This window comes from Nocardioides panacihumi, from assembly GCF_039530925.1.
GTDB classification, from domain to species: Bacteria; Actinomycetota; Actinomycetes; order Propionibacteriales; family Nocardioidaceae; genus Nocardioides; species Nocardioides panacihumi.
On sequence record NZ_BAAAPB010000004.1, the window covers coordinates 258,221 to 314,769 of the forward strand.

General features: G+C 69.9%; 56 protein-coding genes (1 of these 56 cut by a window edge). 38 read left to right on the forward strand and 18 right to left on the reverse strand.

The window, feature by feature from the left end; all coding sequences use genetic code 11:
* A partial coding sequence (locus ABD205_RS17250; protein ID WP_344046912.1) for a CaiB/BaiF CoA transferase family protein occupies positions 1-1,097 on the forward strand: 1,097 nt, incomplete at its 5' end.
* Between the two features lie 63 nt (positions 1,098-1,160).
* Here ABD205_RS17250 and ABD205_RS17255 read toward each other — a convergent pair.
* The 5 genes from ABD205_RS17255 to ABD205_RS17275 all read right to left on the reverse strand — a co-directional run bounded on the left by ABD205_RS17255 (position 1,161) and on the right by ABD205_RS17275 (position 5,460).
* A complete protein-coding gene (locus ABD205_RS17255) occupies positions 1,161-1,931 on the reverse strand; it encodes an SDR family NAD(P)-dependent oxidoreductase (RefSeq protein ID WP_344046914.1) in 771 nt (256 codons plus the stop codon).
* 147 nt (positions 1,932-2,078) lie between these two features.
* On the reverse strand, positions 2,079-3,407 hold the full coding sequence (locus tag ABD205_RS17260; protein WP_344046916.1) for a TetR/AcrR family transcriptional regulator: 1,329 nt from the start codon (positions 3,405-3,407) through the stop codon (positions 2,079-2,081).
* A gap of 60 nt (positions 3,408-3,467) precedes the next feature.
* On the reverse strand, positions 3,468-3,902 hold the full coding sequence (locus tag ABD205_RS17265; protein WP_344046918.1) for a MaoC/PaaZ C-terminal domain-containing protein: 435 nt from the start codon (positions 3,900-3,902) through the stop codon (positions 3,468-3,470).
* A complete protein-coding gene (locus tag ABD205_RS17270; RefSeq protein WP_344046920.1) occupies positions 3,899-4,357 on the reverse strand; it encodes an FAS1-like dehydratase domain-containing protein in 459 nt (152 codons plus the stop codon). Before ABD205_RS17270 ends, ABD205_RS17265 begins: the two co-directional genes overlap by 4 nt.
* Entirely contained in the window at positions 4,354-5,460 is a 1,107-nt protein-coding gene (locus ABD205_RS17275; RefSeq protein ID WP_344046922.1) for a phosphotransferase family protein, read from the reverse strand. Before ABD205_RS17275 ends, ABD205_RS17270 begins: the two co-directional genes overlap by 4 nt.
* 85 nt (positions 5,461-5,545) lie before the next feature.
* Between ABD205_RS17275 and ABD205_RS17280 the strand changes: the two genes are divergently transcribed.
* The 5 genes from ABD205_RS17280 to ABD205_RS17300 all read left to right on the forward strand — a co-directional run bounded on the left by ABD205_RS17280 (position 5,546) and on the right by ABD205_RS17300 (position 11,998).
* A complete protein-coding gene (locus tag ABD205_RS17280) occupies positions 5,546-6,631 on the forward strand; it encodes a TIGR03857 family LLM class F420-dependent oxidoreductase (protein WP_344046924.1) in 1,086 nt (361 codons plus the stop codon).
* 93 nt (positions 6,632-6,724) lie between these two features.
* The gene (locus ABD205_RS17285) at positions 6,725-8,197 is read left to right on the forward strand and encodes an aldehyde dehydrogenase (protein ID WP_344046926.1); all 1,473 of its coding nucleotides are present in this window, start codon (positions 6,725-6,727) and stop codon (positions 8,195-8,197) included.
* A gap of 11 nt (positions 8,198-8,208) precedes the next feature.
* Entirely contained in the window at positions 8,209-9,342 is a 1,134-nt protein-coding gene (locus ABD205_RS17290) for an NDMA-dependent alcohol dehydrogenase (protein WP_344046928.1), read from the forward strand.
* Positions 9,339-10,475: a CaiB/BaiF CoA transferase family protein gene (locus tag ABD205_RS17295; RefSeq protein WP_344046930.1), complete on the forward strand. Its 1,137-nt coding sequence runs from the start codon at positions 9,339-9,341 to the stop codon at positions 10,473-10,475. The genes ABD205_RS17290 and ABD205_RS17295 overlap by 4 nt, the downstream gene beginning before the upstream one ends.
* Entirely contained in the window at positions 10,475-11,998 is a 1,524-nt protein-coding gene (locus ABD205_RS17300; protein WP_344046932.1) for an acyl-CoA synthetase, read from the forward strand. The genes ABD205_RS17295 and ABD205_RS17300 overlap by 1 nt, the downstream gene beginning before the upstream one ends.
* Here ABD205_RS17300 and mftR read toward each other — a convergent pair.
* Positions 11,965-12,570 (reverse strand): mycofactocin system transcriptional regulator, encoded by a 606-nt coding sequence (mftR, locus tag ABD205_RS17305; protein WP_344046934.1) that lies wholly within the window; start codon positions 12,568-12,570, stop codon positions 11,965-11,967. The genes ABD205_RS17300 and mftR overlap by 34 nt on opposite strands.
* 91 nt (positions 12,571-12,661) lie before the next feature.
* Between mftR and mftA the strand changes: the two genes are divergently transcribed.
* The 11 genes from mftA (at position 12,662) to ABD205_RS17360 (ending at position 21,375) form a co-directional block, all read left to right on the forward strand.
* Positions 12,662-12,754 (forward strand): mycofactocin precursor MftA, encoded by a 93-nt coding sequence (gene mftA, locus ABD205_RS17310; RefSeq protein ID WP_344046936.1) that lies wholly within the window; start codon positions 12,662-12,664, stop codon positions 12,752-12,754.
* The gene (gene mftB, locus ABD205_RS17315) at positions 12,754-13,026 is read left to right on the forward strand and encodes a mycofactocin biosynthesis chaperone MftB (protein WP_344046938.1); all 273 of its coding nucleotides are present in this window, start codon (positions 12,754-12,756) and stop codon (positions 13,024-13,026) included. The genes mftA and mftB overlap by 1 nt, the downstream gene beginning before the upstream one ends.
* Positions 13,023-14,222, forward strand: coding sequence for a mycofactocin radical SAM maturase (gene mftC / locus ABD205_RS17320; protein ID WP_344046940.1), 1,200 nt, complete (start codon positions 13,023-13,025; stop codon positions 14,220-14,222). Before mftB ends, mftC begins: the two co-directional genes overlap by 4 nt.
* 77 nt (positions 14,223-14,299) lie before the next feature.
* The gene (gene mftD / locus ABD205_RS17325) at positions 14,300-15,517 is read left to right on the forward strand and encodes a pre-mycofactocin synthase MftD (protein WP_344046942.1); all 1,218 of its coding nucleotides are present in this window, start codon (positions 14,300-14,302) and stop codon (positions 15,515-15,517) included.
* Positions 15,518-15,522: 5 nt separating this feature from the next.
* A complete protein-coding gene (gene mftE, locus ABD205_RS17330; protein ID WP_344046944.1) occupies positions 15,523-16,239 on the forward strand; it encodes a mycofactocin biosynthesis peptidyl-dipeptidase MftE in 717 nt (238 codons plus the stop codon).
* A complete protein-coding gene (locus ABD205_RS17335; RefSeq protein WP_344046946.1) occupies positions 16,236-17,009 on the forward strand; it encodes a mycofactocin-coupled SDR family oxidoreductase in 774 nt (257 codons plus the stop codon). The genes mftE and ABD205_RS17335 overlap by 4 nt, the downstream gene beginning before the upstream one ends.
* A complete protein-coding gene (gene mftF, locus ABD205_RS17340; protein ID WP_344046948.1) occupies positions 17,006-18,385 on the forward strand; it encodes a mycofactocin biosynthesis glycosyltransferase MftF in 1,380 nt (459 codons plus the stop codon). Before ABD205_RS17335 ends, mftF begins: the two co-directional genes overlap by 4 nt.
* 11 nt (positions 18,386-18,396) lie before the next feature.
* On the forward strand, positions 18,397-19,293 hold the full coding sequence (locus ABD205_RS17345; protein WP_344046950.1) for a glucosyl-3-phosphoglycerate synthase: 897 nt from the start codon (positions 18,397-18,399) through the stop codon (positions 19,291-19,293).
* Entirely contained in the window at positions 19,290-20,153 is an 864-nt protein-coding gene (folP, locus tag ABD205_RS17350) for a dihydropteroate synthase (RefSeq protein ID WP_344046952.1), read from the forward strand. Before ABD205_RS17345 ends, folP begins: the two co-directional genes overlap by 4 nt.
* Positions 20,150-20,650 (forward strand): class III extradiol ring-cleavage dioxygenase family protein, encoded by a 501-nt coding sequence (locus tag ABD205_RS17355; protein WP_344046954.1) that lies wholly within the window; start codon positions 20,150-20,152, stop codon positions 20,648-20,650. The genes folP and ABD205_RS17355 overlap by 4 nt, the downstream gene beginning before the upstream one ends.
* Complete coding sequence (locus tag ABD205_RS17360; protein ID WP_344046956.1) at positions 20,647-21,375, forward strand: tyrosine-protein phosphatase; 729 nt, start codon at positions 20,647-20,649, stop codon at positions 21,373-21,375. The genes ABD205_RS17355 and ABD205_RS17360 overlap by 4 nt, the downstream gene beginning before the upstream one ends.
* Before the next feature lie 24 nt (positions 21,376-21,399).
* Here the strand turns inward: ABD205_RS17360 and ABD205_RS17365 are convergent, their stop codons facing one another.
* Positions 21,400-22,173: a DeoR/GlpR family DNA-binding transcription regulator gene (locus ABD205_RS17365; RefSeq protein ID WP_344046958.1), complete on the reverse strand. Its 774-nt coding sequence runs from the start codon at positions 22,171-22,173 to the stop codon at positions 21,400-21,402.
* A gap of 208 nt (positions 22,174-22,381) precedes the next feature.
* Between ABD205_RS17365 and ABD205_RS17370 the strand changes: the two genes are divergently transcribed.
* The 9 genes from ABD205_RS17370 to ABD205_RS17410 are packed head-to-tail and all read left to right on the forward strand — an operon-like array spanning position 22,382 to position 31,773.
* Positions 22,382-23,647: an ABC transporter substrate-binding protein gene (locus tag ABD205_RS17370; protein ID WP_344046960.1), complete on the forward strand. Its 1,266-nt coding sequence runs from the start codon at positions 22,382-22,384 to the stop codon at positions 23,645-23,647.
* Positions 23,648-23,649: 2 nt separating this feature from the next.
* On the forward strand, positions 23,650-24,585 hold the full coding sequence (locus ABD205_RS17375) for a carbohydrate ABC transporter permease (protein ID WP_344046962.1): 936 nt from the start codon (positions 23,650-23,652) through the stop codon (positions 24,583-24,585).
* Entirely contained in the window at positions 24,578-25,489 is a 912-nt protein-coding gene (locus ABD205_RS17380; RefSeq protein ID WP_344046964.1) for a carbohydrate ABC transporter permease, read from the forward strand. Before ABD205_RS17375 ends, ABD205_RS17380 begins: the two co-directional genes overlap by 8 nt.
* 57 nt (positions 25,490-25,546) lie before the next feature.
* Positions 25,547-26,422 (forward strand): SIS domain-containing protein, encoded by an 876-nt coding sequence (locus tag ABD205_RS17385; protein WP_344046966.1) that lies wholly within the window; start codon positions 25,547-25,549, stop codon positions 26,420-26,422.
* Positions 26,419-27,363 carry an ROK family protein gene (locus ABD205_RS17390; RefSeq protein ID WP_344046968.1) on the forward strand — a complete coding sequence of 315 codons (945 nt, stop codon included), beginning with the start codon at positions 26,419-26,421 and terminating at the stop codon, positions 27,361-27,363. The genes ABD205_RS17385 and ABD205_RS17390 overlap by 4 nt, the downstream gene beginning before the upstream one ends.
* Positions 27,360-28,316, forward strand: a complete 957-nt coding sequence (locus ABD205_RS17395) for a 1-phosphofructokinase family hexose kinase (RefSeq protein ID WP_344046970.1) — start codon at positions 27,360-27,362, stop codon at positions 28,314-28,316. The genes ABD205_RS17390 and ABD205_RS17395 overlap by 4 nt, the downstream gene beginning before the upstream one ends.
* Positions 28,310-29,173 (forward strand): class II fructose-bisphosphate aldolase, encoded by an 864-nt coding sequence (locus ABD205_RS17400; RefSeq protein WP_344046972.1) that lies wholly within the window; start codon positions 28,310-28,312, stop codon positions 29,171-29,173. The genes ABD205_RS17395 and ABD205_RS17400 overlap by 7 nt, the downstream gene beginning before the upstream one ends.
* On the forward strand, positions 29,170-30,795 hold the full coding sequence (locus ABD205_RS17405) for a family 20 glycosylhydrolase (RefSeq protein ID WP_344046973.1): 1,626 nt from the start codon (positions 29,170-29,172) through the stop codon (positions 30,793-30,795). The genes ABD205_RS17400 and ABD205_RS17405 overlap by 4 nt, the downstream gene beginning before the upstream one ends.
* A 27-nt stretch (positions 30,796-30,822) precedes the next feature.
* Entirely contained in the window at positions 30,823-31,773 is a 951-nt protein-coding gene (locus ABD205_RS17410; protein WP_344046974.1) for an acyltransferase domain-containing protein, read from the forward strand.
* 381 nt (positions 31,774-32,154) lie between these two features.
* Here the strand turns inward: ABD205_RS17410 and ABD205_RS17415 are convergent, their stop codons facing one another.
* From ABD205_RS17415 to ABD205_RS17430, 4 genes are all read right to left on the reverse strand, one after another.
* On the reverse strand, positions 32,155-32,916 hold the full coding sequence (locus ABD205_RS17415) for a hypothetical protein (RefSeq protein WP_344046975.1): 762 nt from the start codon (positions 32,914-32,916) through the stop codon (positions 32,155-32,157).
* A 1,095-nt stretch (positions 32,917-34,011) separates the two neighbouring features.
* Entirely contained in the window at positions 34,012-34,134 is a 123-nt protein-coding gene (locus ABD205_RS17420) for a hypothetical protein (RefSeq protein WP_344046976.1), read from the reverse strand.
* Entirely contained in the window at positions 34,131-36,230 is a 2,100-nt protein-coding gene (locus ABD205_RS17425; protein WP_344047539.1) for a ThiF family adenylyltransferase, read from the reverse strand. The genes ABD205_RS17420 and ABD205_RS17425 overlap by 4 nt, the downstream gene beginning before the upstream one ends.
* A gap of 17 nt (positions 36,231-36,247) precedes the next feature.
* A complete protein-coding gene (locus ABD205_RS17430; protein WP_344046978.1) occupies positions 36,248-36,703 on the reverse strand; it encodes a hypothetical protein in 456 nt (151 codons plus the stop codon).
* 157 nt (positions 36,704-36,860) lie between these two features.
* On the opposite strand from ABD205_RS17430, the gene ABD205_RS17435 reads away from it, so the two are divergent.
* Positions 36,861-37,178 carry a hypothetical protein gene (locus tag ABD205_RS17435; RefSeq protein WP_344046980.1) on the forward strand — a complete coding sequence of 106 codons (318 nt, stop codon included), beginning with the start codon at positions 36,861-36,863 and terminating at the stop codon, positions 37,176-37,178.
* 6 nt (positions 37,179-37,184) lie between these two features.
* Here the strand turns inward: ABD205_RS17435 and ABD205_RS17440 are convergent, their stop codons facing one another.
* The 3 genes from ABD205_RS17440 to ABD205_RS17450 all read right to left on the reverse strand — a co-directional run bounded on the left by ABD205_RS17440 (position 37,185) and on the right by ABD205_RS17450 (position 39,398).
* The gene (locus ABD205_RS17440; RefSeq protein ID WP_344046982.1) at positions 37,185-37,448 is read right to left on the reverse strand and encodes a zinc-ribbon domain-containing protein; all 264 of its coding nucleotides are present in this window, start codon (positions 37,446-37,448) and stop codon (positions 37,185-37,187) included.
* A 178-nt stretch (positions 37,449-37,626) separates the two neighbouring features.
* Complete coding sequence (locus tag ABD205_RS17445) at positions 37,627-39,030, reverse strand: tyrosine-type recombinase/integrase (protein ID WP_344046984.1); 1,404 nt, start codon at positions 39,028-39,030, stop codon at positions 37,627-37,629.
* On the reverse strand, positions 39,030-39,398 hold the full coding sequence (locus ABD205_RS17450) for a hypothetical protein (RefSeq protein WP_344046985.1): 369 nt from the start codon (positions 39,396-39,398) through the stop codon (positions 39,030-39,032). The genes ABD205_RS17445 and ABD205_RS17450 overlap by 1 nt, the downstream gene beginning before the upstream one ends.
* Positions 39,399-39,549: 151 nt before the next feature.
* Here ABD205_RS17450 and ABD205_RS17455 point away from each other — a divergent pair, with 151 nt between their 5' ends.
* Entirely contained in the window at positions 39,550-41,532 is a 1,983-nt protein-coding gene (locus ABD205_RS17455; RefSeq protein WP_425573079.1) for a thioredoxin domain-containing protein, read from the forward strand.
* A 15-nt stretch (positions 41,533-41,547) separates the two neighbouring features.
* A complete protein-coding gene (locus tag ABD205_RS17460) occupies positions 41,548-42,417 on the forward strand; it encodes a DUF1353 domain-containing protein (RefSeq protein WP_344046988.1) in 870 nt (289 codons plus the stop codon).
* Positions 42,418-42,435: 18 nt separating this feature from the next.
* Here the strand turns inward: ABD205_RS17460 and trhA are convergent, their stop codons facing one another.
* Positions 42,436-43,200 carry a PAQR family membrane homeostasis protein TrhA gene (gene trhA / locus ABD205_RS17465; RefSeq protein ID WP_344046990.1) on the reverse strand — a complete coding sequence of 255 codons (765 nt, stop codon included), beginning with the start codon at positions 43,198-43,200 and terminating at the stop codon, positions 42,436-42,438.
* 65 nt (positions 43,201-43,265) lie between these two features.
* Here trhA and ABD205_RS17470 point away from each other — a divergent pair, with 65 nt between their 5' ends.
* From ABD205_RS17470 to ABD205_RS17485, 4 genes are all read left to right on the forward strand, one after another.
* Complete coding sequence (locus ABD205_RS17470; protein ID WP_344046992.1) at positions 43,266-44,042, forward strand: isoprenyl transferase; 777 nt, start codon at positions 43,266-43,268, stop codon at positions 44,040-44,042.
* Positions 44,043-44,581: 539 nt separating this feature from the next.
* The gene (phoH2, locus tag ABD205_RS17475; protein ID WP_344046994.1) at positions 44,582-45,931 is read left to right on the forward strand and encodes an RNA 5'-3' helicase PhoH2; all 1,350 of its coding nucleotides are present in this window, start codon (positions 44,582-44,584) and stop codon (positions 45,929-45,931) included.
* A gap of 203 nt (positions 45,932-46,134) precedes the next feature.
* On the forward strand, positions 46,135-46,794 hold the full coding sequence (locus tag ABD205_RS17480) for an aggregation-promoting factor C-terminal-like domain-containing protein (protein ID WP_344046996.1): 660 nt from the start codon (positions 46,135-46,137) through the stop codon (positions 46,792-46,794).
* Between the two features lie 238 nt (positions 46,795-47,032).
* Positions 47,033-48,364: a hypothetical protein gene (locus tag ABD205_RS17485; RefSeq protein WP_344046998.1), complete on the forward strand. Its 1,332-nt coding sequence runs from the start codon at positions 47,033-47,035 to the stop codon at positions 48,362-48,364.
* 103 nt (positions 48,365-48,467) lie between these two features.
* On the opposite strand, the gene ABD205_RS17490 is transcribed toward ABD205_RS17485, so the two are convergent.
* Both ABD205_RS17490 and ABD205_RS17495 read right to left on the reverse strand, forming a co-directional pair.
* On the reverse strand, positions 48,468-49,871 hold the full coding sequence (locus tag ABD205_RS17490) for a class II fumarate hydratase (RefSeq protein ID WP_344047000.1): 1,404 nt from the start codon (positions 49,869-49,871) through the stop codon (positions 48,468-48,470).
* A 50-nt stretch (positions 49,872-49,921) separates the two neighbouring features.
* On the reverse strand, positions 49,922-50,596 hold the full coding sequence (locus tag ABD205_RS17495; protein WP_344047002.1) for a spermine/spermidine synthase domain-containing protein: 675 nt from the start codon (positions 50,594-50,596) through the stop codon (positions 49,922-49,924).
* A 190-nt stretch (positions 50,597-50,786) separates the two neighbouring features.
* Between ABD205_RS17495 and ABD205_RS17500 the strand changes: the two genes are divergently transcribed.
* Positions 50,787-51,632, forward strand: a complete 846-nt coding sequence (locus ABD205_RS17500) for a hypothetical protein (protein ID WP_344047004.1) — start codon at positions 50,787-50,789, stop codon at positions 51,630-51,632.
* Positions 51,633-51,729: 97 nt separating this feature from the next.
* Here the strand turns inward: ABD205_RS17500 and ABD205_RS17505 are convergent, their stop codons facing one another.
* A complete protein-coding gene (locus tag ABD205_RS17505; protein ID WP_344047006.1) occupies positions 51,730-53,427 on the reverse strand; it encodes a fumarate hydratase in 1,698 nt (565 codons plus the stop codon).
* A 192-nt stretch (positions 53,428-53,619) separates the two neighbouring features.
* Here ABD205_RS17505 and ABD205_RS17510 point away from each other — a divergent pair, with 192 nt between their 5' ends.
* The 4 genes in view from ABD205_RS17510 to ABD205_RS17525 are tightly spaced (at most 37 nt apart) and all read left to right on the forward strand, a layout consistent with a single transcriptional unit that may run on beyond the window.
* Positions 53,620-54,735 (forward strand): ABC transporter substrate-binding protein, encoded by a 1,116-nt coding sequence (locus ABD205_RS17510; protein WP_344047008.1) that lies wholly within the window; start codon positions 53,620-53,622, stop codon positions 54,733-54,735.
* A gap of 37 nt (positions 54,736-54,772) precedes the next feature.
* Positions 54,773-55,627 (forward strand): ABC transporter permease, encoded by an 855-nt coding sequence (locus tag ABD205_RS17515; RefSeq protein ID WP_344047010.1) that lies wholly within the window; start codon positions 54,773-54,775, stop codon positions 55,625-55,627.
* Complete coding sequence (locus ABD205_RS17520; RefSeq protein ID WP_344047012.1) at positions 55,624-56,403, forward strand: ABC transporter permease; 780 nt, start codon at positions 55,624-55,626, stop codon at positions 56,401-56,403. The genes ABD205_RS17515 and ABD205_RS17520 overlap by 4 nt, the downstream gene beginning before the upstream one ends.
* 1 nt (position 56,404) lies before the next feature.
* Positions 56,405-56,549: the start of an ABC transporter ATP-binding protein gene (locus ABD205_RS17525; RefSeq protein ID WP_344047014.1), read on the forward strand. It continues 893 nt past the right edge of the window; 145 of the gene's 1,038 nt are visible here — the first part of the coding sequence; the start codon lies at positions 56,405-56,407; the stop codon falls past the right edge of the window.

A 56,549-nucleotide genomic window follows, 5' to 3' on the forward strand; every position in this document is an offset into this window, starting at 1 on the left:
TCGGGGCCCGGGTGATCAAGGTCGAGCGGCCCGGCGCCGGCGACTTCGCCCGAGGCTACGACGAGACGGTTCGTGGTGAGTCCAGCTACTTCGTGTGGCTCAACCGCTCCAAGGAGTCGCTGACTCTGGATCTGAAGACGCCTGAGGGGCTCGAGATCCTGCGCGAGCTGCTCGCCGGTGCCGATGTGTTCGTGCAGAACCTCGGTCCGGGCGCGACCGGACGGATGGGGCTCGCGGCTAGCGACCTGGCCGAGGCCCATCCAGGGCTCGTCGTCTGTGACATCTCCGGCTACGGCGCCGACGGTCCCTGGCGATCCCGCAAGGCCTACGACCTGCTGGTGCAGGCCGAGGCCGGGCTGCTCTCGATCACCGGCTCTGCGGATGACGTCGCCAAGGCGGGCATCTCGGTCGCCGACATCGCAGCGGGGAGCTTCGCCTTCTCGGGCATTCTGGCGTCGCTCCTCTCCCGTGCCACCACGGGGAACGCGCCGGCGGTCGCCGTGTCCCTGTTCGAGGCGCTGGCCGAGTGGATGGGATCCCCCGCCTACTACACGCAGTACGGCGGCCGGAGTCCGCAGCGCACCGGCGCCCGGCACGCCACGATCGCGCCGTACGGCCCGTTCGTCGCCGGCGACGGGGAGGCCGTGCTCCTCGCGGTCCAGAACCAGCGTGAGTGGACGCGGCTCTGCGAGGAGGTCCTCGAGGCGCCGAGTCTGGTCGCGGATCCGCGATTCGCGAGGAACCCGGACCGGGTGGCGAACCGCGACGAGCTCGAGGCGATCATCGCCGACGCCCTCCTCGCGTTCAGCTCGAGCATGCTCGAGGCGCGCCTCGAGCGTGCCGGCATCGCCAGTGCCCGGATGAACTCGATGGACCAGCTGTGGTCGCACCCGGTGCTGGCCGAACGTGATCGGTGGCGCGACGTCGAGACGCCCGGTGGCGTCGTCGGGGCGCTGGTGCCTCCGGCCACGCTCGCTGGAATGGAGCCGCGCATGGACGCCGTCCCGAGTGTCGGCGAGCACACCTCCGCGATCCTCGCAGAGCTGGGTCGCTCCTCGGCCGAGATCGAGAAGCTGCGCGAGAACGCGGTCGTCTGAGACCCGCCAATGACGACGCCGACGCCCGTCCGGCAGGACGGACGCCGGCGTCGGGTTACGAGATCACTTGGGCTGGAAGCGGAGAGCACCGTCGATCCGGATGACCTCACCGTTCAGGTAGTCGTTCTCGGCGATGTGCGCGACGAGGGAGGCGTACTCGGACGGGCTGCCCATCCGGGTCGGGAACGGCACGTTCGAGCCCCAGAACTTCTCTGCCTCGTCGCGCTCCATCTTGAAGGCCGGCGTGAAGAAGGTTCCGGGGGCGATCGCCATCACCCGGATGCCGAGCTTGGCGAGGTCCCGTGCGGCAGGCACGGTGAGGCCCACGACGCCGCCCTTGGCTGCTGAATAGGCGGTCTGACCGATCTGCCCCTCGAACGCCGCGATGCTCGCCGTGTTGATGACGACGCCACGACTGCCACCGGCGTCGGGCTCGTTCTTGGCCATCGCGGCCGCTCCCAGGCGGAGGACGTTGAAGGTGCCCGTCAGGAACAGATTGACGTACCACTGGAACTGGTCGAGCGGAGCCGGCTCGCCATCGCGCCCGACGACCCTAGAAGCTCCTGCGCCACCGCCGTGCGCGTTGACGACGACTCGCAGCGGGGCGAGCTCGTTCGCGGCCGCGAGCGCATCGTTGACGCTCGCCTCGTCGAGCACGTCGGTCCGCACGTAGACGACGTTGCCACCCAACTCGGCCGCCAGCGCCTTGCCGCCGTCGTCGTTCAGATCGGCGATGACCACCGAGGTGCCCAGGCTGGCGAGCTTGCGGACGGTGGCTTCGCCAAGACCACCCGCTCCTCCGGTGACCACTGCCGACGCCTGACTGATGTCCATGTGCAACTTCCTCTCGCGAACGTACGTGCCGGGCACTCGTCCGGCAGTCCCTCCGGCAAAGATGACATAAACGTCAGATTGAATCAACCCTTATGCGGAGGTACGCGCAATACCGCTGTTACCGGCGCGCGGCTGCTGGCGTGACTGTCAGATCGAGTGGCTGAAGAAGCCGCGTTTGATGCAGGCCACGAGCAGGTCGACGATGGCGTCGTCGCCGGCCTCGGGAGACATCTCGCGCAGCGCCTCGGGCAGGCGCGTCAAGAGCGCCCGGAAGATGAGCGCGTTCGCCACTGGATCGAACGGATAGGTCCGCGTGACCGAGGTCAACGCGGCCTCGAGTGCACGGTCCATGGACGCCTGGGCATACGCTCCGGTCGCCCGGACCAGATGGTCGTCGGTCATGTGCTCGGTCCACACGTCGATCGATCCGCTGTACTTGCGCATGTAGGCCATGAAGTCGTGCAGCCAGGTACGAAGGTCGATGTCGTCGTCTGCTGCGATCTGCAGTCGACTCATCCGATCGGCGAGCTCGAGTGCCTTGGCCGACGACTCCGTGGTCACGACGAGGAGCAAGTCCTGCTTCTCGCTGAAGTACTTGTAGAACGTGCCACGCGCGAAGCCCGCCTCGGCGACGATGTCGTCGACGCTCGTGCGGAAGTAGCCCTTGGCCGCGAACTGCGCGGCGCCGGCGTCGACCAGGCTGCGGATCGTGGCCGCGGCGCGCTTGCTCAGCCCACTGCTGCGCTCGGCCACGGAGAGTCCGGGGGCCGCCGGTTTCGGGGGCAGCTCGATCGGCGGGGTGCCGGTCGTGGGGTGCGAGAGGCTTTCGAGGACGCGGTCGGGCGTCTTCGGGAAGATCAGCAGCTCGAGGAAGATCGACAGGTTCGAGATGAGCACCTCGGGATCGGCCTCGTAGGTCCGATCGGTGTACTGGAAGAGGTTGAGCCGGTGCACCAGCGCGCTGACGACCGTGGCGGCCGTGACCGGGTCGAGCTCCTCGACCTCAGCGGCCTCGAGGCGGGCTGCGAGCCTCTTGTTGTACTCGTTGATGAAGCCGATCACCTCGGGGCGCACCTCGGTGTCCACGGAGGCGACGACGGCCCATTGCACGAACATGGTCCGATACTTCTCGAAGACCCAGCTCCACTCGCCGAGCCACCAGTGCAGGTTGTCGAGGCCGATCTCTGTCGGGCCGAGCTCGCCGATCCGACGCGACACGCGGATCAGGGCCGCGCCGCACTCGTTGAGGAGCTCGACGAAGATCTCGTCCTTGCCCGGGAAGTACTGGTAGAGCGTGGCCCGGGAGACATCGGCAGCCTTCGCGATGGCGTCGACCGAGGTGTTGAAGAAACCCTGCTCGGCGAAGAGACGCAGGGAGACGTCCACGATCTTGCGGCGCGTGTCAGCCCCCCGACGTCCGACCTCGGGGCTCGAGGGGCCGTAGCTGGCCCTGCGGGTGATCGTGTTATCTGACATCGGTGATCAGCATAGGTGTAAAGGGGTCGATCATGGGGCGATGACGCCTTGTGGGGTGTGTCATCCGGCGTGGGGAGCAGGCAGCAGGAAGTCGGCGGAGCCGCTGATCGCCACCGCGCCGGTCTGGCGGGAACACGTCAACGAGACGGTGACCAGGCTGCTCCCGTCCCCGTTCATCTTGACCGTCTCGACCTCACCGGAGCAGGTCAGGACGTCGTCGGGCCAGACCTGCTCCCGGAAGCGGACGTGGAACCGGCGTACGTTCTCCGCGCCGAGCCAGTCGGTGGCGAAGGTGGCGAGCAGGGCCGACTGATGCATGCCCTGGGAGAAGACCGACGGGTTGCCGGCGGCTCGCGCCATGGTGTCGTCGTAATGCATCGGGTTCAGGTCGCCGGAGGCACCCGAGTAGCGGACGAACATCTGGCGGGTCAGGGGGCCGAACTCGCGCGCAGGCGCTGTCGTGCCTGGCGCGATCGCGATGGTCTGCTCGGTCATGAAGGGCCTCCCTTGGGGGCGGTCTGGATGAAGGTGCCGCGCGCTTCTGCGACGAGGTCGCCGGTGGGGGAACGGAACTCGGTGACGACGACGGCGAACTGCATCTCGCCACCGCGCTTGCCAGGCTTGGCGTAGCGCTCGATGAGGCGCTCCTGCGCGATCAGGACGTCGCCGGCGCGTGGGAGGGGACCGTGGAAGATGTACTCCTGCTCGCCGTGGAGGAGTCGGCGTCGGTCGAAGCCGACGACGACCCGGCTGCCCGGTGGCGCCCAGGACGTGGCGGTGGTGAGGAACGTGGGCGGCACGATCGCGCCCGGGCCCTGGTAGGCCGGGTTTTCGGACTGCATCGCGGCGGCGAACTCGCGGATCTTGCCGCGCTCGACGAGCACCTCGAAAGGTGTCCCGACCGCGCCGATCGCGGAAGGCTCGGGCGCTTCTGTCGTCGCTGTGGTCATCGTGACGTGCTCCTTGGGGTCCGGTGCAGTTCGAGGTAGTGCTCGAGGAGTGCGATGGCTGTGGTCGGATAGCTGCGGGCGGTCGCCTCGTCGAGGCCGTCCTGGGCGAGCAGGACGGCCAAGCGGTTGGTGATCAGGCCGAGGACGACCGCGGCGAGCACGAGGTAGTAGCCGATGTCGCCGGTGAGCTTGCCGCCGAACTGCTCGTAGCGGCGCAGGATCTCCTCGTCGTCCGGGGTCCCCGGTTGGCGGCTGAAACCGAGTGCCTCGCACAGGTACCGCTCGAACATGAGCCACCAAGCGACGTCGATGTCGGGCGGTCCGGTGGTCGCGGTCTCCCAGTCGAAGAGTGCGGCGACCGAGAGGTCGTCGGCGAAGCAGATGTTGCCGATCCGCGCGTCACCCCACACGACGCCCTCGACGGACGTGGCCGGCGCCGTCGCGAGCAGCACGTCCAGGGCCTCGCGGACCAGGTCGCCCCCCACGTGGAGATCGTCGGCGCACCAGGCATGCCAGGCGACCAACTCGTCCAGGTATCGCTCCAGGCTCGTCCGGTCGGTGTTCGAGTCGCGCAGGAAGGCCAGGTCGTCGGCGTCGTCGACGGCGTGCACCGCCACGAGCGAGCGGAGGGCGTTGTCGTACATCCTGCTGCGCTCATCGGCGCTGAGCTCGACCGTCCAGCCACGCTTGTGCCAGCTGGGCACGTCCGACGGGACTCGCCCGTCGACGCGGGCCATCAAGTAGAAGGGAGCTCCCAGCACTGCGGGGTCCGGCTCGGTGAGAACGATCTCGGGAGTCGAGACGCCGACGTGCCGGCCGAGGCGCTCCATGACCGCTGCCTGGCGTACGGCATCAGGAGCGATGAAGACCTGGTGCACCTGGCTCTGCATGCGCAGCACGAGGCGGCGCTCGACGGTCGCTCCGTCCGCGACCCACGAGGCGGTGAAGAACGCCGTCGTGCCCGAGTAGCCAGCGGCGGGAGCGGAGAACGCGGAGAGGGCGAAGTCGTGGTGCCCCGCCGGCGCCAACCGGTCGGGGAGCCATGCCAGCAGGCGATCGTGGAGGTCCTCCTCGCGCGCATGCCGATCAGTCGGTCCCGCCATCCTTGCCTCCGATTCATCGCCCGAACGGTGCGATCCAGTCGCCCAATCCCTAGGCATAGTTGACCACTACTGTCAGAATAGCGCCATGATCGACCAACAGACCGACGTTGTGAAGCCCTCGCCGGCAACCCTGGAAAGGACGAACCCCGCCGCGCCGGCACTCGGCGCCTACGCTCTTCCTGGCCGCGTCACCGATCCGCGCATCGGCATCGCACAGGCGGCCGAGGCCGAGCGGCTCGGCCTTGAGACCTTGTGGCTCAGCGAGCGCTGGGGGACCAAGGACTTCGGCGTTCTCGCCGGTGCCTTCAGCCAGGCGACCCGGCGGGTCAGGATCGCGGCAGGGGTCACGCACCTGCAGTCGCGGCATCCCGCGATGCTCGCCTCGATGGCGATGACCGCCCAGGCGCTCTCCGATGGTCGCTTGATCCTCGGAGTCGGTCGGTCGGTCGACAAGATGTGGACCGCCGTCGGGCTCCGCCCGTCGACGAACCAGTCGATCGTCGACTCGGTCGACATCTTCCGACGGCTGTGCCGGGGCGAGAAGGTCAAGTACGACGGACCTGCCGGGTCGTTCCCGTCGCTGCGCCTCAACGACGTGCCTGAGCAGCCGGTCCCGCCGGTCGTTTTCGCCGCGATCGGCCCGAAGGGACTGGCGCTCGCAGGGCAGCACTTCGACGGTGTGCTCCTGCATCCCTTCCTGACGCCGGAGGCGGTCGCACGCTCGGTGGTCACGGTCCGAGCTGCGGCCGAGGCGGCTGGCCGTGACCCGGCTTCGGTACGTGTCTACGCAACGGTCGTCGCCGCCTCCGGACTGTCGGCGGGGGAGGAGGTCGCGGTGGTCGGTGCCCGCGCGGTCACCTACTACCAGATCCCCGGCTTCGGCGAGCAGCTCGCCAAGGTGAACGGCTGGGTCCCGAGCGACCTCGATCGGCTCCGCGCGCATCCGACCCTCGCCGGGATCGCCGGGGCGGCCGACTCGGTGCGGACCCGTGCCGAGCTGACAGAGGCAGCGACGGCCCTCCCGGCTCGCTGGATCACCGAGGCGTCGGCCCTCGGATCGAGGACCGAGTGCCTCGCGTCGCTCGAGCAGTACGCCGCAGCTGGGGCTGACGAGCTGGTCCTCCACGGAAGCACGCCGGACCAGCTCGGCTGGCTCGAGGCCGACCGATGAGCCCTTGCCAGATTTGTGACATTACTGCCAGAATTCGAACGATGTGCGCGGCGTCACAAGGGTGCTCGTCTCACGGCTCACAGGAGTGAGCAGATGACTTCGGCAGATCCGAGCGATGAGAGGGAAGCCAACCCGATGCGCGACTTTCCGGGTGTGTACGTCAACGGACGATGGGCCCCCAGCCAGGGTGATCGGCTGGTGGTGACGTCTCCAGCCACGCTCGAGCCGGTCGGGTCGGTCACGCTCGCTACTCCCGCCGACGTCGACGCGGCCGTCGCCGCCGCGCGCGCCGCAATGGCGAGTGACGCCTGGGCAGCCATGTCCTCGGTCGACCGGGGTGCTCTGCTCGGCCGGGTGGCGGACGCGCTCGAGAAGCGCTCGGTCGAGTTCGGTGACCTGGTCTCCGCTGAGATGGGGTCACCGCGCAAGTGGGCCTCGTTCGGTCAGGTCGGTACCGCGCTGGGAGTGCTGCGGACCTACGAGAAGCTCGCGGCCGAGTATGAGTTCGAGGACACCCGCCGTTCGGCGATGGGCGGCGAGGTCGTCGTACGCCAGCTCCCGGTCGGCGTGATCGGCGCGATCCTGCCCTGGAACGCACCCTTGTTCACCGCCGCCCTCAAGATCGCGCCGGCGCTCGTCGCGGGTTGCACGATGGTGCTGAAGCCGTCGCCCGAGGCGCCGCTGGGGATCGCGCTGCTGACCGAGGTCCTCGAGGAGGCCGGGCTGCCGCCCGGCGTCGTCAACATCGTCGTGGGGGAAGCCGCTACGGGCGAGGCTCTGGTCGCGCATGCCGGTGTCGACAAGATCAGCTTCACCGGGTCGACGGCGGCGGGGAAGCGGATCGGGGCGGTGTGCGCCGCCGATGTACGTCGCTGCTCCCTCGAGCTCGGCGGCAAGTCCGCCGCGATCGTCCTCGAAGACATCGAGCTCGACCGTGCGACTGTCACGGGCCTGGTGGCGGGCGTGATGGCCAACAACGGCCAGGTGTGCGTAGCCCAGACGAGGATCCTGGTCCCCGGTTCGCGTTACGACGAGATCGTGGGGGCCCTGGCCGAGGCAGCCGACCGCCTCGTCGTCGGCGACCCCTGCGACCCGGCGACGCAGGTCGGCCCGGTGATCTCCGCGGGCGCCCGCGACCGGATCGACGCCCACGTCCGGGCAGCGGTCGAGGGTGGGGCACGAATCGTCACTCAGGTCGGCGACACGCCCGGGCCCGGTTGGTACGTCCGGCCGACGGTCCTCGCGGACGTGGACAACGACATGCCGATCGCCCGCCAGGAGCTGTTCGGGCCCGTCGCCGTCGCCATCCGCTACCACGACGTCGACGAGGCCGTGGCGCTCGCCAACGACTCCGACTACGGACTCGCCGCCGCTGTGTGGTCGGCCGACCGAGATCACGCGTTCGACGTCGCCTCGCGGCTTCGGGTCGGGTCGGTCGCCGTGAACTCGTCGGCACCCCTCGACTTCGGCAGCCCGTTCGGCGGCTTCAAGCAATCCGGCACAGGAAGGGAGGGCGGTCCCGAGGCGATCGCCGCCTTCCTCGAGCCCCAGACCATCATTCGCTGAGAGGAACGCCCGTGGAGACCCAGGCAGCAGTTCTGTGGGAGCGCAACACTCCCTGGTCGATCGAGACCATCGAGCTCGACCCGCCGAAGGCCGAGGAGGTGCTGGTCGAGCTGCACGCTTCGGGGATGTGTCACTCCGACGAGCACATCGTCACCGGCGACATGCCGTTCAGCCTTCCCTGCATCGGCGGTCACGAGGGCGCGGGCGTCGTCCTCGAGGTGGGCGAGCACGTGTCGTGGCTCAAGCCGGGAGACCACGTCGTCTTCGGCTTCATGCCGTCCTGCGGGCGCTGTCCGTCCTGCGCCAGTGGTCACCAGAGCCTGTGCGACCTCGGCGCGAAGATCTACAGCGGCCGCCAGATCTACGACGACACCGCTCGGCACCACGTGAACGGGCAGGACCTGGCGCTCGCTTGTGGGATCGGCTCGTTCTCGCACCACACCGTCGTCCACGAGGCGAGTTGCATCAAGATCGAGCCGCACCACCCCCTCGACCGGGCCTGCCTGCTCGGCTGCGGCTTCGTCACCGGCTGGGGCTCGGCCGTCTACGCCGCCGACGTGCGCCCGGGCGACACCGTCGTCGTGGCAGGCGTCGGCGGTATCGGCGCGGCGGCCGTCCAGGGTGCCCGACTGGCCGGCGCCCGGACGATCACTGCCATCGACCCGTCGGAGTTCAAGCGGGAGCAGGCGCTGAAGATGGGCGCCACGCACGTCGCCGGCTCCTGGGAAGAGGCGCGGGAGGTTGTCGCCGAGGCGACCTGGAGCCGTGGCGCCGACAAGTTCATCTGTGCCCTCGGCGTGGGCCAGGGCGACCTCATCGCCAAGGCATTGGCGATGACGGCCAAGCGCGGCAGGCTGGTCGTCACCAACATCCACCCGATGGCGGAGAAGTCGGTCTCCGTGAGCATGATGGACCTCACGCTGATGGAGAAGCAGATCGTCGGCACCCTGTACGGCTCGGCGAACCCGCGCTATGACATCCCGCGTCTTCTCGAGCTCTCGAGTGCCGGCGACGTCGACCTGGACGCGATGGTCACCAGGACGTATCCGCTCGCCGGGATCAACGACGGGTACGACGACATGCGCGCCAGCCGCAACGTCCGGGGCGTGCTCCGCTATCCGGCGGCAGCCCGGGTCGGCGCGTGACCGGTCCGCTGGCCGGCCTGCGGGTCGTCGAGTTCGCCGGCATGGGGCCGGGCCCGTTCGCGGCCCTGATGCTCGCCGAGCTCGGTGCCGAGGTCATCCGTATCGACCGACCCGGCGCGGTCGGGTCGCCGGCTCGCTCGGTGCTAGGCCGGAGCCGCCCGAATGTCGCCGTCGACCTCAAGTCCGACCGGGGCCGGGACGTCGCCCTCCGCCTGATCGGCAGTGCCGACGTGGTTGTCGAGGGCAACCGGCCTGGTGTCATGGAGCGGCTCGGACTGGGGCCCGAGAAGTGCCTCGCGGTCAATCCGCGCCTCGTCTATGGCCGGATGACGGGCTGGGGCCAGGACGGTCCGCTGGCCCAGCGGGCCGGCCACGACATCACGTACGCGGCTCTCACCGGCGCGCTCCACGCGACCGGTGGTGCCGACAAGCCCCGCAACTCACTGAACCTGGTCGCGGACTTCGGCGGTGGGGCCATGTTTCTCGTCGCGGGTATCCTCGCTGCGCTCTTCGAGCGAACGCGGTCCGGCGCGGGACAGGTCGTCGACGCGGCCATGGTCGACGGGGTGTCCGCCTTGATGACCATGGTCTACGGCAACCATGCCGTCGGTCGCTGGGAGGACCGGCGCGAGGCCAACCTGCTCGACGGCGGCACGCCGTACTACGACACCTATGCCTGCGCCGACGGGCGCTTCGTTGCCGTCGGCGCCCTGGAGCCACAGTTCTTCGCGGAGCTGATGAAGGGCACCGGGCTGGACTTCGAGCAGCACGACAGGGCGACCTGGCCGGCGATGCGTACGGCGCTGACCGAGGTCTTCCTGACGCGGACCCGCGACGAGTGGGCGGACGCCTTCGAGGGCGTCGACGCCTGCGTCGCTCCCGTGCTCAGCCTCGTCGAGGCGCCGCAGCACCCGCAGCTGGCGAAGCGCGGCACCTTCGAGCCGTACGCCGATGGTCATCTGCCCACGGTCGCTCCCCGGTTCTCCCGGACGCCCGGCGCGCCTCCCGGCGAGGTGCACCCCGTGGGCCACGACAGCCGCGCCGTGCTCGCCCGGAACGGCTTCAGCGACGCCGAGATCGACGCCCTGATCGCGGCGCGCGCCGTCGTCCAGGCAGGGGCGGTGGCCGGCTGATGGACCTCTCGCTGTGGGCAGCCCGTCAGCCCGACAAGGCGGCCGTCGTCGCGCCGACCGGCGAGGTGATCACCTACGCCGAGCTCGAGGCGGAGTCGAACAGGATCGCGCACCTGTTCCGATCGCTCGGGCTTCGACGCGGCGATCACATCGCGCTGCTGTCCGAGAACCGGCTCGAGCTCTTCCCGGTGCTGTGGGCGGCCCAGCGCACCGGCCTCCTCTACACGCCGGTCAACTGGCACCTCACGGCCGAGGAGGCCGCCTACGTCGTCGAGAACTGCGGCGCGACGGTCCTGGTCGTCAGCGCGACGCTGGCAGAGCTGGCCTCCGCGCTCCCGCCCGTGGAGCACCGACTGTCGTTCGGCGGCACCGTTCCGGCGTACGACGCCCTCGAGGAGCGGGTGGCCACGCTGCCGGCGACGCCGGTGCCCGACCAGGCCGAGGGCTGCTACATGCTCTACAGCTCCGGGACGACGGGGCGGCCGAAGGGCGTGCTCCCAGCCCTGCCTGACGTCCCGTTCGGGACCGGGCTGCGCTTCGACCACCTGATGCAGGAGAGCTTCGGCTTCGCCCGCGACACCGTCTACCTGAGCCCGGGACCGCTCTACCACGCCGCCCCGCTCGGCTGGAGCCTCGGCGCGATCCGTGCCGGCGGAACGACCGTGATCATGAACCGCTTCGACCCCGAGGAGGTGCTGCGGCTCGTCGAGGAGCAACGGGTCACCCACGCGCAGTTCGTGCCGACCATGTTCGTCAGGATGCTCAAGCTCCCCGACGAGGTCCGCGACCGCTACGACCTGACCAGCCTGCGCCTGGTCATCCACGCCGCCGCGCCCTGCCCGGTCGCGGTCAAGCGGGCGATGATCGACTGGGTGGGACCGATCCTGGTGGAGTTCTACTCCGGCAGCGAGGGAAACTGCTTCTTCATGATCGACTCGGCGACCTGGCTGGCGCACCCGGGCTCGGTCGGACGGCCGGTCATGGGCACGGTCCATGTGTGCGACGACGCCGGCACCGAGGTTCCGCCGGGAGAGGTCGGCCAGCTCTGGTTCGGGGATGTCGCCCCGTTCGAGTACTACCGGGATCCCGACAAGACGAAGGCGGCGTACGACGCCCGTGGCTGGTCGACGCTCGGGGATCTCGGCCACGTCGATCCGGACGGCTTCGTCTACCTCTCCGATCGCCGGACCGACCTCATCCTCTCCGGCGGCGTCAACATCTACCCCCGCGAGATCGAGGACGCACTCGTCCTCCATCCGCTCGTGGCCGACGTGGCGGTGATCGGGATCCCCGACGACGAGTTCGGTCAGCGGGTGCACGCGGTCGTCACTCCCGCAGCGGGGGTCGCGGCGGACCGCGAGCTCGAGGAGGATCTCACCGCGCACCTCCGGCAGCGGGTCGCCGGCTTCAAGGTGCCGCGCTCGTTCTCGTTCGAGGAGGTCCCTCGGCTACCGAGCGGGAAGATCCTGCGCAGGGTGCTGCTCGAGCGCTACCGGTCCGAGGGGACCATTCCGGCGAAGTAGTCGTGGAGCGTCGACATCGACTCGTCGAGCACCGTGCTGAGGTCCCCGTCGGGCTCGGCGAGCCACACCTCGTAGGCGGCGATGGCGAGCCCCAGGCTGACCTGCGCCACGAGCCGGGGCAGCAGGGCGGTGTCCGGCTGGCCGGTCCGGGTGCCGACGTACGCCGCGATCACGGCCCTCCACTCTGCGTACCGCAACACGGAGTGCGCCTGAAGGGCTGGAGTGTGGAGGATCAGGCCCATCCGTTCGCGGTGCGACGGCGAGGCGTCGGCGGGGAAGGTGTTGAACGCGACCACGCCTTGGTGCACGGCGCTCCACAGTGGCAGCTCCGGCGGCATCGCCGCCAACGTCGCACGGAACGACTCGATCGTCCGGTCGAAGCTGCCCCAGGGGATGTCGTTCTTCGACGGGTAGTAGCGCGCGAGAGTGCGACGCGCGATGCCCACCTCCTCCGCGATGTCGGTGAGGGTGGTGGCCTCGAAACCGCGCTTGGCGAAGAGCCTGAAAGCTGCCCGCTCGATCTCTCCCTGGTTCGTGACGGCGGGCCGTCCGCGCCCGGAGGTCAAGGTCATGCGGGAAATCTAGCAGCGATTCTCTTCTTTTCTGCCGCCTGAGCCATTAATGTGGAGTGACGACACCGTCAGATTCAGAATGGAGACTCCGATGGACCTGCAGAACGACGACGCCACGGCCGATCTCGCTGCCGAGAGCCTCATCGAAGAGGTATCGATCGACGGCATGTGTGGCGTCTACTGATGTCCGTCACCCTCGAAAGCTCCTGGGCGCTCTCGCCGTCGGTCGCGTTGCGTCCTGAGCCGTTCGGCGCGCTCGCCTACCACTTCGGCAACCGCAAGCTGACGTTCCTCAAGCGGCCTCAGCTGGTCGCCGTGGTGCGTGCGCTCGCTGAGGTTCCGCACGTCCGTGCCGCTCTCGAGGGTGCCGGCGTCCCGGCCGAACAGCACCCGGCGTACGTCGCCGCTCTGGAGGGGCTCGCTGCCTCGGACATGATCGTGGAGCGGGCGCGATGAGACTGGTCGACCACTTCGAGCTCGGGTTGGACGCCCCGATCTGCCTGACGTGGGAGCTCACCTACGCGTGCAATCTCGAATGCGCGCACTGCCTGTCGTCCTCGGGCCGCCGCGATCCGCGCGAGCTCAGCACCGAGCAGTGCGAGGCCGTCATCGACGAGCTTCAGCGGATGCAGGTCTTCTACGTCAACATCGGCGGCGGCGAGCCGACCGTGCGACCCGACTTCTGGCACCTGGTGGAGTACGCCGTCGCGCACGACGTGGGCGTCAAGTTCTCGACGAACGGCATCCGGCTCACCCCCGAGCGGGCGCGCTGGCTGGCCTCGACCGACTACGTCGACGTGCAGATCTCCCTCGACGGCGCGACCGCCGAGGTCAACGACCGTGTCCGGGGCGCCGGCTCCTACGACACCGCGATCGCAGCGCTTCGCAACCTCCGTGACGCAGGCTTCAAAGACGCCAAGATCTCGGTCGTCTGCACCCGGGAGAACATCGGACAGCTCGACCAGTTCAAGGACCTCGCCGATGCGTACGGCGCCACGCTGCGACTGACCCGCCTGCGGCCGTCCGGCCGCGGCGCCGACGTCTGGGACGAGCTGCACCCGCTGCCCGAGCAGCAGAAGGTCCTCTACGACTGGCTGCTGGCGAACGGTTCGGACGTGCTCACCGGCGACTCCTTCTTCCACCTGGCCGCCTTCGGCGAGGCACTGCCGGGGCTCAACCTCTGCGGCGCCGGCCGGGTGGTGTGCCTGATCGACCCGATCGGCGACATCTACGCCTGCCCGTTCGCGATCCACGAGAACTTCCTGGCAGGCAACCTCCTCGCCGACGGCGGCTTCGCCCGTGTGTGGCACGAGTCGGAGCTGTTCAAGGATCTCCGCTCGCCCCAGACCGGTGGTGCCTGCTCCGGCTGTGCCCACTACGACGCATGCCGAGGCGGCTGCATGGCTGCCAAGTTTTTCACCGGTCTTCCCCTCGACGGCCCCGACCCCGAATGCGTCCAGGGCTACGGCTCGACGGCGCTGGTGGGCCAGCGGACCATCCCTGCGCCGAGTCAGGACCACTCCCGCTCTGCACCGACGCGCAACGCACCGGTCCTGCTCACCCTGTCCCGACGGCGACCCGATCAAGGTCCCGACGCCCCGCCGGTCAGTGCGTGTGCCGAGAGCCCCCTCGCCGGCTTCGTGCCCGCGTAACTCCCCCTGTCTCCGCGTCGGTGGGCCTGGCCGGAACCCGCCCACCGACGCGGCACCATCCCACGAAAGAAGCACTCATGTCCCGTTCAGCCTGGCGCGAGAACCCCTGGAAGCAGAACCCCTGGTTCGAGTCGGTCGCCGTGGCCCAGGAGCGCGCCCGCAAGCGTTTGCCGCAGCCCGTGTACGGCGCTCTGGTGGCCGGCTCCGAGCGGGGCCAGACGATCGCCGACAACCAGGCAGCGTTCGCCGAGATCGGGGTGGCGCCACACGTGGCGGGGCACCACGAGAAGCGTTCGATGGAGACGACGGTGATGGGGGAGCACCTCAGCATCCCGGTCATCATCAGCCCGACCGGTGTCCAGGCAGTCCACCCCGACGGCGAGGTCGCTGTCGCGCGGGCTGCCGCGGCGCGCGGCACCGTGATGGGGCTGTCGAACTTCGCGTCCAAGCCGGTCGAGGAGGTAGTGGCGGCCAACCCGGCGACGTTCTTCCAGATGTACTGGACCGGTGACCGCGACGTCATGATCCAAAGGATGCAGCGCGCCCACGCGGCCGGTGCGCGGGGCCTGATCGCGACGCTCGACTGGTCGTTCTCGATGGGTCGTGACTGGGGCAGCCCCGAGATCCCGGAGAAGGTCGACCTCAGGACCGCTGTGCGTTTCGCGCCCAAGGTGCTGACCAAGGTCCGCTGGATGAAGGAGTTCGCGAAAGCGGGCGTGATCCCCGACCTGACCGCTCCGAACCTGGCGCCGCCCGGGGGAGCTGCCCCCACCTTCTTCGGGGCCTACTACGAGTGGATGACGACCCCGCCGCCCTCATGGGACGACGTGGCATGGATGCGCGCGACCTGGGCGAAGCTCAGCGGCCGACCCTTCATGCTCAAGGGCGTCTGCCGGGTCGACGACGCGCGCCGCGCGGTCGACGCTGGGGTCGACGCCATCTCCGTGTCCAACCACGGTGGCAACAACCTCGACGGCACACCGGCGACGATCCGCGTGCTGCACCCGATCGCCACGGCCGTCGGCGACCAGCTCGAGGTCGTCATGGACGGAGGGGTGCGGCGCGGGTCCGACGTCGTGAAGGCGCTCGCCCTCGGCGCCCGGGCCGTGATGATCGGCCGGGCCTATCTCTGGGGTCTCGCGGCCAACGGCCAGACGGGGGTCGAGAACGTCCTCGACGTGCTGCGTGGCGGCATCGACTCCGCCCTCCTCGGCCTCGGTGTGGCGTCGATCGACGAGCTCACGCCCGAGCATCTGGTGATCCCGGACGGCTTCCACCGTTCGTTCGGGGGCTGACTCCTATGCTCCTCTCCGAGGCGACCTGGCCGACTGTTCCACGCGGCGGCCTGGTGCTGGTGCCCGTGGGCTCGCTGGAACAGCACGGGCCACACCTACCACTTGACACCGACGCGGTGATCGCTGTCGCCGTCGCGGCTCAGGTCGCGACCGTGTGCGGGGCGTCCGTGGCGCCGCCGCTCGCCTACGGCTCCAGCGGCGAGCACCAGTCGTTCCCCGGCACGATCTCGATCGGCACCGAGGTGCTGCGGCTGGTCGTCGTCGAGCTGGTCCGCTCGCTGCGCACGTGGGCCGCCCGGGTGGTCCTGGTCAACGCCCACGGCGGGAACATCTCCGGACTGGCCGCAGCCGTTCAGCAGCTGCGCGCCGAGGGCCACGACGTCGCCTGGGCCGCCTGTGCGACTGAGTCGGTCGACCTGCACGCCGGCCGCACCGAGACCTCGCTCCTTCTCCACCTCGATCCGGCGCGGGTGCTGCTCGACCGGGCCGAGGCCGGCGACTGCCGCCCGATCCAGGAGATCCTCCCGACGCTCGTCGCCGGAGGTGTCGGTGCGGTCTCGGCCAACGGCGTGCTCGGGGATCCGGCGGGCGCCAGTGCCTCCGAGGGCAGCGACGTGCTGGCGGCGATGGTGGCAGAGGTCCTCGCCCTCATCGAGGACGGGGAAGTCGACCCGCAGGGACGACTCCGGGTGGGAGCTCCGGTCGGAGGCTCGCGTCGATGAGGGTCGGCCTCGTCACCGGAGCCGCGCGGGGAATCGGCGCTGCGACGGTACGTCGACTGGTGGGCGAGGGCTACCGGATCGTCGCCCTCGACTGGTGCGTCGGCGCCAACCCGTCGACCGACTACCCGATGGCGACCCCTGCCGACCTGGACGCGCTGATCGCGTCCTTGCCGGCCGGAACCGTGATCGCTCGGATCGGCGACGTCAGGGATCCCGAGGTGCTCGCTGACGCCGTCATGTCCGCGCTGCAGACCTGGGGGCGTCTCGACGTCGTCGTCGCAGCGGCCGCGGTCATCTCCGGAGGGGCGCCGCTGTGGGATGACGACAGCCTCGACTTGCAGTGGGAGATCGACGTTCGCGGCGTCTGGAACACCGCGGCGGCGACTATCCCCGCCATGCTGGCCGGACGGGACCCGAGCGAATGCCGCTTCGTGGCCGTCGCGTCGGCTGCCGGCTCCCGCGGGCTGTTTCGGCTGGCGGCCTACACGACGGTGAAGCATGCCGTCGTCGGGCTGGTCCGTGGCCTTGCGGCGGACCTGGCCGGGACCGGCGTCACAGCGGTGGCGGTGTCTCCGGGCTCGACCGACACCGCCATGCTGCGCGCGACGGCCGATCTCTACGACGCGGCGGCCGAGGAGCTGGCCGCCCATCAGCTGCTCCACCGCCTGCTCACACCCGACGAGGTGGCCGCGACGATCGCCTTCTGCTGCTCACCCATGGGCGCGGCGCTGAACGGGAGCGTGGTCAGCGCGGACGGGGGCTTCTCGTGACCCTGCCGACCGGATTCGCGGTCCGCATCCGGGGCGACGTGCGACGACTCGAGGGATCCCGTGTCCTCGTCGGAGGTTCGCCCCTGCGCGCGGTCCGGCTCTCAGCCGTCGCTACCGACCTGCTCGACGGGGACGACCTCGTCGTGCGGGACAGCAGCTCCGCGACCTTGGCCAGGCGTCTGCTCGACGGCAACCTCGCCGACCCCGTGCCTGGCCCGACGCTCGTCCCCGACGCGCTCACGGTCGTGATCCCCGTCCGCGACCGAGCCGAACAGCTCGACCGGTGCCTCGCGGCGCTGACCGGGCTCGTCTGCATCGTCGTCGACGACGCCTCGGTCGACCCGAGTGCCGTGCGCGAGGTCACGGAGCGACACGGTGCTCGCCTGGTCGTGCTGGCGACCAACGTCGGCCCAGCCGGCGCGCGGAACGCCGGACTACGGCACGTCACGACGCCGCACGTCGCCTTCGTCGACTCCGACGTCACGGTGTCGCCGGGCACCCTCCTCGCGCTCGGCCACCACTTCGCGGACCCCCAGGTGGCACTGATCGGGCCCTTGGTGCGTGGTCGCAGCAGGTCGGGTCGGCCGCGCTGGTTCGAACGTTACGACGTCGCGGCGTCGTCACTCGCTCTTGGTCGGCGCTCGTGCTCGGTGCGACCGGGAGCCGCGGTCGGCTGGCTGCCTTCGGCGTGCCTGGTGGGCCGGGTTGAGGCCCTCGGCAACGGCTTCGCCGCCGAGATGCAGGTCGGAGAGGACGTCGACCTGGTCTGGCGGTTGGTGGAGGCCGGTCACGTGGTGCGCTACGACCCCGGACAGGTCGCTCACCACGATGTCCGAACTACGGTGCGGGGTTGGCTGGGTCGCAAGGTGGTCTACGGATCGGGCGGCGCCGACCTCGGGCGCCGCCACGGGGACGCGGTCGCCCCGGCGATCCTGTCGCCCGCGATGGGTCTCGCCGCGGCTGCGGTGCTTCTGCGCGGACGGTGGTCGTTGCCGATCGCGGGGGTCGCGGCGTTCCTCGGAGCGAGGTCGGTTCGCGCCGCGCTTCCTCCCGTACGAGGCCGCGCCGCGGTCGCCTCACGTCTGTCGATCACGGGCCTCGGTTGGGCCGTGCGCCAGGAGTCCGCCCTGCTGCTGCGCCACTGGTGGCCGATGACCGCGTTGCTGTGCATGGTCAGCCGACAGGCACGCCGTGCCCTCGCCACCGCCGTCGTCGTCGACGCGGCGGTAGCGCTGACAGTGGAGCGCCCCCGCGTCGGGCCGTTGACCGGTTGGGTGGGCCGGCGCCTCGACGACCTTGCCTACGGGACCGGCCTGTGGCTGGGTGCAATTCGTGCGAGGGACGCGCGCTGTCTGGCGATCCGGGTGACCAAGTAGTGTCGAAGATCGTGCCCAGACGTGACAGTCGCACCTTCCGGTGGAACGACTGGAGTCTCGACGAGCTGCTCGCCGCCAAGGGCGAAGCGCGCGTCAGCCTCGTCGTGCCGGCAAAGGACGAGGCGAGCACCGTCGGTGCCATGATCGAGTCGCTGCGCTCGGTCCTGATGGGTGCCGCGGCACTCGTCGACGAGCTCGTCGTGATCGACTCGGACTCCACAGATGCCACGGCCCGGGTGGCAGCTGACGCAGGAGCGGTCGTCCACGCGGCCTCCGCGATCCGACCCGAGCTGGGGTCCTATCCCGGCAAGGGCGAGGCCATGTGGAAGTCGCAGTTCGTCACCACCGGAGACCTCATCGTGTTCATGGACGCCGACCTCGTCGAGTGGGACACGCACTTCGTGCCGGGTCTCCTCGGCCCGCTGCTGACTCGCCCCGGCATCGAGCTGGTCAAGGGCTTCTACCGCAGACCTGGTCAACACGGCCTGGACGGCGGGCGTGTGACCGAGCTGGTCGCGAGGCCACTGATCGCCCTGGACTTCCCGGAGCTCGCCGACCTCGTGCAGCCGCTGGCCGGCGAGTGGGCGATCCGACGCACCTTGTTCGAGTCGCTATCGGTTCCGACGGGGTACGCCGTCGAGCTGGCTTCGCTGATCGACACCGCCCGCCTGCGCGGGATCCAGACCATCGCCCAGGTCGATCTGGGACGCCGCAGCCATCGCCACCAGGAGCTGCTCGACCTCGGCGTGATGGCGACGCAGATCCTCTCCGCAGTCGCCCGACGAAGCGGCGGACGTGACCTGGAGTCGGTCACGCTGCAGCAGTTCCGGCCGAGCGAAGACGCCATCGCCAGCTCGAAGAGAACGGTGCTCGTTGCGGAGCGCCCCCCTGCCAAGGAGATCGCATGACCCTCCGTCTGAAGCGGCAGTCATTCGCCGACGACTGCACGCTGATCATGGCGATCGTCAACCGCACGCCCGACTCGTTCTACGACAAGGGTGCGACCTGGGCGGAGGAGGCGGCCTTCGAGCGGGTCCGGCTCGTCGTCGAGCAGGGCGCGGAGATGGTCGACATCGGCGGCATCAAGGCGGCCCCGGGTGCCGAGATCGGCGTGGCCGAGGAGAAGGCCCGGGTCGTCGAGTTCGTCGCCCGCGTCCGAGAGGCGTTCCCCGATCTCGTCATCTCGGTCGACACCTGGCGTGCCGAGGTCGCCGATGCGGTGTGCGCCGCGGGTGCTGACCTGATCAACGACGCCTGGGGTGGCGTCGATCCCGAGCTCGTCGACGTCGCAGCCGCCCACGGTGCCGCGGTCGTCTGCACGCACACCGGAGGGGTCACCCCGCGCACACGTCCCTATCGGATCGAGTACGAGGACGTCGTACGCGCCGCGATCGACGACACCGTCGCCTATGCCGAGCGCGCGCTCGCGGCCGGCGTCGCCCGAGAATCGATCATCATCGACCCGGCCCACGACTTCGGGAAGAACACGTTCCACTCCCTGGAGCTGACCCGTCGCCTGGGCGAGATGGTCGACACCGGCTGGCCAGTGCTCGTGTCGCTCTCCAACAAGGACTTCGTCGGCGAGACGCTCGACCTGCCGGTGGGGGAGCGACTCACCGGCACCCTCGCCGCCACGTCGGTCTGTGCTCTGGCTGGTGCTCGGGTCTACCGGGTTCATCAGGTCATCGAGACCCGCCAGACCGTCGACATGGTGTGGGCGATCGCCGGGCGACGCCCGCCGGCTCGCGCGATCCGAGGGCTGCAGTGACCCGCGTCGTCCTGGTGCCGGGCTGCCTGGCCCTGCATCCGCGCTACGCCTCGCGGGTCGACCCGGTCGCCGACCTGAGGGCCGCCTGCCAGGAAGCGGTCTCGTGGTTGGGTCAGACTCCCGAGATCGTCGCAGGCACACAGGGGCAGGACATCGCCCGCGCGCTTCTCGAAACCCGAACTTCCGTGGCTGACCATGGCGCGGAGCGGTCGTTCCTGGTGGTCGCCAACGGATCCGCCTGCCGCACGGAGAAGGCTCCGGGTTACCTCGACCCGCGCGCTGAGGCATTCGACAAGGAGCTCGGTGCTGCGCTGCGTGGACCCGATCCGGAGGCGATCCGCGCCATCGACCCCGTCACCGCCGGCGAGCTCTGGGCCGACACAACCGGCCTCCCGGCCCTGGCGGATCTCCTCGAAGGGGCGAGGACGGTCGACATCGGATACGAGGACGCACCGTACGGCGTCCAGTACTGGGTCGCGCGCTGGAGCACACCGTGACCTCCGTGAACCCGGTGCCGGACCGCCTCGTCAACCTGCGCGACCTCGGGGCCGGTGGTCCTCTGCCAGTAGCCGGGATGCTGCTGCGCAGCGATGCCCCGATGTCGAGCGATCTGAGGCCGGAGCTCGGCACGTGGCCGCCTCGTACGGTGATCGATCTCCGGGGTGAAGCCGAGAGGCGCGAGGTCCATCCACTCGCGGGCGAGGCGACCGTCGTCGACCTCCCGCTGCTGGGTGGTGGTCGCTCACGACGCGAGCCGCGACGCTGGCCCGATCGTCTGGCCGAGATGTATCTCGGGCTCCTGACCGCGCCGTCGTCTGACCGGTTGGTGGAGGCGATCGCCGTGATCGCAGAGGCCGAACCGCCCGTGCTCGTACATTGCACCGCCGGAAAGGACAGGACCGGGGTGACGGTCGCGGTGGCACTCCGCCTGGTGGGGATCGAGTCGGAGGAGATCGTCGCCGACTACCTGCTCACGGACGCAGCCATGCCCCAGGTGCTCGCCCGGATGTCCGCGACCGTTCGCGAGCGAACCGAAGGCACGTCGTTGGCAACCCCACCGCCTCACATCGCAGCGACGCTGCGGGAGGCGATGGTCGAGCTGATCGAAGCCTTGGACGCGTTCGACGGCGGAGCGGTCGGGTGGTACCTCTCGAGAGGCGGCTCCGAAGCCACGCTGACGCAGTTGCGCCGGCGCCTTCTCGGCGCGCCGACCGCTCACTAGCGGCTGCGTGGTTGATGCGCGGACTCAGGCCACGACGACCCTGACGCCCGCCTCGCGGATGCGCGCGACATCGTCGGCACCCGCACCGGCGTCAGTCACCAGGACGTCGATCTCGCCGAGCGGGCAGACACGGACGAACGCGCGCGCCGATAGCTTGGAGCTGTCCGCCACGATGATCGTCGTCCGCGCGCGTTCAGCCATGAGGCGGTTGATCTGCGCCTCGTCTTCGTCGGCGACCTTGGCGCCCCAGGTGGGATCGAGGGCGTTCACGCCGAGGATGGCGACGTCGAGGTCGATCTGCGCCAGCGTGTCGTAGGCGAGTGGTCCGGTGAGCTCGAACGAGTGCATGCGAGCGACTCCGCCGGTCATGACCAGCTTGAGGTGCCGGCGCACGGTGAGCTCGCTGGCGATGTTGATCGCGTTCGTGACGATCGTGAAGGCGGGGTCCGTCGCGGGCGCTCGCTCGGCAAGAGAGCGGGCCGCTTCTGTCGTGGTCGTGCCGCCTGTGAGTCCGACGACGGCGCCGTCCGGCACCAAGGCCGCCACGGCCCTGCCGATGCGCACCTTCTCCTCGCCCGACGAGGCCCGGCGGTAGCGGACGGGCAGGTCGTAGTTCACCGACGTCGGCACGGCGCCGCCGTGCGTGCGGGCGAGCAAGTTCTGCTGGCTGAGCTGGGTCAGGTCGCGGCGGATCGTCGACGGCGAGACCTGGAGGCGTTTGGCGAGCTCGGCGACGTCGACATACCCGGAGTCGGTGATGGTGTCGAGGACCGCCGTCAGCCGGCTGTGTCGGTTCACCAGCGCACCCTAACCGCTCGGACCGTCTGGGAGAAGATGCGCGACCTCGACAAAATAATGCTCATATTTGCTCGTTCTCTTGTGTTGAAGATCGCATATGAGCAATCTACGGTCGAGTCCGCCGCCCCGTGAGGACGCGGCGAGGGTCGCAGTCCGCTGCCGATGTCGGGCTGCGACCACCTCGACCCTTGACGCCTTGGAGGAACAGATGAACCGTCGACGTACCCAGCGGTGGGTTGCCGCCGGCGCCGCGCTGCTCGCCTCGACCACGCTCGCCGCCTGCGGGAACTCGAGCGACGGCAGCTCGGCCAGTGGCGGCAACGTCACGCTGAGCTACGCCCTGTGGGACCCCAACCAGGCGCCCGCGATGAAGCAGATCGCCGCGGCCTTCGAGAAGAAGAACCCCGGGATCCACGTGGACGTCCAGATCACGCCGGGACAGCAGTTCTTCACCAAGCTCCAGACCGCTGTCACGGCCGGTAACGCCCCCGACGTCTTCTGGACCGACCCGATCTTCTTCCAGATGTACGCCGCCAACGGCGCGCTGAAGGCCCAGGACGGCGCCGGCGTCGACACGTCGAAGTTCCCCGACCAGCTGGTCTCGCTGTGCCAGTCCGGCGGCAAGCTGTACGGCGTGCCGAAGGACTTCGACACCATCGGCGTCTGGTACAACAAGTCGCTCTTCGACGCCGCGGGCGTGGCCTACCCGAAGGACGACTGGACCTGGGCCGACTTCCAGAGCGCCGCCGCCAAGCTCACCGACAAGGGCAAGGGCATCTTCGGCACCGCGGCCGAGCTCAACAACCAGCAGACCTACTACAACACGATCTACCAGGCCGGCGGCTCGGTGCTCAACGCGGACAAGACCGCGTCCACCTACACGGCGCCCGAGACCGTCCAGGGTCTCAAGTTCTGGACCGACCTCGTCGACAAGGGCTACTCGCCCAGCATCCAGCAGATGACCGACACCTCGCCGATGGACATGTTCCAGACCGGGAAGGTGGCGATGGTCTGGGAGGGGTCGTGGAACGTGAAGCCGCTCTCCGAGTCGCCCGTCAAGGACCACATCGACGTGGCCGCGCTGCCCCGAGGCGCGAAGCAGGCCACGATGATCAACGGTCTGTGCAACGTCGTGTCCGCGACCACCAAGCACCCGGCCGCGGCAGAGAAGTTCCTCACCTTCCTCGGTTCCGAGGCGGCCCAGCGCATCCAGGGTGAGTCAGGGACCGTGATCCCGGCCTACAACGGGACCCAGAAGTCATGGGTCGACGCCTACCCGAAATACCACGTCCAGGCCTACGTCGACCAGGTCCCGTCGGGTGTCCCGATGCCGGTCACGGCGAACACCTTCGACTGGATGCAGAACGAGCCCACGATCCTGGGCAAGGCCTGGGCGGGTCAGGTCTCGGTCGATGACGCGGCGGCTCAGATGGCCAAGACCATCGACGACTCGATCGCCAAGAACAAGGGCTGATCATGTCTGTCAGCTCCACGACGGCCGTACGCCGTCCTCCGCGGCCCGGGCGTTCGCGCCCGGGCCGGCGGCAGGACGCGGGCTGGGCGCTCGTCCTGCTCGCCCCGGCGACGGTCGGCCTGTTCCTGTTCTACCTCTGGCCGGCGGCCGAGACGCTGTACGAGAGCTTCACGACCAGCGGACCCTTCGGGGGTCACACCTGGACCGGGCTGGACAACTACCGACAGCTCGTCCACGACCCCGAGCTGCGGCAGGCGTTCGTCAACACGCTCTGGTACACGCTCATCGCGCTGCTCGGCGTGCCGATCTCGCTGGTGCTCGCGGTGCTGCTGGCCAAGCCCGGCCGGAGGTTCGTGACCACGTACCGGGTCCTCATGTTCCTTCCGGCCGTCACCATGCCCGCTGCGATCGCGATCGTCTGGAAGTGGCTCTTCCACCACGACTACGGCCTGATCAACATCGGTCTGGCGAAGGTCGGGATCCACGGACCGTACTGGCTGAGCGACCCTCACACGGCGCTCGTCGCGGTAGCGATGGTCGGGATGTGGGCCGGGATCGGCTACGGCGTGATCATCATGATGGCCGGTCTGCAGTCGATCTCACCGCACTACTACGAGGCCGCGGAGATCGACGGGGCGGGCCCGGTGCGACGGTTCTTCGCCATCACGGTGCCGCTGATGAGCCCGACGATCTTCTTCATGACGGTGCTCACCGTGATCTCGACGCTGCAGATGTTCGACCTCATCTACGTGATGATCGGGTCTTCCAACCCGGCGCTTCCACAGACCCGCACCGTCCTCTACTTCTTCTACGAGCACACGTTCAACCAGAACGACCGCGGCTACGGCTCGGCCATCGCGTTCAGCCTGCTCGCCGTCGTCGTGCTCGTCACCGCCGTCCAGTTCGCACTCCAGAAGCGGTGGGTCCACTATGAGTGACACCGTCGTGCGCCAGGCGCCCCAGGCGCCCGCGACGAGCAGCAAGCACCGCTCCGTCGCGTCTCCGGCACGGGCCCGGCGTCGCGTGAGGCTCTCCTCGATCGGCGCCCACGCGCTCCTGGTGCTCGCCGCGCTCTGGCTTGCCGGACCCTTCGTCTGGCAGGTCCTGACCTCGCTGAAGTCGCTGACCGAAGCGACCAGCGTCCCCCCGACCTGGCTGCCGCAGAACCCTCAGTGGGGCAACTACGGCACCTCGCTCCACGGCGGCGTGCCGCTGACCGCGATGCTGGTCAACAGCGTCCTGAGCACGGTCCTGCGCACCATCGGCCAGGTGCTGTTCTGCGCGATGGCCGCCTACGCCTTCGCCCGGCTGAGATTCCCTGGCCGCAACGTGCTCTTCGCCCTGTACCTCTCGGTGCTAATGGTCCCTGCCCAGCTCCTGCTCGCCCCGCAGTACGACCTGATGCTCCACTTCGGCCTGCTCAACACGTTGCCGGCGCTCATCCTGCCGGGCATGTTCGGGGTCTTCGGCACCTTCCTGCTCCGGCAGTTCTTCGCCGGTCTGCCCGCCGACCTCGAGGAGGCGGCACGGCTCGACGGTGCCAGCACGGGCCGCATCTTCTGGAGCATCATGCTGCCCCTGGCTCGCCCCGGCCTGGTCGCCCTCGGACTGCTCACGATCATCCAGTCCTGGAACGACCTGCTTTGGCCGCTCGTGGTCAACACCGACCCCGCCAAGATGACGCTGCCCGTCGGCCTCGCCTACCTGCAGAGCCTGTTCCCGACCAACTACCCCGTCCTCATGGCCGGCTCCCTCGTCGCCGTCCTGCCGCTGATCATCGTCTTCGTGGGGATGCAGCGACGTGTGCTCGAGGGCATCGCGCTCTCCGGCGCCAAGGGCTAAGCCCTCCCTCCACGACCAGCTGCGACCCCTGTGGTCGTCAACAGAAGGAACTAACCGATGAGTCACATCACCACCGAGATCGCCCGCCAGCCCTCCGCCTGGCGCCGCGCCGCGCTCGCCGCCGCGGGCTGCGGACAGCTGCCCCGGCCGGGCGAGCGCGTCGCGGTCGTCGGATGCGGGACCTCGCTGTACATGGCGATGGCGTACGCCGACCTCCGCGAGTCCGCGGGCCTCGGGGAGACCGACGCCTTCCCCGCGTCGGAGTTCCCCGCCGGCCGCCGCTACGACCGGTACGTCGTGATCTCGAGGTCGGGAACCACGACCGAGATCCTGACCTTCCTCCGAGGCCGGACCGACGCGCCGACCCTCGCGCTGACGGCCGTGCCGACCATGCCCATCGCCGACCACGCCGACTCCGTCCTCGACCTCGGCTTCGCCGACGAGCAGTCCGTCGTGCAGACGCTCTTCGCCAGCACGGCACTGACGGCGCTCCGCGCCCACCTCGGCGAGGGCGTGGCCGCGCTGGCGGACGCCGCCGACGCCGCACTCGCCGAGGCCATCGACCCCACCTGGGTCGAGGCGGAGCAGTTCACGTTCCTCGGCCGCGGATGGGCGCTGGGGGTCGCCCAGGAGGCGGCGCTGAAGTTGCGCGAGGCCGCCAACTGCTGGACCGAGGCGTACCCGACGATGGAGTATCGACACGGCCCGATCAGCATCGCCGCCCCCGGTCGGGTGGTGTGGCACCTGGGCCCCGGTGGCGAAGACCTCCGTGCCGAGGTCGAGGCGACGGGAGCGACGTTCGTGAACCACGGTGACGACCCGCAGGTCGACCTCGTGCGGATCCAGCGGCTCGCGGTCGCCGTCGCCGGCCGACGCGGCCTCGACCCCGACCACCCGCGGCACCTGTCCCGCGCGGTGCTGCTGGGCTCATGAGCAGCGAGCCGTCCGGCTACCTCGTCGCGACCGACGCCGGTGGCACGACCGTCAAGTCGGCGGTCCTTCGCCCCGACCTCTCGGTCGTCTACGAGACGCGGTCCGCAATGCTCCGCGAGGACGGCCCCGGTGCCGCTCGCGACCGCGTCCTGGCGCAGGTGCGCGACACCGTCGCCTGGGGGCGCACCCATCTGGGGGAGCGGCCACGCGCTATCGGCCTCGCGACGCTGGGTCTCGTCGACGAACAGGCAGGGACCGCCGTCTGGTCGAGTGCGGTCGGGTGGCGCGACGTACCGTTCCGGCGCCTGGTCGCCGACGAGCACGGCGTCCCGGTCGGCTTCGGCCACGACATCCGAGCCGCCGCGCGCGCCGAAGCCCAGGCGGTCGCGGGCGAGCCTGGCTCCTCCCTGCTGTTCGTCGCCCTCGGCACCGGCATCGGCGGTGCGGTCGTCGTCGACGGCGTCCCGCTGGCCGGCGGTCACGGGCGAGCCGGGGAGATCGGCCACGTCGCCGTCTCCGTCGGCGACCACGCCCTCTGCCCCTGCGGGCAGCGGGGTTGCCTGGAGACCGTCGCGTCGGCACGCGGAATCACCGAGCGATTCGAGATGCTGAGCGGACGGCATGTCGCTGCCGTCGACATCGCCGCTGCCGCCCTTCGCGGGGAGCCGGAGGCCAGCAGGATCTGGCGGGAGGCGATCGAAGCGCTAGCCGAGGTCTTCACCGTGTGTGCCCTCGTCGTCGATCCGTCAGCGATCGTGCTCGGTGGCGGTCTCGCGCAGTCCGGGGACCAGCTGCTGGCGCCACTGCGCGACCTGCTCGCCGCGAGGCACCCGTTCGGGTCCCCTCCGCCACTGCTGCCGGCCGTGCACGGCGACCGCGCCGCGCTCGTCGGCGCCGGACTTCTCGCCCGGGACGCCGCTCGGGACGGCGGCCGGCCGTGATCGTCACCGTCACCCTCAACCCCGCCTGGGACGTGACCTACCCGATGGGTGCCCTACGACCGGGACAGACCCACCGCGTCGGCGAGGCGTCGGGACGCGCCGGCGGCAAGGGCATCAACGTGAGTCGCGTCCTGCACCAGCTCGGGCACCCGACCCTCGCGGTCGGCCTGTACGGCGGCGAGCCCGGTCGGGCGGTGCACGAGGACCTGGCACGGTCGGGGACGCCGTACCACCTGGTCGACGGCGGTCCGATCGCACGCACCCGCACCACGGTGACCCTCGTGGAGACCGGCGGTCGAGCCACCGTCCTGTGCGAGCCGGGACCTGCCGCCGACTCCATCGACTGGGCCGCCGTCCGCGAGAGCGTGGTCGACCTCCTCGATTGCGCGAGGGTGCTGGTGCTCTCCGGATCTCTGCCCCCGGCGGTCCCGCTCGATGCGTACGCCGAGCTCACGACCGCGGCACGGGCACGGGGTGTCCCGGTCGTCGTGGATGCCGAAGGCCCGGCTCTGATGGCCAGCCTCGCGGCTCGGCCTGACGTCGTGAAGCCCAATCGTGACGAGCTGCGCGAGGCGACCGGTCTCGACGACCCGGGGGAGGGGGCGGCTGCCCTGCGGCGCGCCGGAGCCGGTGCCGTGGTGGTCTCCCTCGGCCCCGACGGGATGCTCGCGGACGTTGGAGGCCAGGTGTGGCTCGCCCGACCACCCGCGATCCGAGTCGCGAATCCGACCGGTGCCGGGGACGCGGCGGTTGCCGCGGTCGCCGCCGGTCTCGCCGGCGGCGCCGACTGGCCGACCATCCTCCGCGCAGCCGTCGCCTGGTCGGCTGCCGCGGTCTGCGAACCGGTCGCAGGCGTCGTCTCATCCGAGCGTGCCACCGAGCTGGCGGCCCTTGTCGAGATCGCCGCCGATCCCCACCGACCCTTGGACGAAAGGACCCCTCAGACGTGCTGACCACCACCGCCGAGCTCGTGGAGGACGCCCGCGGACGCGGCTGTGGCGTCGCCGCCTTCAACGTGATCACGCTCGAGCACGCCGAGGCGGTCGCCGCCGGCGCCGAGGCCAGCGGCCTGCCGGCCATCCTGCAGATCAGTCAGAACGCCGCGCGCTTCCACGGCGGACCGCTCGCGATCGCGGCTGCCGCCAGGGCCGTCGCGCAGGCGAGCTCGGCCGCGCTCGCCCTGCACCTCGATCACGTGGAGGACGTCGATCTGCTGCACTCGGCCACGGCCTGCGGGGTGAGCTCGGTGATGTTTGACGCCTCGAAGCTCGACGACGAGGCCAACGTGGCCGCGACCCGGGAGGCCTCTGCCTGGGCGCACCGGCACGGACTGTGGCTCGAGGCCGAGCTCGGCGAGATCGGTGGGAAGGGCGGTGCACACACGCCCGGCGTACGCACCGACCCGGACCAGGCCGCAGCCTTCGTTGCGGCGACCGGCGTCGACGGCCTGGCCGTCGCCGTCGGGAGCTCACACGCCATGCGCGCCCGCGTCGGTCGGCTCGACCTCGACCTCATCGAGCGCCTGCGCGACGCCGTGCCCGTCCCGCTCGTGCTGCACGGGTCCTCCGGCATCGAGAACGACCACCTCGCCGAGGCGGTCGCACGGGGCATGGTCAAGATCAACATCGGGACGCTGCTCAACCTGGCGTTCACGGGGGCCGTCCGCGAGATGCTGGTCGAGGACTCGGTCGTGGACCCCCGTGTCTACCTCGCTCCGGCGCGCTCCGCGATGGCGGACGCCGTCGCCGACTGCCAACGGGCGATCGCCGCTCCGGCCGCATCCGCCATCACTCTGACAGGGAACCGATGACCACGCTGATCCCTCACCCCGTCCGGCTCCAGACCGGCGACAACGGCGGCTTCCGACTCGACGACGACTCCGTCCGCGTGACGGGCGTCGACGACCTCCGCGACCTCGCCGAACTCTTCGTCGAGGACCTTCGCCATGACACCGGTATCGCCATCCAGGCGGGGCCGGTCGCGAGCGGTGAGGCGCCTACCGTGCACCTCGAGCTTGTCGCGGACGAGGCCGATCTTGCCGGTCTGCCCGACACGACCGGGGTGAGCCCGAGCGGCGGCGACCCGCGTGCCGAGCGCTACGGCCTGGAGATCTCCTCGACGGGAGCCCGAGTGTGGTCGACCCACGTCGAGGGCATCCGCAACGGACTGTCGACCCTGCGCCAGCTCGCGGCCTCGACCGACGGGGCCCTTCCAGCGGTGCGGATCCTCGACGCGCCCCGCTTCGCCTGGCGGGGCCTGACCCTCGACGTCGGCCGAACGTTCCTCGCCGTCGAGGAGGTCGAGCGCATCGTCGACATGCTCGCGCTCTACAAGCTCAACGTCCTGCACCTGCACCTCACCGAGGACGCGGGCTGGCGGGTCGAGGTGCCCTCGCGGCCCGCCTTGGCCGAGGTCGGCGGTGCAGGCGCCCTCGGTGACCGCCCGGGCGGCCACTACACGACCTCCGACCTCAGCCACCTCGTCGCGTACGCCCTACGACGCGGCGTGACGGTCGTGCCCGAGATCGACGTCCCCGGCCACGCGACCGCGGCCCTTCGCGCCTACCCCGAGCTCACGTCGACCGGCGAGGCGCCCGAGGCGGTCGTCGGAGCGGGCATCTTCGCCTCCGCACTCCACCTCGATCTCCCCGGTACGGACAGGTTCCTCGCCGACGTCTTCGCCGACGTCGTCGCGCTCACGCCGGGCCCGTTCGTCCACATTGGCGGCGACGAGGCGTTCGGCGTCTCCGACGAGGAGTTCGCGCCCTTCATCGAGCACGTCGTCGGACTCGTCCGCGGCCTCGGCAAGCGGATCGTCGGCTGGCAGGAGATCGCCCGCGCCGACATCGGCCCCGACGAGGTCGTGCAGTACTGGTTCGACCGGGCCGACGACTTCGCTGCTGCCGACCTTGGGTCGATGCCTGAAGGGCTGCAGATCCCGCCCGAGCTAGCAGCCGTGCTCGTCGAGAAGTTCGCCAAGGCCGGCCAGGACGTCGTCCGAGCCGCGGAGCGCGGCGCCAAGGTCCTGATGTCGCCCACCAAGCACACCTATCTCGACGTGCCGTACGCCGAGCCGTCCGCCGATCCGGCGCAGGAGGAGTCGCGCGGCCGCATCGGCCTGTCGTCGTACCCCGGCGCGACCGTCCGCGACGTGCTCGACTGGGACCCTGAGCGGCTCCTCGCCGGCCTGGCCGACGGTGCGGTCATCGCAGGAGTCGAGGCGGCGCTGTGGGGGGAAACCGTCGCCGACGCGGCCGACGCCCACTTCCTGCTCCTGCCCCGCCTCCCCGGAGTGGCGGAGAAGGCATGGTCGCCCTCCGACGCCACCGCGTGGGACGACTACCGCGACCGGCTGGCCGCGCAGGGGTCGATCTGGCAGCGTCGCGACTGGGGCTACTTCCGCTCGTCCCTGGTCGACTGGCCCGAGGCTTGAGCGGCTCTCCGAGAGAAGGACACGAACATGGAGCCAGACATCACCCCCGTCCCGGCCCTCGCGCCGCCGGACGTGCCGACCGCTGACGACATCGCGCGCTACCTCGACCTGATGGCTGCAACGCCCGAGGTCTTCGCCGCGCTGCTCGCGGCCCGCGACGACTTCGACGCCGCGCCCGACGACCTCCGCGCCGCGATCCGCGCAATCGCGTCGGCCGTTCGGGCCGGCCTCGGCGTCATCGGCGCCGAGGCTCCTGTCGGCGTGCCGCAAGAACCCGACGCACGGCCCGCCCAGCTCTACGGCGACGTGCTCGCGCTGCTCGCCTGCATCCCGTCACTCGTGGAGTACCACGCCGCCAGGGGCGTCCCCGAGCACGTCACCTGGGACACGCTCGCCGACCTGCCGCGTTACGTCACCCGGCACGAGGAGCTGCGCGGACGGCCCGGGTTCGACGAGCTCCGCTGGCTCAGCAACCACCTCCGCGGTCTTCTCTACGCCGTCGGCCGGCTGCAGTTCGAGCGCGTCCGCTCCATCCTCCTGCCCGACGCGCAGGTCGGCGTGACCGAGGTCGTCGGCGAGCTCGCTGACGACGAGATCCTCCTCAACGTGCACATCCCCGCCACGGGCTCCCTCGACTCGGACGAGTGTGAGGCGGCGTACGCCGCTGCACTCGAGCAGTTCGCGCTCTGGCACCCCGAGGAGCGGCCCAAGGCCTTCGTCTGCCTGTCCTGGCTGATGGACCCGCAGCTGCGTGAGTACCTGCCTGTGCACTCCAACATCATTCGGTTCCAAGATCGCTACCGGATCGTCGGGACCGGCATGGCCGCCTCATGGTCGATGCAGGAGTTCGTCTTCCGGGTCTCTGGCCAGGTGGATCCCGAGACGCTCCCGCAGCGCACGACGCTCGAGCGGGCCTTCACCCAGCACCTGAGGTCGGGTCGCGAGTGGAACGTCCGTACGGGGTGCTTCCCGGTCTGAGTCTGTGCCGAATACGTGCAGAAGTCCCCAGGGATGATCGGCGGACTGGCGGCCTGAACTGGGCAAACGATGTGTGCAGGCTCCGCCCTTTCACAGTGGTGGCGATGTGTGCCTGACCGGGGGCGAGCCTGCTCCTGCGGAGAAGAGCGGTATCAGAACCTCTGACACGAGATCGCCCGCGGCCGATCGAAATGGGATGAGCCGACCGTCGAGCGAGCGATAAGCCGTTAACCGGCGCGCACCACGATCGGGGGAGGCGCCGACGGGAGGTGGCGGCAGTACCGAGGAGGCGCCCGCAAGGAACTGCGCGAACGGGGCATCCGAGACGGGCGACGGTCGATCCGCGGCGTGATCTGCCGCCGCCCCTCGCGGGCTGAGGGCTCAGGCGCCTTCGGCGAGGCCATCCCGGCCGTCGAAGTACTCGTTCAAGCAGTGGTTGATCTCCGGGTACGACAGCGACTCGACGAAGGCGACGTTGTTGTAGGACGGTGAGAAGTCGATCTGGTGGAGCGCCTGGATAACGTCGTCGCTCGCCCGGAAGTACATACGAGTCGAATTCTTCTGGCGCTCGAAGGCCATTGACACCGTGCCGCAGCCGTAGCCACGAACCGTCAGGGCGACGTTGGCCTCCTCCGGGCTGGTCTTGGTGAGGTAGCCCCGGTCCTCGACCACGATCTCCGGACGGATCTCGTCGCGGCGTACCCAGACCTGGAACACCGTTCGAAGGGCCCGTGAGTCGGTCAACGATTCTCCTCCCTCGTCGACATACGTGATGTCGAGATCCATGTCGTGCGCCAGGTGCATCCGACGGTCGAGGCGGTTCTGGACGCTCCACTTCCGCCAGGAGCGCGGAACGACGAAGGCGATGACGTCGCACGCGGCCGCGGCGTGGTTGAAGAAGGGGATCGACAGCTTGTGGTTGCGCCCGAAGGGTGGGTTCGTCACGCACACGGCGTTGTGCAGATCGGACAAGTCTGTGGTCAGGAAGTCTGCCCGGTGGATCCCGGGGGCCTTCGGCTCGATGTCGAAGGCCAACGGCGTGGGCAGGCCTCGGCGAACCATGGCCGAGGTGAACGCTCCCGATCCTGCCGCGGGCTCCAGCCACGCCCGGTCGAACGGCGCTTCGGTGAACTCGAGTGCCACGTCCAGCAGCGCGTCCGCTGTGCTCGCCGGCGTATAGCACTGCTCCAGCCCGGTCGTTCGTGTGTTGCCGTTCGCCGAGGCTCGGCCGGTCGACGTTGGGAGTCCAGGCGTGAACGAAGTCGATGAAGTGGTCAGCATGTTCGCCGACCGTCCGGGGCGATCCCGGGTGCGCAATGAGGCGCTCCCAGACCGCGCCGCGCAGACGTCTGAGGAGCGCGACGGAGGACCTCGCACCCTGGGGCGAGTCGCTCCTAGCGGGCGCGCTTGGATTCCCGAAGTCCGTGATCGCGACTTATCGCGGGCCGTCAATCCAGGTCCGCGGGGCTAGGCGCCCGTATGCGGGGTCTGCAAGGTTGATCAGGCTTGCTCGTGCCCCCTCTCGAAAGTCTCGACGGGCTGCGGAATGGGCACGACCCGGGAAGGCGGCGTGAGGGTCAGCATGCTCGACCGGCGCTCTGGTCATCCGTCGCACGGCAGCACCGATTCGACCGCCTAACAAGTCGTCATCGCACTAGACCCACGATTCGATTTTCGCGGTGCTGGCAGAGCCGTTCCGACGGCACGCGGCTCCCACCAGCGCGGCCATTGCAGTTGCGTGAAGGACTGCTGCAAGCCGACCGTCGGCCAGAGCTGTCAGGGGTAGGGCTTCTTCGCTATCCGCATCTCGGGCGTCCAACTCGCCCCCAATAGTTGACTACATCGCACCGATCCATGGAGCCGACGCTCGTGCACGACATGGCAGAGACGACCACGGGCCCGACTGTGGGCCGGGCGACGACGTCGTCTCTCCACGATGTTGTCGGCGAGGTCGGCGAGGTCGGCGAGATCACACCGTTCACCTCGATCGCGTCGCCCGCCACACGCACGGGGCTCGCGCTTCGGGCGCGTCCTTGGATGTGTTCGAGGTCATGCGGCGGATCGACCTGGCCCGGGACGACCTGCGCCAGTGCTCGAGCAGTGGGTTGTCGGGGTCGTCGACCCAGATGAACGAGGAAACCGACATGCGGCACAACCGCACGCGGTTGATCTTGAGGACGCGGTTGTCCAGCGGCAGGCTGCCGGCAGGGGAGGCCGAAGTGGGGATCCGTACGTAGGTCATGGCGTCGAGGTCTCAGAGGTGGTCGGTGCCGTCGCCACGACGAGCCGCCGACCCGTCAGCTCCCCGGTCAGCTCCTGCGCCTCGTCGAGGTGTGGGTCGGCGTCGGATGCCTGGTTCATCGAGAGATCCCGTCGATGCTGAAGCCGACGATGGCGGTGACGATCGCCGGATCGAGCCGCTGAACGCGACCGTCCCGAACGACACTGGCCTCGAGCGGCTCGCCCTGGCGGCACGTGATGACCTCGACCAGGGGTTGTGCGTCGAACTGCCGGGTCCGGATTTGCGCACCTTCAACGCACACCGGCGCGCCGCCGGCCTCGGGGAGGGTGAACATCAACCGCCGGTCCAGGTCGAAGACGTGCGTCTCCTTGGTGGTGCTGATGCGCCAGGCGCCCCGGTCGGCTGGGGTGAGTTCGCGGCGAACGTCAGACGCAATACTCATCTGGCCCCTGCTCTGAGCGGTCCGCCGGACCCCGGCTTGGCGGTTGGGGCCGTGATGGAGGGGGCAGTCCGGGTGGACCGGTAGATCTGTGGTGGTCCAGGCGATCGGCGCGGCGCGGCCCTGGGTGTCGCGGGTGGAGGCGACGCAGTACTCGCCCCGCATTGGTTCGTCGGTGAGGAAGCCGATCGCGACGGCTGAGGCGTGCAGGGCGATCTGGTGGAGGAGGTGTCGTTCGCCGCGGAAGGTGCGGTCTGCACAACGCGTGGGCGTGAGCCAGCCGTCCGGGTCGGCGGGCGGCACGGGGAGGGCGTTGTCGTGGCGGTGGTGCCCGACGCATGCCCAGCACCCGTTCTGTGCGGTGTGGAGGCTGACGACGCCGCCCCATCCTGATGCGGTGCCTGAGACGGTGAGGAAGGGCCGGTTCTGGCGCAGTTGCCCGAGGAACCGGGTCACGGCCGGGTTGGCGGTCGCGCAGATCACGAGGTCGGCGGAGGCGAGAGCGGATTGGATCTGCCGCATGGCGGCCCGGTCCGCGGCGGCCGGTGTCTGGTCCCAGCAGCTCTCGATGGAGGCGCGGATGCAGTTGATGCGGGCGTAGGGGGCGGCTTCCTCCAGCAGGATCTGGGATTGGAACGCCTTCGCTGTGCCGGCCCAGGTGAGCAGGGCGGGTTGTCGGACGCCGGTCGCGACGTCGACCTGGTCACGGTCCACGCACAGGATCGAGCCCAGACCAGCCGAGACGAGGTCGGTCGCCAACGGCATCCCGATGGCACCGAGTCCGACCAGGACCACCGACTTCTCGGCGAGCTTGGTGGCGACCGGCGTGCGTTCGGCCAGCAGCGCGCGCGACAGGTACTGGGTGGGCCGGTAGTGGGTTCGCCACACCTTCTCGGCGCCCCCGCCCGACGAGGTGTGCAAACGGAGCAGGAAGACCCAGGATTCGCCCCGGGTCCGGTACGCGGTCTCGTCCGGCACGAGCAGCCCGATGACTTCAACGACCTCGGGCGAGGACAGGCTGCCGGGTTCGGCTGCGTCGATGTGGAGCGGGTGCAGTCGCGTCGAGATGCGGTGCCATGCGCTGGTCGCCGACTCCCCAGGCTGGTAGCCGGCGTCCCTGATCCACCGTCCGGCGACCGCGACGGGGAAGCGGGCCACCTGCTGGTCGGGTAGGTCGGTGGTGATGTCGACCCCCGGACCGAGGATCCGCTCGACCACGCCGCTGCCCAAGCGCCGGCCAGACGAGGAGAACCTCATCACCAGCGCCCCCTGCTCGACCCCGGCAGGCATCGCATGGTCGCCGACGATGATCGCCTGCTCACCGGAGACGATGCTCAGCGCGACCGGCTCGGGTGCCGGGTACTCGAGCGTTGCAGAGCCGGATGGAGGCTCTCCGCGGTTCATTGCAAGGAGCTTGGGGAGTTGGGTGGCGATCAGTTCGGCGACAGTCGACTGAGGGTCCCAGTCCTCGGCATGGACGAGGCACAAGGTGCCGTCTCTTACCTGCCGATGACGTGCGCCGGCAAGAACCGCGTCGAGGTCTGTCACCACAGGTGCGAAGTGGGGGTAGGTGCGGTGGAACTCGACCAGCAGTGGCACGGTCGTGGACTCGTCCAACGGGTAGTGGACGATGAGGCACGCCTCGCCGGTGCTGAGCCAGCGGACCCGGTATCTCCAGCCGGAGGTGGCGACCTTCTCGTCCAGCTCGGCGAGCTCGCGCTTCCAACGCTCGGGGAGTCGATGGTGCCACCTGGGCGCCACCGACTCCGTCGGCATGCTGTCCACGCCGCTCCCTAGCCGACCGGTGCCGGGTGCTCTGCACCCGGACCGCGGTGCACCGTGACGGGCAGGTCTTCGGTGATCGTCTCGGTGACGTCCTCCCCGAGGTTCTCGCTGCTGCGCTTGCGCTTCACCACCCGCCGCGTGACGCGGTGCCCGATGACCACCTCACCGTCGAGGACCGGCTCATACCTCGTCTCGACAACCTCGACATCTTCGACGTCCACGCCTTCAGACTTCTCCGACCCGGATCCAGCGTCGTCCTGCTCGGCCTGGGGCGCGACCCCTTCGCCCGTCGCCGCCGTCTCCGCGCTGCCGTCTGCCGGCGCGGGGCCGTCCGCCGTCCCGTCGGCTTGCTGGGTGTCCGCCTGCTGGGTGTCAGGCCCCTGGGTGGCGAGCGGCGTGTCCTGCTCGGGGACGCTGGGGTCGTCCTGCGGGGGCTGGTCCGCGTTGGCCTGCTCGTCGTCCATGAAGTCTCCTTGTCATCAGCGGCGGGTGCGAGCAGGCAGACCTCAGCACCACGTGAACCGGACACGCCAGGGCCCGTCGTGAACTTCCGGCGGCCGAGCGTGAACGCCGGACAACGAACCCAATGCACCAGCAGCACGTGACGGCACCACTGAGCGCATGAGCACTCCCACCCGCAAGCTGATGCCCCGCGACTACGCCACAGATCCGTTGGTCTTCGGCCGCCTGGAAGCACTGTCATGGGTCCTACCCGAGGACGGCACCGAGGCCGACCTCCGCATCGCCCAAGCCCAGCACGACATCGCATGGACGATCTACGCCTCTGGGCAGCGCGGCCTGGTCGCCGCGATCACCTACCGCGGCCGGTTCAGCGTGAAGACATGGTCGGACTACTCACTCGGCAAGAGCTGGATGAGCCGCCAGGCGTACGCCGCAGCCGCCTCTGAGTTCGCCCGTTCAATTCGAGCCGAGAGCTGAGACGCGTTAGAGCTTCGTCTGCCCCTTGAACAGGTCGCCGAGTCCGTCGGCCCAGCACGTCGGGCAACCGGGGTCGTCGGAGGAGGTGCGCACGATGAGGGATGCCTGCCAGCTGTGGCCGACGGTGCACTGCCACCACACTAGGTGGTCCGAGACGTCGCGGCCGTCGTGGTACCAGCGGCCATCAGCGCTGCCGTAGATGTTCTCGGGAGTGAAGGGGGTGCTCATCGCGTCCGCGTGCCTCCGGTCGGGGTCTTGGTTCTTGTTCACGTCCTCCAGTCTGGACACTGGCGAGCCCTGGCACATGGCAGGTTCATGGGATTTTCGGTCTACGAAGAATCGAGGAGATCTGGTAGTCCATCTGGGCTATGGCCTTAGTCCGCCTGGAGCAGGAGATAGCGAAGCGCCGGTCAGACGAGAAGTCGTGACCGGCGCCTGCCGCTCTCCATTAGAGGCCCTTGAGGATGTCCTTGCTCTTCCCGCGCTCGTCCTCCGAGGCCAGGACGTAGTAGCTCAGCAGCGTCTTGACGTCGTGCCCGTCGTACTCGGCGATCAGCCCCCAGCTGTGGCCGTTCGCCTTCCACCAGAGAGCGGCGTGATGACGCATGTTCCGGTACTTGATATAGGTCTTCCAGCTGATGGCGTCGCGGATGATGTGCCACTCGTCGTTGAACCCCTCCTTGGTCGGAGGGACACCGCTCGGATCAGGGAAGAGCCAGTCCTCCTCGGTCGTCGCGACGTGATGGTCGCGCCAGTCGCCACCGGCGAGGTCGGCCCGGCGCTCACGCTCCTTCTCGATCGACTCGATGAGGTCGGCCTCGGTGGTCTGGGGCGCGAGGTCGAGTGCCTCTCGGATGCGCTTCATCAGGAGGGAGTGCGCCGTCCCCGGGTAGGGGACCGTTCGTCGCTTCCTGTTCTTAGTGTGAGGTCGGCGGTACCGCTCCCGGGAGTACCCGGGCATCTCTGCATTGCGCGGAACCTCCCAGACACCGTTGACGTCGATCTCTCGGTTGCGCAGGTCGATGTCGACGACGCGGAGACCGAGCTGCTCGCTCAGCCGTAGCCCGCAGAAGGCGGCGATGAGAACGCAGAGGGACATCCACGCCCACTTGGAGATCTCATCTGCCATGGCGATCGCGGCCAAGACCTTCTCGGTGGCCGGCCGGTGCGAAGGGGGCACGTAATCGCGGCTCGCCCCCTGAATCGCTGCGCTGCGTCCGTAGGACACGCCCTCGAGCGGGTTCTCGTCCAGGGAAAGCCATCGCCCTCCCGTGCGCTTCATGTGGGCGGTCTGGCGCAGACCCGCGAGCGTCGAACCGAGGTCCTCGGCGCGAGCCGGCCCGAGCGGCGCCTTCACCACGTTCCCCTGAGCGTCCCGCTCACCTGCCCGCGCGTTGGCGAGGACCTTTTCGCTGTCTGCGACCGACCAGTCCTCGACCAGAACGTCTCCGATGACGGGGTAGACCCATCGCGCCAGGAGGGACGTCCTGTTCGCCAGGTACGCCTCGCTGCGCTTCTTGTCGCGAAGCGACTGCAGGTAGATCTCTCCGAGGTTTGTGAGGTTCCGGACCACGATCGCTCCGTCGTCGTCCTTGGTCGGCGCCAGCGCGAGCCTCTGGTCGAGGGCACGCTCGACGTTGTCGAAGAGGGTGTCGAGCGTCTCGCCGGCCGCGGGAACCTGGTTCGTCTGCTTGCCCGTCTCGGGATTGCGGTACGAGACGCGACCGTTCGGGGCCCCGGGCGTCGGTGCATAGGCGCGGACGCGCCATGCTCGTCCCGATGTGCTGGGTCGGGGCTTGCCGATACGGACCGGCGGGACGGACTTCGCGCCGTCGCTGCGTGGCCGGCCCATCAGGCTGCGTCCTTGCTCTGGTTGCGGCGGGTCTGGCGGCGCTTGCCGAGCGAGAAGGTCTCCTCGACCTTCTCGTTCACGGCCTCGTGCTTGATCGCCTGCTGCTCGGTGTCGATGTCCTTCGACGCCAACTGCTTGGGCTTGCGCGGGGGTCGGCCGGAGAGCTCGCCCGCGAGGACGCGGAGTTCCCACTGGAGGAGCGAGTCGAGCCGGTACCTGGTGCCGATGGGCGTCGGGAAGCCCTCGACCTTGAGCATGTCGTAGCCGAAGGTCTTCTTCCAGCCGAACCTGACGAAGACCTCCTTAGCGTTCAGGTAGGTGGTGGACGGGTCTGTGGTTTGCGCCGTGGCGCTTGCGTGGGTACTCACGACCGGGAACCGTTCGGCGCGATCGAGTGACGACAATGGTGCACATGTGAACCCGTGAAGAGATTTGTTCACGGGTTTGCTGGCTCGTTTGCTGGGGGCACCGGTGCCAGCAAATCCCACCACTACACACGTGACCGAGGAAGGTCCGATCATGGCGAACCGGCTGGCCCGAGCGACGTCGCCGTACCTGCTCCAGCACGCGGAGAATCCGGTGGATTGGTGGGAGTGGGGCGAGGATGCCTTCGAGGAGGCGAGGCGTCGCAGCATTCCTGTCCTGCTTTCTGTGGGCTATTCGAGCTGTCACTGGTGCCACGTGATGGCGCACGAGTCGTTCGAGGACGCGGCGACCGCGGCGTACCTCAACGAGCACTTCGTCGCGGTCAAGGTGGATCGCGAGGAGCGGCCCGACGTCGACGCCGTCTACATGGCCGCGACGACGGCGATGACCGGACAGGGCGGCTGGCCGATGACCGTCGTGCTCGACCACGACGGCACCCCCTTCTTCGCCGGCACCTACTTCCCGGACCAGCCGCGGCACGGGCAGCCCGCGTTCAGCCAGGTCCTGCAGGCGCTCTCGGACGCCTGGACCAACCGCGGCGAGGAGGTACGCCGGGTGGCGGACTCCGTCCGATCGCACCTGTCGTCGGCCGCGGCCTCGCTCGGCGGCGGGCAGCCGTCCGCGGAGCTGGTGGCACGGGCGGTCGACAAGGTGGCCGGCGACTTCGACCCGATGGCCGGTGGCTTCGGGGGCGCCCCGAAGTTCCCCCCGTCGATGGTGCTCGAGCTCCTGCGCCGGATGCCTGACGACGAGCGGGCCCGGCACATGCTCGCCCGGACGGTCGCCGCGATGGCTCGCGGCGGCATGTACGACCAGCTCGGCGGCGGCTTCGCCCGCTACTCCGTCGACCGTGGCTGGGTGGTGCCGCACTTCGAGAAGATGCTGTACGACAACGCCCAGCTGCTCGGTCTCTACGCCCGCCTCGGCACCAGTCTCGGGGACCGCGTCGCCCGCGAGACCGCCGACTTCCTGATCCGCGAGCTGCGCACCGGCGAGGGCGGCTTCGCCTCGGCGCTCGATGCCGACACCGAGGGGGAGGAGGGTCGGTTCTACGTCTGGACCCCCGCCCAGCTCGTCGAGGTGCTGGGGGAGGACGACGGGGCGTGGGCGGCGCAGGTCTTCGAGGTGACCGCCGGCGGCACGTTCGAGCACGGCACGTCCACGCTCCAGCTGCGGCACGACCCCGACGCGGAGGTCGCCGGAGCTGAGCGGCTGGCCGACGTACGCCGCCGACTGTTCGCGGCCCGCTCCGAGCGCGTCGCACCCGCCCGCGACGACAAGGTCGTCGCGGCATGGAACGGACTTGCGATCAGTGGCCTGGTCGCCGCGGGGCTGCTCCTCGACGAGCAGGAGTACGTCGATGCCGCGGCCGCTGCGGGCGACCTGCTCGTCCGCGTGCACCTCGACGGCGACCGGCTGCTCCGTGTCTCGCGTGACGGCGTCGCCGGCCGCCACGCCGGCGTGCTGGAGGACTACGGCTGTGTCGCGACCGGCTTCCTCGACCTCCTGCAGGCGACCGGCGACCCGGCCTGGCTGCGTCGGGCGACCGGGCTGCTCGACACGGCCCTGGAGCTCTTCCGGGCCGAGGACGGCGGCTTCTACGACACCGCGGTCGACGCGGAGGCCCTGGTAGCGCGACCGCGCGACCCCTCGGACAACGCCTCGCCGAGCGGCCTGTCCTCGACCGTCCACGCGCTCGTGGTCGCCCACGCGGTCACGGGCGAGGGCCGCTACCGGGACGCGGCGGAGACCGCTCTCGGCACCGTGACCGGGCTGATGGAGCAGGCCCCGCGCTTCGCCGGCTGGTCGCTGGCCGCCGCGCTGACGATGCTCGACGGCCCGCTCGAGGTCGCGGTCGTCGGGCCGGTCGGCGCCGAACGGGACGCGCTCGCCGCCGCCGCCCGCCGGCTCCCCGGCGCGGTCGTGCTGGTCGCCGACGGGCCGAGCGGCGACATACCGCTCCTGGAGGGTCGCGTCCCGGTGGACGGCCGCCCGGCGGCGTACGTCTGCCGTGGCTTCGTCTGCGAGCGCCCTGTCACCACGCCGGAGGACCTGCTGGCCTCCGTCGGTGGCTGATGCTCAGATGAGGGCGTGATCTCGGACCTTCAGCCCCAACCGCACCGCTTCCACGACGGCGGCACCGCCTCAGAGCCGTCCGACCCGAACGCGCAGCCGCGCATCGTCCTGGAGCGCGACGTGCAGGGGGAGCGGGAGCTCTTCCGGATGCTGCGCCGGATCGCCTACCTCGACGAGGAGCTCGGTGAGCTGCTGGTGCCCGCAGACCTCGTCTCGTTCCGCACGGACCTGACGTCGGTGCCGGCGCTGTTCACCTGGCTCGTCCCGAAGACCGGCAGCCACCTGCCGCCGGCGCTGCTGCACGACGGCCTGGTGGGTGGCGGCTCGCGCCAGGAGTACGTCGGCAGGCCGATGGACCGACCGACGGCCGACCGGGTGTTTCGACGGGCCATGCGCGACACCCACGTCGGCACGGTCCGCCGCTGGCTGATCTGGGCGGCCGTGACGCTGGCGACGATCCATGTCGGCACGCCGTCGTGGAGCAGGGCGCGCCACGTGCGCTACCTGGTCGCGGCCGACGGGACGCTCGGCCTCGTCGGCATCCTCGGCACGATCGCGACGCTCGACCTGTTCGACGTCGTCGACTGGCTGCCCTGGATGGGCGACCGGCCCTGGTGGCTCGAGCTCGTCGGCGGCCTGGCCGGCGCCGTGGTGATCCCGCTGCTGCTCGGCCTCACCTGGGGGCGCTTCGCGGTGGCCGGAGCGATCGCCGGGATCGCGCTCGCGGTGCTGCTGCACGTGACGGCGGCGCTCGCCGTGATCACGCTGCTCTACCAGGCCGTGGAGCGGCTCGCGCGTCGGACGCCGCTCGCGGTCGTCGTCGCCGGCGGCGTCGTCGTGCTCTCGTGCGCCGTGCTCACCACCTTGCTGGTGGCGTCGGCCTGAACGGCCGCGGGACGCGACTCAGCGCATCGCGTAGGTCGCCAGCGAGACGCCCGTGTAGTGGGCGACGAACGCGAGCACCGTGAACGTGTGGAAGACCTCGTGGAAGCCGAACCAGCGCGGCCACGGGTCGGGGCGCTTGAAGCCGTAGACCACGCCGCCGAGCGTGTAGAGCGCACCGCCCACGCAGATCATGGTGAAGACCGCGATGCCGATGCCGAGGCCGAGCGAGGTCGCGCCGCTGAAGAACGACGGCATGAAGAAGACCGCCGCCCAACCGAGCGCCATGTAGATCGGCACGTAGAGCCAGCGCGGCGCGTTGTTCCAGAAGACCCTGAACAGGACGCCCAGCACCGCCCCGGTCCAGACGACGGAGAGCAGCAGCACGCGCGCGCTGCCATGGAGCAGCAGGAGCGAGAACGGCGTGTAGGAGCCGGCGATCAGCAAGAAGATGTTCGCGTGGTCCCACCGCTTGAGGAACGCGTGCGTGCGCGGCCCCCAGGTCCCGCGGTGGTAGACCGCCGAGACGCTGAACAGCAGGAGCGCGCTCGCCATGAACGCGATCGCGCCGACCTTCGCGCGACCTGCAGGAGCGAGCGCGACGAGCACGACGCCGGCCGCGAGCATGAGCGGCAGGCTGCCGGCGTGCAGCCAGCCGCGCAGCTTCGGCTTGACGTCCGCGATCGTCTCGGAGACGGCGTCTGCGAAGTTGTCGAACCGGTCACGGACGGTCTCGCGACCGCGCTCGCGGGCGCGGTCGAGGCGGACGTTGATCGGGTCGGGCATGCGTTGACGGTACCCGGCGAGTGGGCGTCGTACCCGAGTACCCACCACGGTTTACCCTGTGAGTCGTGGCCGATTGGAAGCGCGGAGTCCGCAAGGTGCTCTACCCCGCCTACGAGGCGCGCATGCTCCGCAAGCTGCACGACGACAACCTGCCGAAGCACGTCGGCGTCATGCTCGACGGCAACCGTCGCTGGGCGAAGGCTGTCGGGCGTGACACGGCTCACGGGCATCGGGTCGGCGCCGCCAACATCGAGCCCCTGCTGACCTGGTGCGACGAGGTCGGCATCGAGGTCGTCACGCTCTGGCTGCTCTCGACCGACAACCTCAACCGACCCGCCGCCGAGCTCGAGCCGCTCCTCCAGATCATCGAGGAGGCCGTCGACTCGCTCGCCGACCAGCGCCGCTGGCGGTTGCACCCGGTCGGCGCGCTCGACCTGCTGCCGGCCAGCACGGCCGAGCGCCTCAAGCACGCCGAGGAGTCCACCCACGACGTGGAGGGCATGCTCGTCAACGTCGCGGTGGGGTACGGCGGCCGCCGCGAGATCGCCGACGCCGTCCGGTCCCTGCTCACCGAGCACGCGGAGCGTGGCACCTCGCTGGAGGAGCTCGCCCAGATCATCGACGTCGAGCACATCGCCGACCACCTCTACACCAAGGGCCAGCCCGACCCGGATCTCGTCATCCGTACGTCGGGGGAGCAGCGCCTCGGCGGGTTCCTGCTCTGGCAGAGCGCCAAGTCGGAGTTCTACTTCTGCGAGGCCTACTGGCCCGACTTCCGCCGCGTCGACTTCCTCCGCGCTCTTCGGGCTTATGCCCAACGCGAGCGCCGGATGGGCCGCTGACGGAGCTCGCGCACCGCGTCGGCGGCGTTGTCGCGGCTCGGCGACCCGCTCCGCTCCAAGGTCGCCTTCGCCGCTCCGCCTTGCCGCCACGGCACGCGAGCTCCGTCAGGGGCCGGATGGGCCGCTGATCGAAGCTCGCGCACCGCGTCGGCGGCGTTGTCGCGGCTCGGCGACCCGCTCCGCTCCAAGGTCGCCTTCGCCGCTCCGCCTTGCCGCCACGGCACGCGAGCTCCGTCAGGCTGGAGGGACCTCGGTCCCGGTTCTTCTGCCGAAACGTACTGTTCACGGACGAATGCGGGCGTGTCGCCTTTTTCGGGTACCGGGGCGGCGTACGTTTCCAGCCAACAGCGGGTGGGGAAGCTCGCTGCATCGGGAGGCCCGCTCGTGATCGCTCACGACCTGCAGACGAAGGCATCGGCAACGCGTGCCTGCGTCGAAGGGGGCCGGCACCCCGGCCTTCGGGCATCCTTCCGGTCCGTCTGCATGAACTAGGGCCGGGGCGAGGGGTGTCTGCCTGCGGTCCGTGAGGGGTGAACCGCGTGGCTACCCAGGCCAAGACCTCCCGCTCCACGAAGATCCCGGGCACCGAGCCGTCGGTGCGGACCTACGTCCTCGACACCAGCGTGCTCCTCGCCGACCCCGGTGCGCTGCGACGCTTCGCCGAGCACGAGGTCGTCCTCCCGGTCGTCGTCATCACCGAGCTGGAAGGTAAACGGCACCACCCCGAGCTGGGCTTCTTCGCCCGCGCCGCGCTCCGAACCCTCGACGACCTCCGCGTCTTCCACGGTCGGCTCGACCAGCCGGTCCCGGTCGGCGACGAGGGCGGCTCGGTCCGGGTGGAGCTCAACCACACCGACCCCACGGCTCTGCCGTCGGGCTTCCGGCTCGGTGACAACGACACACGCATCCTCGCGGTCGCGAAGAACCTCGCCGACGAGGGAGCGGACGTCGTCCTGGTGTCCAAGGACCTCCCGCTGCGCATCAAGGCCTCGGCGGTGGGTCTCGAGGCCGAGGAGTACCGCGCGGAGGCGATCTCCGACTCCGACACGGGCTACTCGGGCATGACGGAGCTCGACGTCGCCGCCGCCGACCTCGACGAGCTGTACGACGACGGCGTCGTCGACCTCGCGCAGGCCCGTGAGCTGCCCTGCCACACCGGTCTGGTGCTCCTCTCCGAGCGCGGCACCGCCCTCGGCCGCGTCGGCCCCGACAAGCAGGTCCACCTCGTCCGGGGAGACCGTGAGGCGTTCGGCATCCACGGCCGCTCGGCGGAGCAGCGCATCGCGCTGGAGATGCTGCTCGACCCCGAGGTCGGCATCGTCTCCCTCGGCGGCCGGGCCGGCACCGGCAAGTCGGCCATGGCGCTGTGCGCAGGGCTCGAGGCGGTCCTGGAGCGTCGCCAGCACAAGAAGGTCGTCGTGTTCCGGCCGCTGTTCGCCGTCGGAGGCCAGGAGCTGGGCTACCTGCCCGGCTCCGAGGCCGAGAAGATGGGGCCGTGGGGACAGGCCGTCTTCGACACCCTCGGCGCCGTCACCAGCCCGGAGGTCGTCGAGGAGATCCTCGACCGGGGGATGCTCGAGGTGCTGCCGCTCACTCACATCCGCGGCCGCTCGCTGCACGACTCCTTCGTGATCGTCGACGAGGCACAGTCGCTCGAGCGCAACGTGCTCCTCACCGTGCTCTCGCGTATCGGCGCCAACTCCAAGGTCGTCCTGACCCACGACGTCGCTCAGCGCGACAACCTGCGGGTCGGGCGTCACGACGGCGTCGTCGCGGTCATCGAGAAGCTCAAGGGCCACCCGCTCTTCGCCCACGTGACGCTGACCCGCTCGGAGCGCTCCCCGATCGCCGCGCTCGTCACCGAGATGCTCGAGAGCTACGTGCTCTGACCCGTTCCAACGCTCGCCCGCTCGCGCCGGGGCTCGTGTGATCCGAGCCTCGGCGCGGCGCATTTCGCGACGCATGTGACTTGTGTGACTGGAGTGACTGAATTTGTTCACTTCATGCATCGAAAATGCGCGTTCGGTTTGCAGGGCTTGGATCGGTCAGGCATGGTGTTCGAGTTCTTCAAGCCGACCCCGAGGTTAAGACTTTGTCGAAGCATGCCGCCCCCAGGCACCGCAAGGCGCCTGAGCGCACGGTCCTCGACGCACCCCGGAAGGCCGTTCGCGCAACCGTCCTCCTCGGTGGCCTCGCGGCCGCCGCGACCGGCACCGTCGTCGCCGGTGGCCTCGCTCTCGGCAACGGTGACAGCAGCCTCGCGGCCGCCACCGTCAGCGGCCCGGTCCAGCCGGAGCAGCCGCAGGCAGCCACCACGCCGGTACGACGCGAGGTGAGCGTCTCGCGGTCGAGCGACCGGCGTACCGCCACCGACCCCGCCAAGGTGGCCGCGCTGGCCGCTGTCGCGCCGACGCAGGTCAGGGCGATCGCCCGCACCGAGGACGCCGCGAGCGGCGACCCGAAGACGATCGCGAGCGCTCTGCTCGGCGACTTCGGTTGGGACAGCTCGCAGTTCGGGTGCCTCGACCAGCTCTGGACGAAGGAGAGCGGCTGGAACCCGCTCGCCAACAACGCCTCCTCCGGTGCCCACGGGATCCCGCAGGCGCTGCCCGGCTCGAAGATGGCCTCCGCCGGCCCCGACTGGGAGACCAACCCGGTCACCCAGATCAAGTGGGGCCTGGGCTACATCCAGGGTCGCTACGGGTCGCCCTGCAGCGCCTGGGGCCACTCCGAGTCCTTCAACTGGTACTGAGCCGCAAACCCTTCCTGGGGTCCCGGTGGTCTAGACCGCGGAGCCTCGCATCTGCACCCGGGTGAGTCGTTCCCTGGGGTCGCCGTAGCCCGTCGGCGCGGTCCCGGGACCGCCCAGGTGACCTAATGCAATGCGGTCCCGGGAAAAATCGGGGAAAAACCCTCAGGTCGGCCGCAGCCCGGAGAGACAGTGGTCGAGCCACTCGGGTGGCGACCATTCGACTACCCGGGGGACACAGATGTTCGCATCGACCGGTCGCGCCGCTCCGCGCGTCCTCGCTCTTCTGCTCACACTCGGCCTGGCGATCGGCGTGCCCGCCGCCGCGGAGGCCAAGGGCAAGCCGATCAGGCCGTCGGCCCCGACCGACCTGGCCATCGGCACGGTCACGATGTCGGGGACGTCGTACGTCGTTCCGGCCACTTGGAAGGCGGGCGCCAACACGACGTCCTTCCAGGCGTCCGTGCTGGCAGGCACGACCGTGCTCGCGCAGGCGAACCTCACCGCCACGTCGTGGGCGCCGCACGTGACCGCCAAGGCCGGCACCACGATCAAGGTCCAGATCGTCGGTGTCTACGGCAAGTTCAAGGGCCCTGCCTCGTCCGCGAGTGCGGTGCTGCCCGACGTGACCGCGCCCGCCGGCAGCTACAACGCGACCTGGGCCGCTCCGGCGAGCAGCACGCTGCCGGTGACCTTCAACCAGGTCTCGCTCACCGACGACGTCAGCGCTCCCGCTGCGATCACGGTCAGCGTCGACTTCGGTGACGGCACCACCGCGACCAACCCGGTCTTCCCGCTGGTCCACGACTACACCGTCACGGTCGGCGAGGCCAAGCGCTACGAGCCCACCGTGACCCTCAAGGACGCCGCCGGCAACACCGCGCCGGCACCCGTCAACGCCGTCGTCGTGTTCGACAGCACGGCGCCGACGGGCACGGTCAGCATCACCCCGGCGAGCGGCTGGGCGCGGTGGACCGGCGTCACTCTGAAGACGACCGCCACGGACAACCTCAGCCCCGCCGCGAGCATCAAGCGGTCGATCGCCTGGGGTGACGGGACGACGACGGTGGCCTCCGGCGACCGGACCCTGCGCCACGTGTACGCCGTCGCCGGCAGCTACACGCCCAAGGTCACGCTGACCGACGAGGCCGTCCCGGCCAACTCCTACGACGCCCTCGGCACCGCGGTGGTCGTGAAGAAGGACGTCTTCGGTCCGACCGTCGCACTGAGCCTGCCGCGTGCGAAGCGGAAGTCGGTCCGGTCGTGGAAGCTCCTCGCCGGCACGGCCCGTGACGCGCAGACCGCGGTCAAGATGGTGAGGGTCAAGGCTGTCGAGAAGCGTGGCGCGGCCTACTACGCCTACGTCCCCGCCCAGCACACGTGGGTGAAGGTCGGCCGCAAGACGCGGGCCTTCGCGAAGGCCGGCTACCTCCAGGTGGCCACCACCAGGGCGTGGAGCGTCCGACTCGCGAAGCTGACCAAGGGCGTCCTCGTCTACCGCGTCCAGGCGGCCGATGTGATGGGCAACCTGTCGGCGGTCTACGAGCACTCGCAGAAGCTCACCACGCGCTGACATCCGGCGTGGAGGGGCCGCCGGACGTCTCGGCACCGCTCGGCCGTCGTCGTACGACGCGGCCGGGCGGTGCCGGCTCCTGCGGGTCTCGGCCCCGGTGGTGTCAGGGGTGCGTCATCGACTCCACGTCGAGCGCCTCGTCGAGCTGCTCGAGGGTGACCACGCCGCGGTCGACGTACCCGAGCTTGAGCACGGTCTCCCGGATCGTGGCCCCGTCGGCCAGCGCCTGCTTGGCGATCTTGGCCGCATCCTCGTAGCCGACGTACTTGTTGAGCGGCGTGACGATGGACGGCGACGATTCGGCGTAGGCCCGCAGCCGGCCCGCGTCGGCGGTGATGCCGTCGACGGTACGGCGGGCGAGCACCGTCATGGAGGCCGCGAGCAGCCGGATCGACTCGAGGACGTTGCGCGCGATCACCGGCATCGCGACGTTCAGCTCGAACGCGCCGGAGGCGCCGGCGACCGTCACGGCCGCGTCGTTGCCGATGACCTGGAAGGCGACCATGAGGGTCGCCTCGGGGAGCACCGGGTTGACCTTGCCCGGCATGATCGACGACCCGGGCTGCAGGTCGGGGAGGTGGATCTCGGCGAGGCCCGTCGTCGGGCCCGACGACATCCAGCGCAGGTCGTTGTTGATCTTGATCAGGCCCACCGCGAGCGTCTTGAGCACGCCGGAGAGCTCGACCAGCGAGTCGCGCGTGCCCTGCGCCTCGAAGTGGTCGCGCGCCTCCGTGAACGGCTGCGCGGTCGCGTCCGAGAGCACCCGGATCACCGCCTGCGGGAAGCCTGCGGGCGTGTTGATGCCGGTGCCGACGGCCGTCCCGCCGAGGGGCAGCTCCCGCACCCGGGGGAGCACCGCCTCGAGCCGCTCGCCCGCGTAGCGCACGCTGGCGGCGTAGCCCCCGAACTCCTGGCCCAGGGTCACCGGCGTCGCGTCCATCAGGTGGGTCCGGCCGGACTTCACGAGCCCGGCGAACTCCTCCGCCTTGCGTTCGAGCGACGACGCGAGCACGTCGATCGCGGGCAGCAGCTGGTCGGTCACCGCGACCGCCGCCGCGACGTGGATGGCGGTCGGGAAGGTGTCGTTCGACGACTGGCTGGCGTTGACGTGGTCGTTGGGGTGCACCGCAACGTCGTCGCGGGCCGCCAGCGAGGCGATCACCTCGTTGGCGTTCATGTTCGAGCTGGTCCCGGAGCCGGTCTGGAAGACGTCGATCGGGAACTGGTCGTCGTACCGTCCTGTGACGATGCCCGCCGCGGCCTTGCGGATCGCCGCCGCCTGCTCCTCGCCGATCACGCCGAGCTCGGCGTTGACCGTGGCCGCCGCGGCCTTCACATGCGCGATCGCGTGGATCAGGTCAGGCTCGAGCGGCGTGCCCGAGATCGGGAAGTTCTCGACGGCGCGCTGCGTCTGGGCACGCCACAGTGCGTCCTCGGGCACCCGTACGTCGCCCATGCTGTCGTGCTCGATGCGGAAGCCCTGCTCATGGTCAGTCACGTCTGGCATGTCCCCGTTGTACCCCGTACGGCTCCTCCCGAGCGATGCCGTGTGACGGGTCAGACGTGGCCGACGTAGAGCCAGTAGGTCGCCGCCCGCCCCTGCAGGTCCACCTCGTAGGCCACCGCCTCGCTGCGCCAGCGCCCGAACGTGGCCTCCATCGTGGCTTCCAGGGCGGGCGCCTCCGCCGCACTCCAGACGACCACGGTCCCGCCGGGGCGCGTCACCCGCATGGCCTGCTGCAATGCCGGCGCCTCGTAGAGCTCCGCGTTGCCGTCGTGCACCAGGTAGCCGGGACCGTTGTCGACGTCGAGCAGCACCACGTCGTACGTCGACCCGGGGCTGGTCCGCAGGACCTCCGCGACGTCGCCGACCGTCACCGTGACCCGGGGATCGCTCAGCAGGTCGCCGCCGGGCACCGTTCCGTCGCGCATCCAGGCGACGAGTGCCGCCTCGATCTCGACGACCGTGACCCGCGAGACCCGCGCGTCGTCGAGGACCGCGCCGAGCGTGAAGCCCAGGCCGAGCCCGCCCACGAGCACCGTCGCCGGGCTGTCGTGCAGCTGGAGCGCACGGGTCGCCAGGGCCCGCTCCGTCGAGGTCTCGACGGTGTCCATGACGAAGACGCCGTTCGCCCGCAGCTCCAGCGATCCGTCGGCCCGCGCGCGCAGCACGAGCTCGCCACGCTCGGACGTCTCACGCGCGATCTCGCCCGTGGTCTGCTCTGGCCCCATGCTCGTCATCCTCCCCGATCCGGTCGCGGCGCTGCGACGCGGGTGAGGGCCATTCGCAGCGGCGCCACGCCCGCGACGCGCCGCCCTGCGACCCGCGCGTCAGCCACCGGGTGCGGCGGATGTGGCCCCTGTGGAGGACGGCTGTGGAGGACGGACCGCACGACGAGGTCGGACATCGCAGACTGTGCGCATGGAGGCGGTCGCGGCACTGGAGCGGCTGGGCGGGATCGCGGGCTACCGCGACGTCCTGGCGCTGACGTCTCGCAAACGCCTGCGCGTAGCGGTCGCGGCCGGCCGCATCCTCAGGGTCGACCATGGCCGCTACGCCCTGCCCGAGGGAGACCTGGCCCATGACGCCGTACGCCGGCTCCGTGGCCACCTCAGCCACCTGAGCGCCGCGCGTCGGCACGGCTGGGAGGTGGCGCGGATCCCGCAGTGGCCGCAGCTCGTCGTGCCGCCCGGCACCGAGGTCCCCATCGACCTCGCACGCGCGGAGACGTGGCCACACGTCGTCGTCCGCAGAGACCTCGAGGCGGGGGTGACCGGCAAGCTGCTCACGGTTCTCCTCTGTGCGCGCGACCTTCCGTTCGCGGACGCGCTCGCCGTCGCCGACTCGGCGTTGCGGCACGGCGACGTCACCGAGGAGGACCTCCGGTCGGCCGCGGCCTCGTGGCCGGACCATGCCCAGCGGGTCGCCGCGTACGCCGACGGACGGGCTGCGAACCCCTTCGAGTCCGTGCTTCGCGCGCACGCCGTCGAGGCCGGGCTCGGCGTCGTCCCGCAATGGGAGATCTGCGTCGACGGCGCCATCCACCACGTGGATCTCGCCGACCCGGTCCGAGGCGTCGTGCTCGAGGCCGACTCCTGGGAGTTCCACTCGGGCAAGGAAGCCTTCGAGCGCGACTGCAGGCGCTACAACCGGCTGGTGCTGGCCGGCTGGATCGTGCTGCGCTACACCTGGCGGCAGGTCATGCTCGGCGGCGGCTGGGTCGTGCAGGAGCTCAGCCAGCTCGCCGGGCGTCTCGATGTGGCCTGAGGGCCATTCGGCGAGGAGTCACGCCAGCGACGCGCCGCCTTGCGACCCGCGTGTCGGCCCCCGACGCCGCCGAAGATGGCCCGCGCCGGTCGGAGGCCTACTCGGCCGACCTCACCCGGATCCCCGTGAGGGGGATCGTGGTCGTCCCTGCGGGGTCGGTGAAGAAGTCGTTGCCCTTGTCGTCGACGACGATGAAGGCGGGGAAGTCCTCGACCTCGATCTTCCAGATCGCCTCCATGCCGAGCTCGGCGTACTCCACCACCTCGACCGACCTGATGCAGTCCTGCGCGAGCCGCGCGGCCGGGCCGCCGATCGAGCCGAGGTAGAAGCCGCCGTGGGCGTTGCACGCGTCCGTCACGGCGCGCGAGCGGTTGCCCTTCGCGAGCATCACCATCGACCCGCCCGCGGCCTGGAACTGCTCGACGTAGGAGTCCATCCGGCCGGCCGTCGTCGGCCCGAACGACCCCGAGGCCATCCCGGTCGGCGTCTTCGCGGGGCCCGCGTAGTAGACCGGGTGGTCGCGCAGGTAGGACGGCATCGGCTCGCCGGCGTCGAGCCGCTCCTTGATCTTCGCGTGCGCGATGTCCCGGGCGACGACGAGCGGGCCGGTCAGCGAGAGCCGCGTCTTCACCGGGTGCTTCGACAGCTCGGCGAGGATGTCCGCCATCGGCCGGTTGAGGTCGATCTTCACGACCTCGCCCGCCGAGATGTCCTCCGCGACGCCCGCCGACGGCATGTAGTGCGCCGGGTCGGTCTCGAGCTGCTCGAGGAAGACGCCGTCGGGCGTGATCTTGCCCAGGGCCTGCCGGTCGGCAGAGCACGACACCGCGATGGCCACGGGGCAGGACGCGCCGTGACGGGGCAGCCGCACCACCCGTACGTCGTGGCAGAAGTACTTGCCGCCGAACTGTGCCCCGATCCCGAAGGACTGGGTCAGCTTGAAGACCTCCTCCTCCAGCTCCAGGTCCCTGAAACCGTGGGCAGCCAGGCTCCCCTGAGTCGGCAGGTTGTCCAGGTAGTGCGCCGAGGCGTACTTCGCGGTCTTGAGCGCGAACTCGGCCGACGTGCCGCCGATGACCACGGCGAGGTGGTACGGCGGGCAGGCAGCCGTGCCGAGCGAGCGGATCTTCTCGTCCAGGAACTCCAGGATCCGCTTCGGGTTCAGGATCGCCTTGGTCTCCTGGTAGAGGAACGACTTGTTCGCCGAGCCGCCGCCCTTGGCCATGAAGAGGAACTTGTACTCCGGCTTGCCCGAGGACTGCGGCGTCGAGTAGATCTCGATCTGCGCCGGCAGGTTGGTTCCGGTCGACTTCTCCTCGTACGTCGTGATCGGAGCGAGCTGGGAGTAGCGCAGGTTGAGCTGCGTGTACGCGTCGTACACCCCCCGCGAGATGACCTCGCCGTCGTCGACGCCGGTGAGCACGCCCTCGGACTTCTTGCCCATCACGATCGCGGTGCCGGTGTCCTGGCACATCGGCAGGACGCCGCCGGCGGAGATGTTGACGTTCTTGAGGAGGTCGAGCGCGACGAAGCGGTCGTTGCCCGACGCCTCGGGGTCGTCGATGATCTTGCGCAGCTGCGCGAGGTGCGCCGGCCGCAGGTAGTGCTGGATGTCGTGGACGGCCTCGTAGGTCAGCCTCCGGATCGCCTCCGGGTCGACCTTGAGGAAGGTGCGGCCGTCCACCTCGAAGGTCGAGACCCCCTCGGTCGTGATCAGCCGGTACGGCGTCTCGTCGGCGCCCGCCGGCAGCAGGTCGGAGTACAGGAACTCGGGGGATGTCTCGGTGCTCGCCACGGCCAGCAAGACTAACCCCGCGGGGGGCCGGGTCCGCGAAAAGGTCCAATCCCTCACGTGGATGAGGTCCAGCCGTATGCGTGACCTGCACTCCTGTGACACGCTACGTTTCCCTCCCAGACGACGGGCTACGACAGCGTCCGCCATCGGTGACAACGAGACACCCGTGTTATCAGTCCCGACAGGAGTGACATGAAGATCCGATCAGCACTTGTCGCGCTCACCGCGCTGGCGACCGTCTCCGCGCTGGCCGCGTGTTCGGCGCCCGAGAAGAAGCAGGACAGCGCCACCGCCGACGCCGCCTCGGCCGCCTCCGCGAAGGACTTCGGTGGCATGGACAAGCTCGTCGCCGCCGCGAAGAAGGAGGGTGCGCTCAACGTCATCGCGCTCCCGCCGGACTGGGCCAACTACGGCAAGGTCATCGAGGGCTTCAAGGCGAAGTACGGCATCAAGGTCAACTCCGCCCAGCCGGACGCCTCGAGCCAGGAGGAGATCGACGCCGCCAAGCAGCTCAAGGGCCGCGACACCGCCCCTGACGTGTTCGACGTCGGCCAGGCGGTCGCGCTGGCCAACCTCGACCTGTTCGCGCCGTACGAGGTCGAGACCTGGACCGACATCCCCTCGGCGTTCAAGCAGGCCAACGGATCCGCGGTCAACGACTACGGCGGCTTCATGGCTCTCGGCTACGACGCCGGGAAGGTGCCGGCCATCACCAGCCTCGACGACCTGATGAAGCCTGCGTTCAAGGGCAAGGTCGCGCTCAACGGCGACCCGACCCAGGCCAACGCGGCGCTCAACGCGGTCCGCATGGTCTCGATGGCGAAGGGCGGGAGCGCGTCCGAGGCGGCCCCCGGCGTCGACTTCTTCAAGCAGCTCAAGAAGGCCGGCAACTTCGTGCCGGTGGACGCGACCGACGAGACGATCCTGTCCGGCCAGACGCCGGTCGTCTTCAACTGGGACTACCTCAACGCGGCCATGACGGCCAAGCTCCCGACCTGGAAGGTCTTCGTCCCGGCGGGCTCGCCGGTCGCCGGCTACTACTTCCAGGCCATCAGCAAGGACGCCGTCCACCCGGCTGCAGCGCGGCTGTGGGAGGAGTACCTCTACTCCGACGAGGGCCAGAACCTCTGGCTCCAGGGCGGCGCCCGCCCGGTCCGCGCCGACGCGATGTCGAAGGCCGGCACGATCGACAAGGCGTCGTACGACAAGCTGCCCCCGGTCTCGGGCGTGCCCACCCTGCCGACGCCCCAGGACGACGCCGCGTTCGCCGACTACCTGGGCAAGAACTGGGCGAAGGCGATCGGCTGACGGTGCGCAGCCACAGCCACGCTGACGGAGCGCGGGCATGACACGCCTCTCGCGGGTCATGCCCGCGCTCGGTCTGCTGCCGTTCCTGGCCTACGTCGTGATCTTCATGGTGATCCCGACGATCAATGTCGCCATCGGCGCGTTCCAGGACAACGACGGCGTCTTCACCGGCGCCAACATCAGCGGGCTGTTCGACGCCACCATGATGACCACGCTGTGGCGCAGCGTGCAGGTCTCGGCGGTGAGCGCGGTGCTCGGCGCCATCCTCGGCACGGTGCTCGCGGCCGTCATCGTGACCGCGCCCGCGACCAGCCTGCTGCGTCGCGGCGTGATGGCGCTGACCAGTGTCTTCGCCCAGTTCGGCGGCGTCACGCTCGCGTTCGCGTTCATCGCGACGGTCGGCGCCCAGGGCATCCTCACCGTGCTGCTCGCCGACCACGGCGGGTTCGACCTGTACGGCGACGGCTGGCTGTACGGCGTCCGCGGGCTGATCCTGGTCTACCTGTACTTCCAGATCCCGCTGATGGTGGTCGTCTTCGTGCCCGCGCTCGAGGGTCTCAGGCCCCAGTGGCGGGAGGCGGCCGTGAGCCTCGGCGCGAGCCGCCGGCAGTACCTCACCCAGGTCGCCGTACCCCTGCTGCGCCCGGCGTTCCTCGGCAGCGTGCTGCTGCTCTTCGCGAACGCGTTCGCCGCGTACGCCACCGCAGCCGCCCTGGTCAGCCAGGGCCAGATCATCCTGCCGCTGATGATCCGGGCCGGCCTCACCAGCGAGGTCCTGCTCGGCCGCCAGCACCTCGCCTACGCGATCGCGCTCGAGATGATCATCGTGGTCGCGATCGTCATGGTGGCGTACGCACTGCTGCTGCGCCGGACCTCCCGGTGGCTGCGATGAACCAGAGCCCGTGGGTCGGCCGCGTCGTACGCGGCCTGGTGCTGCTCGTGTTCGCGCTCTTCTTCTTCTTCCCGCTGTGGTCGATGCTGGACTTCAGCACGAAGGACTTCGTGACCGGTGGCCGGACGGGCGACCACTGGCGCGCGCTCGTCGAGAACGACCAGCTGCGCCGAGCGATCCTGACCTCGCTCGAGCTGGCGGGTCTGACCGTGGTGCTGATGCTGACCCTGCTGCTGCCGACGATGATCTGGGTGCGGCTGCGGGTGCCACAGGCGACTCGGCTGGTCGAGTTCCTCTGTCTGCTGCCTCTGACCGTCCCACCGCTCGTCATCGTCGTGGGGATCAACGGCGTCTACTCGTGGGTCAACTACTTCTTCGGCGGCTCCCCGCTCACGCTGACGTTCGTGTACGTCATCCTCGTCCTGCCCTTCGCCTACCGGGCGCTCGACGCCGCACTGTCGGCGATCGACGTGACGACGCTGGCCGAGGCGGCTCGCTCGCTCGGGGCCAGCTGGCTCGTCGTGATCGGACGGGTGGTGGCCCCGAACGTGGTCAGCGGTGTCTTCTCGGCCGCCTTCATCAGCATCGCGCTCGTGCTGGGGGAGTTCACCTTCGCCTCGCTGATGCACTTCGACACCCTGCCGAACGTCATCGTGCTGCTCGGCAAGGGCGACACCGGCGCCTCGATGGCCGCCGCGCTGGCCACCATGATCCTCACCGCTCTGCTGCTCATCGCACTGTCGCTGCTCGACCGGCGACGCTCGGAAAGGAACTGACGTGGAGTCCAACGGCGTGACCGTCGAGCTCGACGACCTGCATCGCCACTACGGCGACGTGCGGGCGCTCGACGGGCTCACTCTCCGGATCGAGCCCGGCGAGCTCATCGCCCTGCTCGGGCCGTCGGGCTGCGGCAAGACGACCG

Coding starts and splice junctions, on each gene's coding strand:
- ABD205_RS17255 (WP_344046914.1), bottom strand. CDS start 1,931: ATGGACATCAGTCAGGCGTCGGCAGTGGTCACCGGAGGAGCGGGTGGT.
- ABD205_RS17260 (WP_344046916.1), bottom strand. CDS start 3,407: ATGTCAGATAACACGATCACCCGCAGGGCCAGCTACGGCCCCTCGAGC.
- ABD205_RS17265 (WP_344046918.1), bottom strand. CDS start 3,902: ATGACCGAGCAGACCATCGCGATCGCGCCAGGCACGACAGCGCCTGCG.
- ABD205_RS17270 (WP_344046920.1), bottom strand. CDS start 4,357: ATGACCACAGCGACGACAGAAGCGCCCGAGCCTTCCGCGATCGGCGCG.
- ABD205_RS17275 (WP_344046922.1), bottom strand. CDS start 5,460: ATGGCGGGACCGACTGATCGGCATGCGCGCGAGGAGGACCTCCACGAT.
- ABD205_RS17280 (WP_344046924.1), top strand. CDS start 5,546: ATGATCGACCAACAGACCGACGTTGTGAAGCCCTCGCCGGCAACCCTG.
- ABD205_RS17285 (WP_344046926.1), top strand. CDS start 6,725: ATGACTTCGGCAGATCCGAGCGATGAGAGGGAAGCCAACCCGATGCGC.
- ABD205_RS17300 (WP_344046932.1), top strand. CDS start 10,475: ATGGACCTCTCGCTGTGGGCAGCCCGTCAGCCCGACAAGGCGGCCGTC.
- mftR (WP_344046934.1), bottom strand. CDS start 12,570: ATGACCTTGACCTCCGGGCGCGGACGGCCCGCCGTCACGAACCAGGGA.
- mftA (WP_344046936.1), top strand. CDS start 12,662: ATGGACCTGCAGAACGACGACGCCACGGCCGATCTCGCTGCCGAGAGC.
- mftB (WP_344046938.1), top strand. CDS start 12,754: ATGTCCGTCACCCTCGAAAGCTCCTGGGCGCTCTCGCCGTCGGTCGCG.
- mftC (WP_344046940.1), top strand. CDS start 13,023: ATGAGACTGGTCGACCACTTCGAGCTCGGGTTGGACGCCCCGATCTGC.
- mftD (WP_344046942.1), top strand. CDS start 14,300: ATGTCCCGTTCAGCCTGGCGCGAGAACCCCTGGAAGCAGAACCCCTGG.
- mftE (WP_344046944.1), top strand. CDS start 15,523: ATGCTCCTCTCCGAGGCGACCTGGCCGACTGTTCCACGCGGCGGCCTG.
- ABD205_RS17335 (WP_344046946.1), top strand. CDS start 16,236: ATGAGGGTCGGCCTCGTCACCGGAGCCGCGCGGGGAATCGGCGCTGCG.
- folP (WP_344046952.1), top strand. CDS start 19,290: ATGACCCTCCGTCTGAAGCGGCAGTCATTCGCCGACGACTGCACGCTG.
- ABD205_RS17370 (WP_344046960.1), top strand. CDS start 22,382: ATGAACCGTCGACGTACCCAGCGGTGGGTTGCCGCCGGCGCCGCGCTG.
- ABD205_RS17375 (WP_344046962.1), top strand. CDS start 23,650: ATGTCTGTCAGCTCCACGACGGCCGTACGCCGTCCTCCGCGGCCCGGG.
- ABD205_RS17380 (WP_344046964.1), top strand. CDS start 24,578: ATGAGTGACACCGTCGTGCGCCAGGCGCCCCAGGCGCCCGCGACGAGC.
- ABD205_RS17385 (WP_344046966.1), top strand. CDS start 25,547: ATGAGTCACATCACCACCGAGATCGCCCGCCAGCCCTCCGCCTGGCGC.
- ABD205_RS17390 (WP_344046968.1), top strand. CDS start 26,419: ATGAGCAGCGAGCCGTCCGGCTACCTCGTCGCGACCGACGCCGGTGGC.
- ABD205_RS17405 (WP_344046973.1), top strand. CDS start 29,170: ATGACCACGCTGATCCCTCACCCCGTCCGGCTCCAGACCGGCGACAAC.
- ABD205_RS17410 (WP_344046974.1), top strand. CDS start 30,823: ATGGAGCCAGACATCACCCCCGTCCCGGCCCTCGCGCCGCCGGACGTG.
- ABD205_RS17420 (WP_344046976.1), bottom strand. CDS start 34,134: ATGAACCAGGCATCCGACGCCGACCCACACCTCGACGAGGCGCAGGAG.
- ABD205_RS17425 (WP_344047539.1), bottom strand. CDS start 36,230: ATGCCGACGGAGTCGGTGGCGCCCAGGTGGCACCATCGACTCCCCGAG.
- ABD205_RS17430 (WP_344046978.1), bottom strand. CDS start 36,703: ATGGACGACGAGCAGGCCAACGCGGACCAGCCCCCGCAGGACGACCCC.
- ABD205_RS17435 (WP_344046980.1), top strand. CDS start 36,861: ATGAGCACTCCCACCCGCAAGCTGATGCCCCGCGACTACGCCACAGAT.
- ABD205_RS17445 (WP_344046984.1), bottom strand. CDS start 39,030: ATGGGCCGGCCACGCAGCGACGGCGCGAAGTCCGTCCCGCCGGTCCGT.
- ABD205_RS17455 (WP_425573079.1), top strand. CDS start 39,550: ATGGCGAACCGGCTGGCCCGAGCGACGTCGCCGTACCTGCTCCAGCAC.
- trhA (WP_344046990.1), bottom strand. CDS start 43,200: ATGCCCGACCCGATCAACGTCCGCCTCGACCGCGCCCGCGAGCGCGGT.
- ABD205_RS17485 (WP_344046998.1), top strand. CDS start 47,033: ATGTTCGCATCGACCGGTCGCGCCGCTCCGCGCGTCCTCGCTCTTCTG.
- ABD205_RS17490 (WP_344047000.1), bottom strand. CDS start 49,871: ATGCCAGACGTGACTGACCATGAGCAGGGCTTCCGCATCGAGCACGAC.
- ABD205_RS17495 (WP_344047002.1), bottom strand. CDS start 50,596: ATGGGGCCAGAGCAGACCACGGGCGAGATCGCGCGTGAGACGTCCGAG.
- ABD205_RS17500 (WP_344047004.1), top strand. CDS start 50,787: ATGGAGGCGGTCGCGGCACTGGAGCGGCTGGGCGGGATCGCGGGCTAC.
- ABD205_RS17510 (WP_344047008.1), top strand. CDS start 53,620: ATGAAGATCCGATCAGCACTTGTCGCGCTCACCGCGCTGGCGACCGTC.
- ABD205_RS17515 (WP_344047010.1), top strand. CDS start 54,773: ATGACACGCCTCTCGCGGGTCATGCCCGCGCTCGGTCTGCTGCCGTTC.
- ABD205_RS17520 (WP_344047012.1), top strand. CDS start 55,624: ATGAACCAGAGCCCGTGGGTCGGCCGCGTCGTACGCGGCCTGGTGCTG.